Raw genomic sequence first — 55,995 nt, forward strand, 5'->3', positions numbered from 1 at the left:
GCCTCGCGAATGCCGATACCGGCCTTCAGCGTCAGGGCGAAGCGGCCCTTGCCAGTCAGCGTCCGGGCGACACCGAGCTCGAGGAACTGATAGAACAGCATGAACAGGCAGGCGAGGACGCCGATCCAGAGCACCTGCTCGGTCAGGAAGGTCGCGAAGACGACATAGCCGCTGAGCGCCGCCAGCACGATGACAAGGCCGACGACCCAACCCAGGATCCGCACAGGGCCGAGACTGGCGCCGTCGACGGGCACATAGGGACCCAGGCAAGCCTCCTCCTCGACCTCGTCGTCATCGCGCAATTGATACAGGCCCGCGATCAGGGTCAGCGCGAAGACGATGGCGAGGGTGCCCTTGATCAGGATCGAGACCGCGAGCCCGGCCGCGATCGCCTGCAGCCAGGCTTCCATCACCTTGCCGATCGCCATCACCAGCGCGAGCGAGCTTGCGATCCAGACGACGGTGCGCGCAGTCGAATCCATCACGCTGACGAGGCGGCGCTGCGGCGTGCCGGGTGCGAAGAGAGCGTCGGCCAGTGCCTGGATGAAGGCGAAGCTGGCGAGCCCGATCACCACGGCCCAGACCACGGGCTGGATGCGCGGCGGCAGCAATCCGGTGGTGTTGAGCGCGGAATAGATCAGCCAGCTCGCCAAAGCGGGAGGGGCGGCGCCGGCGACGAGATGGGTCAGTGCGACATAGAGGCAGTGCAGGCTGCCGGGGTCCTCCCTCGCGCCGACATGCGCCTTGAAGCGCGGCAGGTAGCGGGCGCGGGCGACGTAGAGCAGGATCGCACCGATGAAGGAGACGGCGACGAACAGGCCGCGCGCGCCTGACAAGGCATCGCCGAAGACCGACAGCCAGCCGCCGAAGATATAGCCGGAGGCGCGCAGATCCTCCGGCAAGGTGGTCAGCGCATTGCTCCAGAGTTCCGGGCTGAGGATCGACGGGCCTGGTGCGAAGAGCGCCTTGGCGAAGAGATCGCGGCGCTTGTCGCTGATGCCGGTCTGGAGCTGCTCGGCCTGGAGCTGTGCCGCACGGGCGATCTTCATCGTCTCGTCGGCATCGGCGAAGGCCTTGGTGCGGACGTCGCGCTCGCGCGTGACCTCGGCGCTTTCGGGCGGCGCATTGGCGTCGGGCTTGGCGCCGAGCTGATCGAGCCGCAACTTGGCCTGGTCGACGCGGGGGCCCTGCTCCTCGACGATCCCGCGCAATTGCTCCAGGAGCGGTTGCAAGCGCAGCCTCTGGCGCTGCAGGTCGGAATCGCTTGGGCTGGGGGCCGCCAGGGTCGTCTCGATCTGGTTCAGCTCAAGCCGCGCGGCATCGAGTTTTGCCCGGCCGGGATTGGGGTCGGGCGTTTGGGCCAGGGCCTGAAGCGAGCCGAGGAGGAGGGCAAACAGCACAGCCGCCAGCCAGGCTGTGAGCGCGCGCCCGGCGGGCGCGGCGCGGCCACGGTTACGGATGGGAGAGGGGGCTTGCCCCGCCTGCGCAGGCATTCCGGTCGCGCCTCGCTGAGACTGATTCGCTTGGAGGGCAACCCTCGCCTTGCGAGCGTCTTGAAGGCAAGGCGGCGAGGAAAAATGCGTGATGGCCGGCAATGGGAGAACCTTGTTGCGCAGATGGGGCTGTTGGCGAAGAAAACGTCACATTGCCGTGATGCCTTGGGACCGGCGGGCCGATGGCTTGCGGCCGTCATTGACGACAAACAGGACATGAAGATGGCGTCGTAGCGGGAAATTCGGCGCGTTTCGGCATTTGCCGACGGTCGAGACGGTGAACATGCCATCCGGCGGCTTCTGGGGCGGCGTCGGCGAGCCGACGATTGCGGTCGCGGCTCCGGCCGTTCTGAACGCGATCTTCGCCGCGACCAGCAAGCGCATCCGCGACCTGCCATTGAAGAACGCCGGTCTGCGCAAGGCGTAACGATGAGTGCGGCGCGGGTCACGATCCGCGCCGCGCTCGCAGCATCGCAGCATCGCAGCCTGCGTGCCTGCTCGCTCGAGGCCCGCGCCACTTCGTTCGATCTCGGCGCGCCAGAATACCGCGCGCCGGAGCTTTTTCTCGCGCCGCGGGTGAAAGGCTTGCCGGTCGAGATGCCAGGGATCAGGCGCTAGAGCAATTCCGACCTATTTCGATCGGTCAATGGCTCTCGCCTTTTGTTTCAACGCGTTTTCTTCACGCGAACCGGTATCCACTTCGCTCGAGACGGCTCTGGGACCGACGCTGCCTTCAGCGCGGCCGCTGGACGCAGCGGCGCGAGCGAGTTGAGCCAGACGTCGCCGAAGCCAGCGAGTCGCGGGTCTTCTGCTGTCTCGCCCCCGTCACCTCGCGGACCTGCCCCTGCGGACAGCGCCCGTCATCGACCAGAACGACCTCGCCGCCCTTGAGCTGGCCGGGTGGCGGTTCCGCGCGCAGCACCTGCTGGGACATCGCCGGCACGGCGAGAACGACGCTGCCCAGCATTGCGGCCATTACCAGGGACCATCGCATCGCAAACCCCATTGCGCCCGCTGCGCCCGGAGAGGCGCGATACCACGTCACGACACGACCTTAGCCCGGCCCCGCGCTCCACGCACCTGCCGGAAATGTCAGGTCTTGTTCTTGCCTTTCGGCTTGGTCCGGTTCCGATAGCTCGCATTGCCGAGCCCGGTGCCGATCGTCAGCACGGCCCAGTGCTCGACATCCTGCATCCCCGGCATTTCGCTCAAGCCCTGGATGACGGCGTCGTTGTGCATCACGATCTGCGTTTCATGCTCGCCGATCTCGGGCACCATCTCGCGGATGCTGTCGACGAGGTTGAAGCGGCTGCTTTCCCAATTGCCGGGCAGGTTCTGCGCGCCGCGGTCGATCGAGCCGTCGGGCTCGATCAGGCCGGGGCAGCCGAGGCCGATGAAGGGTGCGACGCGCAATCCAGCCTTGCGGGCCTGCCGGATCTGGCCATTCAGCATCTGGCCGAGACGCTTGATCGCTTCATCGCGGCTGGGCGCCTCGTCGATATGGCGCCAGAGTTCCGATTCCCAGACACGCGCCTTGCTCAGATCAGGCGCCTTGTCCTGGCGCAGCTCGACGATGCCGGCGCGGATGTTCGAGCCGCCGATATCGACCGCGACAAGGCTGTCATAGGCCCCGAAGATCCATTTCGGTGCGAGATGGGCGCTGCCGACGAGCCCGGCCTCGTCGGGATGATGGCGGATCGGCCTGAGGTCGATCTCGCGACCTTCGGTGCGGAGGAGGATACCGGCGCGGCCGATGGCGAGCTCGCCGATCCGGCTTTCGCGAAAGCCGCCGCCGATGGCGATGCGTTCGACGGGCGCCCAGGATTTGAGCTTGATGAAGCGGCGGATGACGAAGGCGAGCGACTGGGCGAAGCTTTCGATTGCGCTCAGCACGAGTGCGGCCTCATGCGGTTCGCCCTTGAGCAGCAGCTCATCCAGTTCCTTCTTGCTGATCGCGGCCGTGTCGCCGGCGAGCGGGTCGTCGCCGGTCTTGCGCAGATGCCGGCGTAGCGCATCGAGGTGGTCGACGAAGGCGCTGCGGCTGGCCTTGTCGCCGACGAAGCCGTCCTGGTCGCGGATTTCGAGGTTGTAGCTGGTCAGATGGACGGAGGGCAGTTCCGCCGAGCCATGGCTTCCGTGATTGCGCGTCGTGTCGGCCGTGGCGGCGCCCATGCGAAGGTTCCTTGTCCTGCGGTTCAGTCAGGCAACCCCGAGCGGCTCGCGGGGTTCCCCGGGGAGGCCTGATCGGAGCCGTCCTTGCATGTCCCGCATGAGCGCAGGGCGCTTGACCGGCCGCGCCGATATCCGCTCCATGGCGACAGGGTGGTCGAAAGACGATGCGGGAACGATCCTCGCAGCGCCGACCATCCTGGCCTTGGGGGGCGACGACGATGGAATTCCTGATCCGCGCGATTGTGATCGGCGCCGGCGCGACGGTGCTGCTCGATATCTGGGCGCAACTGCTGCAACGCGTGGCCGGTTGGCCGGCACCGAACTGGGCGATGCCGGGACGCTGGTTCGCGCATCTGCTGCGCGGACAGTTTGCGCATGAGGACATCGGGCGCGCGCAGCCTGTGGCAAACGAACTCGCGATCGGCTGGGCGTTCCATTACGCCGTCGGCATTCTCTTCGCGGCTGTTCTCCTGGCGTTGTGGGGGCTCGGCTGGTCGCGCAGCCCGACCTTCGGCCCCGCGCTGATCGTTGGCCTCGTCACAGTCGGCTGCGGCTGGTTTATCCTGCAGCCGGGCATGGGGGCGGGCGTCGCCGCCTCGAAGAAGCCCAACGCCTGGACGATCCGGGCGCTCAACATCGTCGGCCATATCGTCTTCGCGATCGGGCTCTACGGCACGGCGGTGCTGACCCGCTGAGCGACGGCCTCCTGACGGGTCAATCCAGGATGCGCGTCTCGTAGCTGTAGAGCCGGCGGAAGCCGAGGCGGTCATAGAGACCGATCGCGATCTCATTGGTCTGGTCCACCTGGAGATAGGCGCTGCTGCAGTCCATGAGGCGCGCCCAGGACATCAGCCCGGAGACGATGCGCCGGCCCAAACCATGGCCGCGATGGTTGGCGTCGACCACGATCGTGCCGATCTCGGCCATGCCGCGCTCGGCGACGCTCATGCCGTAGGCGACGGGCTCGCCGGCGATCAGCAGGGTCGCGAAGGCGGCCGGCATCCTGATCTTCTCGACGATGGCGGCGAGGTTCCCGGCATGAGTCTTCACGCCGCTCTGGCGCGCGGCGACGCCGGCAATCCAGTCCGCGCCTGGGCGCGCCTCGATCTGGAGCTCGGGGTCGATCTCGGGCGTGACGCCATCGAGGGCTGCGATCATGCCGAAGGAGGCATCCTTGAGGCGATAGCCGCGCGCGATCACCTCGGCGCGCGTCGCCTCGCCGGTCAATGGCGTCAGGCGCACGGAGGGTGGCAGCCCATCGGCCCGGTAGAGCTCCTCGATCATCGCCAGCGTCGCCTCGTCGAGCTCCGCGCCGGGCTTCAGCGGCGTGGCGGCGTTGGCGCGGCCGGAATAGCCATTGGCGAAGCGCACGACCCAGTCGTCGATCAGCAGGGTCGCGGGCGCAGGCCAGGCATTGACGATGCGCCGCTCGCATTCGAGCGCCAGCGCGAGGTCGTCGGCAGTGTCGGATATCATCAGGCTCCCCAGGGCTTGCGCGGCGTCGGACGCCAGCCCGGCGGCGCCATCTCGAATCCAGAAAAGGCGAAGCCGGGCGCGACCGTGCAGCCGACCAGCGTCCAGGCGCCCAGCGAGGTGGCGCTCTGCCAGGTGCCCGCCGGCACCACGAATTGCGGTCGCTGCCCGGCTCTCAGATCGGGACCGAGATGATGCGCCGAGGCGTCATGGCCATTGGGCGAGATGCTGATCACCAGCGGCGCGCCGGCATAATGATGCCAGATCTCGGCGGCATCGACCCGGTGCCATTCCGAGGTCTCGCCGGTGTCGAGCAGGTAGTAGATCGCAGTGGAGAAGCCGCGCCCTTCGGGGCCGGCCTCGTCGCGGAAGGTCTCGCGGTAATGGCCGCCTTCCGGATGGGGCTTGAGGTCGAGCAAACGGATGACCTCGGCCGCACCGAGACCGTCGAGCGAGGAATTCATGCCGGCTGTCCTCAGAATGCGTTCTTGGTTTCAGAATACGTTTTTGGCTTCGCGCAGCGCTGCAAAAACCTCGCCGGGGGCGGCGCCGGTCTTGCCGACTGCCGCTGCAAGCGCAGCCTCTCCGGCGCGGAAGAAGGGGTTGGTCGCCTTCTCCTCGCCGATTGTGGTCAGCGCCCAGAAGCGGCCTTCCGCCTTGGCGGCTTCGGCCTGCACATAGCGGGCCTTGAGCGCGGCATTGTCTGGGTCCATCGCGACGGCGAAACGGGCATTGGACAAGGTGTAGTCATGGCCGGTGATCAGGCGGACATCGTCGGGCAGCGTCATGATGCGGTTGAGCGAGGTCCACATCGCCCCCATCTGCCCGGGCTGGACCCGCCCGCAGCCCATGACGAAGACGACATCGCCGACGAGCGCCAACTTGGCGTCGGCGCTGGCGAAGGTCAGGTGGCCGGCGGAATGGCCCGGCGTGTGCCAGATCTCGAAGACGGCATTGCCGAGCTCGACGCGGTCGCCCTCGCCGAGGATGCGGTCGAGCGGGGCGGAATCGGCGGCGTCGGCCGGACCGCAGACGAAAGCTCCGGTCGCATCCTTCAATTCGGCCACGCCTTGCGTGTGGTCGTGATGGGCGTGGGTGACGAAGATGTCGCTGATCGTCCAGCCCTTGGCCTTGGCGGCGGCGAGGACGGGAGCGGCATCAGGCACGTCGACAGCCGCGCAGGCTTTCGTCACTGGGTCGAAGATCAAGGCGCCGGCATTGTCGCTGAGGGTGCGGAAGATATGGAGATCGAGGGGCATGCGAAGCTCCGGCACAGGCGGGCAGGACAGGGTGCTGCCCTGAATGCGCCATGGCCCGGCTTCTATCAAGTCGAGTGGCTTGCAAGCCGCAGGCGCTTGCAAGCCACTCGACTTGAGGCGCCAGGTTCCGGCCTCCCCGTAGCAGGCGGGGGGAAGGAGGCGCTCAGCCGAGCCTTTACTTGTAGCCTTTACTTGCAGCCTTCGCCTGCTGCCCTTGCTTTGGCCGCGCTGCCGTTCCATCTCAGGCTCATGCCACTCGACGTCGTCGATCTTCGCGCCTTCTATGCCAGCCCGCTCGGCCATGTCGCGCGGCGGTTCATCGGCAGGGCGATGCTGCGCTTCTGGCCCGACTGCTCGCGCCAGCGCGTGCTGGGGCTCGGTTTCTCCACGCCTTATCTGTCTGTGCTCGGTCTCGGCGCCGAACGGGTGCTTGCCTTCATGCCGGCGGCGCAAGGCGTGGTGAACTGGCCCTCCGAGGGCTTGTCGGCCTCCGCGCTGGTCGAGCCGACCTTGCTGCCCTTGCCGACGGCCTCGGTCGACAGGGTGGTGCTGGTGCATGCGCTGGAGGAGACCGAGAGCCCCGACGATCTGCTGGAAGAGGTTGGACGCGTGCTCTCGCCGGGCGGACGGATGATCGTCGTCGCGCCCAATCGCCGCGGACTCTGGGCGCGGATGGACGGCACGCCCTTCGGCCATGGTCGCCCGTTCAGCCGCTCGCAGCTCCAGGCGCTGATGCGGGCTGCCGAATTCTCGCCCGAGAACTGGGCCGAGGCGCTCTACGTCCCACCGCTGAAACGGCATCTGCTGATGCGTTCGGCGCCCGCCTGGGAGCGGGCCGGCGCAGGGTTGTCCCTGCCCTTCGCCGGCGTCCATGTCATCGATGCAACCAAGCAGTTCTATCGCCGCGCGCCCTTGCGCGCGACGCGGCGCAGCTTCGCCTTCCGGCCGATCCTGCTGCCGCGACCGACCCCGACCCAACGCGCGGCAAACCCGCCTGGAGACGGCGCGGCGGGTTGACAACGGCCGCGACGCGCGGCCAAGGTCCGCCGCTTTTCGCGAACCCGGTTCCGCCCATGCGCCACGCGCGGACCTGCCGGCGCGGAACCTGAACTGGATCACGATGCGAAGCTATTTGGATTTCGAGAAACCGGTCGCCGAACTCGAGGCGAAGGCGGATGAATTGCGCGCCCTCGAGGCGAAGGGTGAAGGCTATGCGCTCTCCGAGGAGATCGGCAAGCTCGACGCCAAGGCCAACCAGGCGTTGAAGGAAATCTATGCCGCGCTGACGCCCTGGCAGAAGACGCTGGTCGCGCGCCATCCGCAGCGCCCGCACTTCAAGGATTACTGCGCGGCGTTGTTCACCGAGTTCACGCCGCTCGCGGGCGACCGGGCTTTCGGCGAGGATGAGGCGATCGTGGGCGGTTTCGGCCGCTTTCGCGGCGAAGCCGTCTGCATTGTCGGGCAGGAGAAGGGCGACTCGACCGAGACCCGCATCCGGCACAATTTCGGCATGCCCAAGCCCGAGGGCTATCGCAAGGCGGTGCGCCTGATGGAGATGGCCGGTCGTTTCGGGCTGCCGGTCCTGAGCTTCATCGACACGGCCGGCGCCTATCCCGGTATCGAGGCGGAGGAACGCGGCCAGGCCGAGGCGATCGCGCGCTCGACCGAGGCCTGCCTGGGATTGCGCACGCCGAGCGTGGCGCTGGTGATCGGCGAGGGCGGTTCGGGTGGCGCGATTGCGATCGCCGCAGCTAGCCGCGTGCTGATGCTGGAGCATGCGATCTATTCGGTGATCTCGCCGGAAGGCGCGGCCTCGATCCTCTGGCGCGATACGAAGCGCGCCCAGGACGCTGCGACCGGCATGAAGATCACCGCGCAGGACCTGCTGAAATTCGGCGTCATCGATCGCATCATCAGCGAGCCGGCGGGCGGCGCGCATCGCGATCCTCAGATGGCGATGGTGCGGGCGGGCGATGCCATCGCCTCGGCGCTATCGGATTTCACAGGTGTGGGCGCCGACGACATCGTCAGTCGCAGGGCGGAAAAATTCCTCGCCATCGGGCGGGCGATCTGACCTTGGGCGAAGCCTTTTTGCGGTGAGTCAACTGGTGCCGCCGTTAGGAAGGCGTTGACCATATGGCTATGACGGAGCAGCCTGTGGTAAGGAACCCTCAAGGCTAACGCTTCTACAACTGAGCAGCCGGCACAATTTGGCCGTGTTGCATAGTCAGTGGTCGTGCTTCCGCCGGCCGTTCGATGGGATTGACGACGTGGCATTCAAGCACTTCGCGCTCGTGGCCTTCATTGCATTGTCGCTGGGCGCCTGTGAGGAGGACCGCTATCGCGGCGCCGCCAGGCACAACATCCCGATTCCGTCGGCGACCTATGCGCTCATGTCCGAGAAGGGCATGAGCAAGGATCAGCCGGTCCTGATCCGCTCCTACAAGAAGGAGTCGGAGCTCGAGATCTGGAAGCGGAAGGCCGACGGGCAATATGCGCTGCTCAAGACCTTCCCGATGTGCCGCTGGTCCGGCCAGCTCGGCCCGAAGGTCCGTGAAGGCGACCGCATGGCGCCGGAGGGCTTCTACGCCATCACGCCGGCGCAGATGAACCCGAACTCGGCCTATTACGTCTCCTTCAACATGGGCTACCCCAACGCCTATGATCGCTCCTATGGCCGCACCGGCGCGCATCTGATGGTGCATGGCGCCTGCTCCTCGGCCGGCTGCTATTCGATGACCGACGATCAGATCGGCGAGATCTATGCGCTGGTCCGCGAGGCCCAGAACGCCGGCCAGAAGGCGGTGCAGATGCAGGCGCTGCCCTTCCGCATGACGCCGGAGAACCTGGCCAAGCACCGGCTCGATTCCAACATCGCCTTCTGGAAGAACCTGAAGGAAGGCACCGACTATTTCGAGGTCACGAAGAGCGAGCCGCCGGTTTCGGTGGCGGGCGGCCGTTATGTCTTCAGCAACGGCGCTGATTCCTCCGTCGCCCAGGCCGTGCAGCAGAAGCGCCAGCAGGACGAGGTCCAGGTCGCTGCGCTCGTCGCCAAGGGCACGCCCGCGATCAAGTTGATCTATGACGATGGCGACTCGCACGCCTCCTTCAAGCGCACGCTCGTCGCAGGCGGATCCGATTCGCTGAACCGCACGGCGACCTGGGCCTCGCGCGATGTCGGGGTCAGCCGGCCCGACGCCATCACGAGCGGTCCGCGCGTGGTCGTGCTCGACAATCTGGGCAAGCCGAAAGCCGAGTTTCGGGCGGCGTCGGCCGATAATGACGCGGTGCTCGCCGCGGTCGCTGCCGTGCCTGACGTGAATCAGATCGAGACCGCCAGCATCGCTAAGCCGAGCCCGGCCAAGGTCGAGGCGCAGCCAAGGGCCGTGGCCGGAAAGCCTGCATCGGCTGCCGCAACGCAGGTCGCCAAGGCCAGTGCCGGCGCTGCAGCCGCGCCGGTGGCGATCGATGCGCAGCCTGCTCCTACCCCTGCCGCGCCTGCCGCCGTGCCCTTCTATCAGCGAGCGCTCAGCTTCGTTCCGCTGATCGGCGGCTCGCAGCAGCAGCCGGAACAGGCGCAGGAAACCACGCCGGTGGCTTCGGTCGTGCCGGATTCGCCGACCAATATCCGGGCTCCGCTGCCACCCCGGCGCGCCACTGGCCTGCGCACCTCGCGGCTGGATCAGTCGGACGCGGCCTATTCCAGTCAGCCCGTGGCACGCTGATGGGTTGCATCCGGGTGCTTGCGCTCGGTATGCGTGACGGAATTATCACAGCATTCTGCTTTGTCGGCGAAGCCCGCTTTGAATGCATCAAAACGCGACTCTGACTGGGATATTGCCTTCTTCGTGGGCAATCTGCCGAAAAGCTCGGCTTGCTGAATCAGGCGATCCATTGGCTTCATAATGGCGAAAGCGCGGCACGTTGCGCTCGTATTTCGACATTTGACGGAGCTGATGATGGCTTTCGATTTCTTCCGGTCTTCTGTGACGGGTGCGGCGTTTTCCTTGGTGATGCTGTCGGGTGCCGCGTATGCGTCGGATCTTCCGAGCAAGAAGGGCGCTCCGGTTGCCCCGGTGCCTCCGGCGATCACCTGGTTCGATATCGCCGTCACCATCAAGGCGACGAGCGACTATAATTTCCGCGGCATCTCCCAGTCGGATCGCAAGCCCGCCATCCAGGGCGGCGCGGAACTGCAGATCTATGACAACCTGTTCTATGCCGGTGTCTGGGCCTCGAGCGTCGATCTCGTCACCAACCCGCCGGCGGAGATCGACTTCACCGCCGGTATCCGCCCGAAATTCGGTCCGGTGACCTTCGATTTGGGTGTGATCCAGTATTATTACCCCGACGAGAGCCGTTACGTCGACAATCTCCGCGTCATCTGGACGCCGAAGAACACCGACTTCCTCGAACTGGCCGGCAAGGTCTCCTATAACTGGGACGACAAGGTCACGATCGGCGCCAACGTCTTCTACTCCTGGAACTGGCTTGGCACCGGCGCGACCGGTACCTACGCCTCCGGCACCGCCAAGTACAACCTGCCCTTCCTCGAAGGCCTCTCGGTTTCGGGTGAGTTCGGCCGCTACTGGCTCGGCACGACCAACACCAACATCGCCTTCCCCGTCGCGATCCGCCTGCCTGACTACAATTACTGGAATGTCGGCGTGTCCTACACCTGGAAGAACCTGACGGCGGATATCCGCTATCACGACACCAACCTGTCGAAGTCCAAGTGCTTCACGCTGACCTCCGATCCGAGCGGCATCACGCGCGGCAATGCCGGCGGGGCCTACGGCTCGAAATGGTGCAACCCGACTGTCGTCGGCTCGCTCTCCTTCGACATCACGGCGAGCAGCCTCGGCGTCTTCGCGCCGAAGTGAGCGCAAGCGCCAGGATCGAATGACGAAAGGCCGCTCGCGAGAGCGGCCTTTTTCATGCCGGTACTCCGCCCGGGGACGCTTGGCGGTGTGCGCCTATATCTCGAGCGCCTTGGCGACGCGGCGCATCATCTCGCCGACCGCATCGCATTCGGCATCGCTGAGCACCGTCATCATCGCCTCGATGCGCGCGACATGGATCGCCATGGCCTTGCGCGTCAGGGCCTCGCCCGTCGGCGTCAGCCAAAGCCTGCGGACACGGCGGTCGGTATCGTCGCCGCGCCGCTCGACGAGTTCGCGCCGCTCCAGCTCGGGTAGCAGCATGCTCATGGCGCTGCGGCCGACGAGGAGCTTTTCGGCAAGCGCCTGCTGTGTCAGCCCCGGCGTGTGGAAGATGTTTGCAAGCACGTCGTAATGCGCGACCTGAATGCCGAGCGAGCTCAGGGCCTCGCCGAAGACCTTCTTCCAGAGCTGGTGGACGCGCGCGACCGCGATCCAGTTGCGAAAGCGCGGCAGATCCCAGGGCAGGGTCTGGGTCTCGATGAAGCCCGTGTCGCCAATATCCTGGTCGTCAACCTCTTGCTTTTTGTTCATGGATGAACATAATAGTTCAGCGCTGAACTAATGCGGGTATGAGCCATGGCTGACATTGCACTCCGTCTGTTGCGGCCGTTGATCCGGGTCTCGAGCTTCCTCGCTCCCAAGACCAGCGGCCGCCTCGCCTTCAAGGCCTTTTGTACCCCGCCGCGCCACCCACAGGGAAATGCCAATCGCAAGGGGGCGGTCAAGTCCGCGACCACGCGATTGCAGGCGAGCGAGGCGGTCTCGATACCGTTCCCATGCGGCTCGGTGGCGGCCTATGTCTTCGATCCGCCCGACGCCGATCCGGTGGAGCAACGCCCGACCGTGATCCTGGTTCATGGCTGGACGGGCGCCGCCGTCTTCATGACCGCTTTCGTAGCCCCTCTGCTGGCGGCGGGCTTTCGCGTCGTGGCCTATGATCTGCCGGCCCATGGCGCTTCGACCGGCAGCGAGCTCAACATTCCGCTCGGGGTTGCGAGCCTGGCGGCCGTCGCGCGCGCCTTCGCCCCGGTGCATGCCATCGTGACGCATTCCTTCGGCGGCGCGATCGCGCTGGCGGCGCTCGCCGGCACCGTCCCGGGCCAGCCGGTCGTCAAGGCGAAGCGCCTGGCGATGATCGCCGCGCCCTCATCAATGACGCTGGTGGCGCGGCGCTTCGGCGCCACGATCGGCCTTGGCACGCGTGGGCAGGCGGCGCTGGAGCGGCGTATTCATGTCGTCGCAGGCGCGCCGGTCACGGCTTTCGAAGGGGCGGGCCAACTGGCCTCGATCGGCTTGCCAGCGCTGATCGTGCATTGCCGCGACGACAAGGAGCTCGGCTTCCATCATGCGCAAGCCCTGGCGACGGCAGGGCCCTTCGCCACGCTCGTGCCGATGAATGGGCTCGGGCATCGCCGCATCCTGCAGGCGAAACCGGTGGTGGAGGCGGTGACGGGCTTTGTGACCGCCTGATCGGTTCTAAAAGTTTAGAGCATTGCTCTTGCGAAAAACCGGTTCCCACTTTTTCGCATCCTGCTCTAGCACTCAGACCCAACCCATCAATTCGCGCCGGACCAGGGCTTCGAGCACGTCGATGCTTTCAGCGGAGTCATTCAGGCAAGGCAGATAGGCGAAGCGCTTGCCGCCATTGTGCATGAAGATCTCTCGGTTCTCGACATCGAGCTCCTCAAGCGTCTCCAGGCAATCGGCCGAGAAGCCTGGCGCGACGATGGCGAGCGATTTGGTGCCCGCCTGTGCCAGTGCCTTGACGGTTTCGTCGGTATAGGGCTGCAGCCATTCATCGGGCCCGAAGCGCGACTGGAAGGTCAGTCTGAAGCGCTCGGCCGGCAGCCTGAGCTCTTCGCGCAACAAGCGCCAGGTCTTGACGCATTGGCAGTAATAGGGGTCGCCCTTCAGGAGATATTCCTTGGGCATGCCGTGGAAGGAGCAGAGGATGATCTCGGGATCGAAATCGAGCTTCGCCAGCGAGCTGCGCATCGAGGCGGCCAGCGCTTTGATATAGGTCGGGTCGTCGTGATAGGGCGGGGCGACACGCACCGCCGGCTGCCAGCGCATCTCCATCAGGGCCCGAAAGGCCTGGTCGCAGGCCGTGGCCGTGGTCGGCGCGGCATATTGCGGGTAGAGCGGCACCAGCAGGATGCGGTCACAGCCCTGGTCCTGCAGCGCCTTGATCCTGCTTTTGGTATCGGGGAAGCCGTAGCGCATCGCCCAGTCGAAGATGACGCGCTCGCCGGTCACGGACTTCAGGCGTTCGGCGAGCTGTTCGGTCTGCGAGCGCGTGATCGTCTTGAGCGGCCCCTCATCGCGCTCATTGTTCCAGATCGAGGCGTAGTCCTTACCCTTGCGGCCGGGCCGCGTGGTCAGGATGATCAGATTGAGGATCGGCCACCATTTCCAGCGCGGTTCCTCGATCACCCGCCGGTCGGAAAGGAACTCCTTGAGATAGGCCCGCATCGGCCTGTAGCTCGTGCCTTCCGGCGTGCCGAGATTCATCAGCAGCACGCCGATGCGGCCGGCCGCGACCTTGGGGTGGTCGGAGGGCAGGCTGATAACCGGCATCTCGGCGGCTGGACTGGTCTCGACTGTCATGGCGCAGACTTTCCTTTGCCCGTGATTTAGACGAGTTCCGGTTTTCGTCCAGTCGCGAAGCGCGCCAGGCAGGGGGGTGCGACACTAGAGCCGGATGATTTCAGATCGGATCACAGAGTGATCCGATCTGAAATCTGAATCCGTCTCTTATCAAAGAGTTAGAGCAGGACCTATGCGAAAAACTGGTTCCCGTTTTTTCGCGTCCTGCTCTAGCGAACGGGCCTGCGCCCGCACTGGTCAATGCGGCCCAGGCTTTGCTAGATCACCTCGCATTCGGACGTTACCGTCCGAATGCGAGGTGATCTATTCTAGGAGTTGAGAGCATTGCTCTCGCGAAAAACCGGTACCCACTTTTTCGCGCAATGCTCTAGTTTGCAGCGGTTCTCAAGCAGAGGCTCTCGCCATGTCCACACTGACACGCCGCAAGGCGCTCGGCGTCATCGCCGCCCCGGCGGCGTTCGCCGCGACCGGAACCATGGCGCAGATGCCGGCGCCCGCCTTCACGCTGCTTCTGGTCAACGACATCTACAAGATGAGCGACGACAAGGGCAAAGGCGGTTTCGCGCGGGCCGCCGGCATCGCCCGGGCCGAGCGGGCCAAGGGCGTGCCGGTTCTGTTCTGCCATGCCGGCGATTGCTACTCGCCCTCGCTGATGTCGGGCTTTGACCAAGGTGCCCATATCGTGGCGATGCAGAACAAGATGGGGCTCGATGTCTTCGTGCCGGGCAATCACGAATTCGATTTCGGCAAGGAGAACTACCTCAAGCTCGTCGCCGCCCAGACTTATCCGACCTTCGCCGCCAATCTGCGTGATGCGAGCGGCAATGTCCTGCCCGGCCACAAGGATTCGCAGATCTTCGAACTCGGCGGCGTCAAGGTCGGCGTCATCGGCACGACCTATGATCCGACGCCGCAACTCTCCAACCCCGGCGATCTGAAATTCTCCTCGACCATGGAGGCGCTCCAGCGCGAGGCGCGGACCTTGAAGGCGCAGGGCGCCGACATCCTCGTCGCCGTCGTTCATGCCGAGCGCCGCACCGATCTCGAAATCGTGCGCTCGCGCGTCGTCGACATCGTGCTGACCGGTCACGACCATGACCTTGCCATCGCCTATGACGGCAAGGTCGTGATGGTGGAGTCGAATGAAGAGGGCAATTACGTCACCGCGATCGACATCGCGGTGAGCGTCACGGGCGAGGGCGCGGCCCGCCAGGTCTCCTGGTCGCCGACTTTCCGGGTCAACGACAGCCGCGCCGCCACGCCCGACCCCGAGGTCGCCGCGATCGTGAAGGGTTATGAGGCCGAGCTCTCGAAGGAGCTCGACGTCGAGATCGCGACGCTCGCCGCCCCGCTCGATTCCCGCACCGGCGTTATCCGCACGCAGGAGACGGCGATCGGCAATCTGATCGCCGACGCCATCCGCGCCTCGACCGGCGCGCAGCTGGCCATCACCAATGCCGGCGGTATCCGCGCCAACAAGCAATATGCGGCCGGCTACAAGCTGACCCGGCGCGATGTGCTGAGCGAACTGCCGTTCGGCAACGCCACGATCATGGTCCAGATCACCGGCAAGGATGTGAAGGATGCGATCGAGAACGGCCTGGCGCCCGCCCCGCAGGGTTCGGGCCGCTTCCCGCAGGTCTCCGGGCTCAGCTTCGAGGCCGACATCAAGCGCCCCGTCGGCCAGCGTGTCGTCTCGATCAGCGTCGAGGGCAAGCCGATCGACGAGGCGGCGAACTACACCGTCGCCTCCAACAACTTCATGCTCGCCGGCGGCGACGGCTACACCTCGCTGGCACGCGGCAGGACGCTGATCGGCCTGACCGACGGCAAGCTGATGGCCAATGAGGTGATGGTCTATCTGCGCCGGCTCGGCACGATCGACGCCAAGGTCGAGGGCAGGGCGGCCCTGAAGTGAGCGGCTATGAGGCGGCGCTCGCCGCGTTCCTGGCGGCGCCGGTCTCGGAAGGGTGGCGCGATCTCGCCGTGTTCCGCGATGGGGTCGCGGCGCGGGCTTGCGTCCGGGCTGATGCGGAGGTCGCGGCCGGCCATGTTGTTGCGCCCTCTCCGGCTCGCGTCTTCGCCGCGCTGGCGACGACGCCTTTCACTGAGGTCCGTATCGTCATCCTGGGCCAGGATCCCTATCCGACGCCGGGCGATGCCAATGGCCTCGCCTTCTCCTATGTCGGCTCGCCGCCCTTGCCGCGCTCGCTGGTCAATATCTATCGCGAATTGCAGGACGATCTCGGCGCGGCGGAGCCTGCGAGCGGCGATCTGACAGTGTGGGCGCGGCAAGGCGTGCTCTTGCTCAACACCGCGCTCACCGTGCGCGAGGGGGCAAGCAAGGCGGGCTCGCATCTGGCGCTCGGCTGGGGCGCCGTCACCGATGCGGTCATTGCCGGCGTTTCCGAGCGCCGGCCCCATGTCGTCTTCCTGCTCTGGGGCAATCCCGCCCAGGCCAAACGCGGATTGATCGATGAGGCGCGCCATCTGGTGCTGGCGAGCGCGCATCCCTCGCCGCTCTCGGCGCGACGCGGGTTTTTCGGGTCCAAGCCGTTTTCGCGTACGAATGCATGGCTGGAGGCGAACGGGGAGAAGGCGATCGCTTGGTAGAGCGCGGGGAACCCTTCTCCCGGATGGGAGAAGGGCAGGGATGAGGGTGTGCCGCTGATTATTGGAGCGCGACTGCGCCGTAGCACCTCCTATTGAGAGGGCACACCCTCATCCGGCGCTCCGCGCCACCTTCTCCGGCCCATCTCGGGCTTGCCCGAGATGGGCAACCCAAAGTGTCAAAGTCGGCAACAGCCGACTTTGATGCGGGAGAAGGGAAGAGAGAGTTGCGCCCTTTCAGCGATGCAGCGGCGTCACCCCACCGGCCGTTCGTCCGCGATCACCTTGCCGTCATTCGGCAAAGCCCCGAGCGGCAGGATTTCGACCGCGCCTTTCAGCTTGGTGACCTGCTGCAGGGTCGAGGAGACCGCGTCGATAAACCCTGCGGGCTCGGCATAGATCTCGGCCTTCAGCGTCATCGTGTCGACCTCATTGGCGCGGCCGACGACGAGACGCAGCTTGGCGATCTCGGCATGGCGCTTGGCGATCTCGGCGACCTGCTCGGGCCGCACGAACATGCCCTTGACCTTGGCGGTCTGGTCGGCGCGGCCCATCCAGCCCTTGATGCGGGTATTGCTGCGCCCGCAAGGGCTCGCCCCCGGCAAAACCGCGGTGAGATCGCCGACCGCGAGCCTGATCTGCGGGTGGTGCGGGTCGAGATTGGTGATGACGATCTCGCCAACCTCGCCCTCCGCGACGGGATCGCCGGTGCCTGGTCGCACGATCTCGACGATCAGGTTCTCATTCAGCACCATCCCCGCGCGTGCGCTCGTCTCGTAAGCGATCACGCCGACATCGGCGGTGGCGTAGAGCTGGTAGGCGTCGATGCCGTGCTCCTTGACCCAGGCCTGGAGCGAGGGCGGGAAGGCCGCGCCCGAGACCACGGCGCGCTTCAGGCAGGAGATGTCGACGCCGCGCGCTTGCGCCACCTCGATCAGGATCTTGAGAAAATCCGGCGTGCCGGCATAGCAGGCAGGCCGGTAGGCCGAGATCACCTCCATCTGCTGCTCGGTGTTGCCGGGGCCGGCCGGGATCACGGCGCAGCCGAGCGCGCGCGCGGCCGAATCCATGATGAAGCCGCCCGGCGTCAGGTGATAGCCGAAGGTGTTGAGCACGACATCACCGGCCCGGAAGCCCGCCGCGTAGAGCCCGCGGGCGGCGCCCCAGGGATCGCTGCCGGTGCCCTCCGGCTCGAAAATCGGGCCGGGCGAGGTGAAGAGCCGGCCGAAGGAGCCGAGCGGTGCCGAGACGAAGCCGCCGAAGGGCAGGGAGGTCTTCTGGAGCGCGGGCAGATCGGCCTTGCGCAGGATCGGCAAGGTGGAGAGCGCATTGCGATCGGTGATCGCGACCGGGTCGACGCCGGCGAGCCGCTCGGCATAGGCCGGGGTCTTCAGGGCGGCCGCGAGCACAGCCGGCAGCCGCGCGAAGAGATCGGCCTCGCGGGCACCGGGCGAGCGGGTTTCGAGGGCGTCGTGATGCTCGCTCATCGGTCAAATCCTCACGAAAACGGGCCGCCTCGTCTCAGCGGATGATCCGCAGCAGGCGGAGAAAATTCAGGAGGCCGATCAGGGCTCCGGCGACATAGGTGAAGGCGGCAGCGCGCAGCACGCCGCGTGCGGCGGGCAGGTCGCGCGAGTCGAGATAGCCGTCGGCGGTCAGGATCGGCAGCGCCTTGCCGAAACTGGCGTCGAGCTCCAGAGGCAGCGTCACCAGATGCACGACGAGCCCGACACCGAGCAGCGCGATGGCGAGGCCGAACTGCATCAGCCCGATCGAGGGCACGCGGGTGAGGATGGCGACGAGCGGGGCCGTGATCATGATCCCCATCGCGACCTTGTCGAAGATGCCGAGGAAGCGGGCGAGCGCGGTCCGCCAGGCGAAGAGCACACTGCCTTGATGATGCTGGATCGCATGGGCGACCTCATGGGCCGCGACCGCGACGGCCGTGATCGAGCGCCCGTCATGATTGTCGGGGGAGAGCCGCACAGCGCGGGCGCCCGGGTCGTAGTGGTCGCCGCTGGGCGTCTGCTCGACCGTGACCGAACCGAGCTGGAAGCGGTCGAGCAGATGGCGTGCGAGCTCCCCGCCGGTGCCGGGCAGATCGGGACGATCCGAGGAGTGCCGGCTCATCTCGTGACGGACCCAGGCCTGTGGCCCGAAGACCAGCAGAATCACCAACAGGACGATGACGAGATAGAGCATGGGATGCCACCTTGCGTTCCATCGACTCAGGAGAGCCAGCGCTTGCGGCGTTTATAGCTTTTGACCTCGCGGAACGACTTCTTGTTGCCTTCGGCGACGCCGAGATAGAACTCCTTCACGTCTTCGTTCTCGCGCAGCATCGCAGCTTCGCCGTCCATGACGACGCGGCCGGTCTCCATGATGTAGCCATAGGTCGCGTAGCGCAGGGCCATGTTGGTGTTCTGCTCGGCGACGAGGAAGGAGACGCCATCTTCGGCATTGAGCCGGCGCACGATCTCAAAAATCTCCTCGACGATCTGGGGAGCGAGCCCCATTGAGGGCTCGTCGAGCAGGATCATCTTGGGTTTCGACATCATGGCGCGGCCGACCGCGCACATCTGCTGCTCACCACCCGAGGTGTAGCCGGCCTGCGAGGTCCGGCGCTGCTTCAGGCGCGGGAAGAGCTCGTAGATCTTCTCCAGGTCGCGCTTGATCGCGGCATTGCCGTCGCGGCGAGTGAAAGCGCCGGTCAGCAGGTTCTCCTCGATCGAGAGATGGCCGAAGCAGTGCCTGCCCTCCATCACCTGGATGCAGCCGCGCCGGACCAGCTCGTTGGGCGACATCTTGTCGACGCGCTCGCCCTCGAACACGATCGAGCCCTTGGTGACCTCGCCGCGCTCGGCCTTGAGCAGGTTCGAGATCGCCTTCAGCGTCGTGGTCTTGCCGGCCCCGTTGGCGCCGAGGATCGCGACGATGCCCTTGCGCGGGACATGCAGGGAGACGCCCTTCAGCACGAGGATCACGTGATCATAGATCACCTCGATATTGTTCAGCGACAGGATGTTGTCGGTGGCGGCGCTTGTGTTGGGCGTTTCGAGTGTCGCTATCGACATGGCGGTTCCCCGGCAGTGGGCAATCGGCAGTCGGCAGTCGGGTCGGCAGCCGGAAAAACCGACTGCCGATTGCCCACTGCCGACTGCCACTAACTCAGGACGACTTCTCGCAAGGCTCGGTCCGCTTCGGCCAGCCCGTCGCCTTCTCCACATAGTCCTTGGCATTGGCCTCGATCAGCGGCCGGACCTCGTCCTTGAGCGGCTCGAGCCAGTCGCCGGGCTTGGTCCATTTGGTGCCGTCCCATTCCGCGACATAGGCCTTGCTGTGGCCGGAATGGTCGGTGCAGGAGATGGTGGTCGGCGTGGCGAAGCCTTCCATGCCGATCTCCTTCAATCGCGCCTCGGTGATGTTCAGGCTCTCCAGGCCGCGGCGCATGTCCTCGGCGTTGATCACCTTCTTGCCGGTGAGCTTCTGCGCGTTGCGCATCGCCTCGACGACGAGCATCGAGTTGTAGACGCCGCGGTTATAGAGGTTCTCGCCGACCTTCTCCTTGGCGGCGAGGCTCTTGCCCTTCTCCACGACGTATTTCTGGATGTCCTGGATCACCGGGAAGTTGGTGCCCGCGGCGTTGAGGTTGAGCGACTTGTAGCCCTTGGCCTCGGGGCCGCCGGCGCGTGCGTCGTCATCGCCGCCGGCCCACCAGACGCCGACCAGCTTGTTGATCGGGAAGTTGTTCTTGATCGCCTCCTTCACCGCGGTTGGGTTCATCGCGCCCCAGCCCTGGTTGTAGAGGTAGTCCGGCCGGTCGCGCCGGATCGAGAGCCAGAGCGAGCCCTGGTTCTGCATGTCGGCAGCGGCCACGGGATAGATCTTGAGCTCGAAGCCGTATTTCTTGGCGAGGTTCTCGAGCACCGGGATCGGCTCCTTGCCGAAGGGCGCGTCGAGATGGATCAGGCCGAGCTTCTTGCCCTTGAGCTTGTCCATGCCGCCGAGTTCGGCCGCCATGTGCTTCACCATCAGCGAAGCGCCGTCCCAATAGGTGAAGGGCGGGATGAAGACCCAGGGAAAGTTGGTGCCGTCGGCCGAGGCCGAGAGGCCATAGGCCATCGACAGGATCGGGATCTTGTCGATATGGGCGCGCGGAATGGCGGCGAGCGTCGCGCCGGTCGACCAGGGCGAGTAGAGGATGGTGTTCTTCGACTTGGCCTGCTCGTAGCACTCGATCGACTTCTTGGTGTCGTAGCCGGTCTCGCATTCCTCATAGACGACCTTGACGCCGTTCACGCCGCCGTCGCGCTCGTTGATCATCGTGATGTAGTCGCGCATGCCGTCGCCGATCGGAATGCCGGAGCCCGAGAACGGGCCGGTGCGATAGGCGTTGTTGGCGAAGTAGACGCTGTCCTGGGCAAGGGCCGGAGCGACTTGCGCGCTCGCGGCGAGGAGCGCGCCCAGCGCCGCTCCCTTCATCAGCTTGGTCGTCTTCATGATGGTTCCTCCGTCGTTTCCACCGATCCTGGCCTTGAACGCCGGACCGTCTCCGCTTCGCCTGCCGCATTGAGACCGCGCAGGTCGTTTTGTTGGGCTCCTCTCCGCCGCGCCGGGGAAAGGGCCGACCTCAATAGGGGAAGGGCCAGGTTCGCAGTTTCTGCTTCCCGATCTGCCAGAGCCGCGCGAGGCCATGCGGCTCGACGATCAGGAAGGTGATGATCAGCGCACCGACGAGCATGAAGGTGACATGTTCGGCCGCAGCGCCCGAGAGCGGGACGCCGAGCGCCGGCAGGCCGAATTTCAGGATGGTCGGCAGGCTGGCGATGAAGGCGGCTCCGAAGAAGGAGCCGATCAGCGAGCCCAACCCGCCGATGATGACCATGAACAGGATGTTGAAGGAGAGGCGGATGTTGAAGACGTCGGCCGCTTCGCCGCCGCCATACCAGAAGAAGATCATCATCGCGCCGGCGACGCCGGCATAGAAGGACGAGACCGCAAAGGCGGTGAGCTTGGCGTTGAGCAGCTTGATGCCCATCAGCTCCGCGGCGATGTCCATGTCGCGCACCGCCATCCAGGACCGGCCGAGCTTGCCATGCACCAGGTTCGAGGCGAACCAGGTCAGGCCTACGACCAGAACGAGGCAGACGAAATAGCGCGTTTCAGGGCTTGCCGAGGCGCCGGTGATGGGGAAGCCGAAGAGCGTGCGCTGCGGCACCTCGATCGCGCCCGAGGCGTTGTAGTTGAACAGCCAGGGCACGCGCACGAAGGCCCATTGCAGGAAGAACTGCGCGGCAAGCGTCGCCACTGCGAGATAGAAGCCCTTGATGCGCAGCGAGGGCAGGCCGAAGAGCACGCCGATCGCCGCCGAGAACAGGCCGGAGACCAGCACGAGCACGATGATGTTGATGCCGGGAAAGGCGGTCGTCAGCTTGTAGGCGGCATAGGCGCCAACGCCCATGAAGGCGGCGGTGCCCAGCGAGATCAGCCCGGTATAGCCGGTCAGGATGTTGAGCCCGATCGCGGCAAGCGAGAACACCAGGAAGGGGATCATCACCGAGGAGATGAAGAAGTCGTTGCCGATCAGCGGCACGCCGATGAAGGCGAGCGCCAGGATGACGGCAATGCCGATCCGGTCCTGCCGCAGCGGGAACACCGCCATATCGGCGGAATAGGTCGATTTGAACTGGCCGGCTTCGCGGTAAAACACGGTCGCTACGCTCCCTTGGGCAGTCGGCAATGGGCAGTCGGCAGTCGTGTGCTGTGCGTTCCTACTGCCCACTGCCTATTGCCGACTGCCATCGTCAGATTCTCTCGATGATCTTGTCGCCGAACAGCCCTTGCGGACGGAACAGCAGGAAGCCCAGCGCGATGAAATAGGCGAGCCAGCTCTCGATGCCGCCGCCGATCAGCGGGCCCCAGTAGAACTCGCCCATTTTCTCGCCGATGCCGATGATCAGGCCGCCGACGATGGCGCCGGGGATCGAGGTGAAGCCGCCCAGGATCAGCACGGGCAGGGCCTTCAGCGCCACGATCTCGAGCGCGAAGGAGACGTCCGAGCGCGCGCCCCACATGATGCCGGTGATCAGGGCGACGATGCCGGCGGTGAACCAGACGATGACCCAGATCTGGTTCAGCGAGATGCCGACCGAAAGCGCCGCCTTGTGGCTGTCGGCCACTGCCCGCAAGGCTCTGCCGATGCGCGTATATTGGAAGAAGGCGGCGAGAGCGGCGATCATGATCGAGGCGATGACGGCTGCCGCGATGTCGATCTTCTGCAGCGAGACCAGGCCGCCGAACAGCTTCAGGTCGATCGCGCCCTTTGGCAGCCAGAGCTGGTCCGCGATCATCTGCTTGGGGCTGCCGCCGAACAGCGCCTCGCCGAAGCCGATCAGGAAATAGGTGATGCCGAAGGTCGCCATGAACAGGATGATGTCGGGCTGGTTGACCAGCGGGCGCAGCACGACACGTTCGATCGTGACGGCGAGCACAAACATCACGCCGAGCGTCAGGATCACGGCGAGGAAGGCCGGCACGCCCTTCTCATAGAGCCCGACCAGGGTCAGCGCCGCGAACACCACCATGATGCCCTGGGCGAAGTTGAACACGCCCGAAGCCTTGAAGATCAGCACGAAGCCGAGCGCGATCAGCGCGTAGAGCACGCCGGAGACGAGCCCCTCCCAAATCGTCTGGGCGAGCAGGTCCGGGGCCTGCACCATCTGCTGGAACGGGTCGATGAAGACCTTGTAGAGCGTGCCGGAATCGTCGAACTGCGCACCGAGGATCGCGGCTGCGACGACGGCGATGAAGATCAGACCGGATTTCACCCAGCCCTTGGCGAGGAGATTGGGTGCGGGCCGCGCGGCGACGTCGCTCATGGGCGGTTATCCTGACGCTTGTTCAAACCCGCGTCGTCATTCCGGACAAGCCGCGCAGCGGCGCCGATCCGGAATCCATCGAAGGGTACTGCCCTATGATGGATTCCGGGTCTCCGCTTCGCTGCGCCCGGAATGACGGCGCGAGTTTGGATGACGTGGAAAAGAGGGAAAGCAGCCATCAGTGCGCTACCCCCAAATAGGCGTCGATCACCTTCTGGTTCGCCTTGACCTCGTCAGGCGTGCCGTCGGCGATCTTGCGGCCGTATTCGAGCACCACGACGCGGTCGGAGAGATCCATCACCACGCCCATGTCGTGCTCGATCAAGGCGATGGTCGTGCCGAACTGGTTGTTCACGTCGAGGATGAAGCGGCACATGTCCTCCTTCTCCTCGAGGTTCATGCCGGCCATCGGCTCGTCGAGCAGAAGCAGTTCCGGCTCCATGGCAAGCGCGCGGCCCAGCTCCACCCGCTTCTGCAGGCCATAGGGCAATTTCCCGACGGGCAATTTGCGGATGTGCTGGATCTGCAGGAAGTCGATGATGTCCTCGACCACCTTGCGATGCTCGATCTCCTCGGTCATCGCGGGGCCGTGGCGCAGCGCCTGCCAGAAGAAGTTCCGGTGCATCTTCAGGGTGCGCCCGGTCATGATGTTGTCGAGCGTCGACATGCCCTTGAACAGCGCGACGTTCTGGAAGGTGCGGGCGATGCCGTCGGCTGCGGCCTGGTGCGGCTTCACCTTGGCGCGGCGCACGCCCTTATAGGTGATCTGGCCTTCCTGGGGATGGTAGAAGCCGTTGATGCAGTTGAGCATCGAGGTCTTGCCGGCGCCGTTGGGGCCGATGATGGCGCGGACCTCGCCCTTGCGGATGTCGAAGGAGACATCCGAGATCGCCTTCACCCCGCCAAAGCGCAGCGAGATGTTGTCGACAGACAGCAGGACCTCGCCCTTGTCGCGGTGCAGCGGTTCCCCGGTCACGTTCATGGTCTCGACATTCATGCCGCCCTCGCCGGAGTTGGCGCGGTTACCGGATAGGTCTTGGCGTCGCGCATCTTGACGCGGGCGGAGATCACGCCCTTGCGGCCATCCTCGAAGGTCACTTCGGTGGAGATGTCGGCGGCGTCCGATCCGTCATAGAGCGCGGCGACGAGCGGCGCGTAGCGCTCGGCGATGAAGCCGCGCCGGACCTTCTGGGTGCGGGTCAGTTCGCCGTCATCGGCGTCGAGTTCCTTGTGCAGGATCAGGAACCGCCTGATCTGCGCCCCGCCCATCAGGGGCTCGGCGGCAAGCGAGCGGTTCACCTCGTCGACATGCTTGGCGATCATGTCGTAGACGAGATCGTGGCCGGCGAGCTCCTGATAGGAGGCGTAGACGACATTGTGGCGCTCGGCCCAGTTGCCGACCGCGGTCAGGTCGATGTTGAGCGCGACGGTGGCGTAGTCGCGGCCCTGGCCGAAGGCGACGACCTCCTTGATGTTGGGATAGAATTTCAGCTTGTTCTCGATGTATTTCGGCGGGAACAGATCCCCCGAGGAGAGCTTGCCGACATCCTTGGCGCGGTCGATGATCTTGAGATGACCGGTCTCGTCGAAGAAGCCGGCATCGCCGGAGCGGACATAGCCGTCGGCGGTCATCGTCTCCGCGGTCTTCTCGGGATCCTTGAAATAGCCGCCGAAGATCGAGGGCGAGCGGTAGAGCACCTCGCCATTGTCGTCGATCCGGATTTCGACCAGCGGCGCGGGCCGGCCGACGGTGTCGGCCTTGATCTCACCATTGGGCTGCATGGTGATGTAGACGCCGGCTTCGGTCTGCCCGTAGAGCTGCTTCAGATTGACCCCGATCGAGCGATAGAACTTGAACAGTTCGGGGCCGATCGCCTCGCCCGCTGTATAGCCGACCTTGATGTTGCTCAGGCCGAAGCGGTTGCGCAGGGGCGCGTAGATCAGGATGTCGCCGAGCTTGTAGAGCAGCCTTGCGCCCAGGGGCACGCTTTCGCCGTTGAGGATCCTCTCGCCGTACTGCTTGGCCACGCCGAGGAAGTAATGGAACATCTTGCGCATCAGCGGGCCGGCATCCTCCATGCGCACCATGGTGATGGTCAGCATGGTCTCGAAGACGCGCGGCGGCGCGAAGGCGTAGGTCGTGCCGACCTCGCGCCGGTCGTCGATGACGGTTTCGGGCCCTTCCGGGCAGTTCACGCAGAAGCCCGCGACGATCGCCTGCGCATAGGAGAAGACATGGTCGCCGACCCAGGCGATCGGCAGATAGGCGATGACCTCGTCGCTTTCGTTCAGCCCGTCGAACTGGCAGCCGATCTCGGCGGCGGTGATGACGTTGAAATGGCTGAGCATGACGCCCTTGGGCCGGCCGGTCGTGCCCGAGGTGTAGAGGATGATGCCGAGATCGGAGCCTGAGCCGGCCTCCATCTCGCGCTCATGGGCGGCCGCGGCCTCCGGGCTCGCCTTCAGCGCCTCGCGCCCGCCAGCGATGACCTTGTCGATCTCGTGCAGCTTGCCGTGGTCGTAGTCGCGCAGGCCGCGCGGCTCGTCATAGAGCATCTGGCGCAGATGCGGCAGGCGCTCGGCGATGGAGAGGACCTTGTCGACCTGCTCCTGGTCCTGCACGCAAGCGAAGACCGCCTCGGCATGGTCGAGCACATAGGCCATCTCCTCGGCGACGCTGTCGGCATAGACCGGCACGGGAACCGCGCCGATCCATTGCGCGGCGCACATCGACCAATAGAGTCTGGGCCGGTTGTAGCCGATGATCGCGACCTTCTCGCCGCGCTTCAGGCCGAGATCCTGGAGCCCCCTGGCGAAGCTGCGCACCTCGTCGGCCACCTCGGCCCAGGTCCAGGACTGCCAGATCCCGAGATCCTTATGCCGGAACGCGACGCGCGAACTGCGCTCGCGCGCATTGCGCAGCAGCAATTTCGGAAAGGTATCCGCCTGGCCGGCGCTTGCGCTTGCCACGATTGCGTTCTCCACCCTGTCCGGCCGCCGTACATGGCAGCGACCTTCGTTTTGGCCGTTTTAGCCCTTGTTCTTGATGTGAGCCTCGCAGCCACCCCATATCTTTGCAAGGGGGGGCTTGACAGACAACTTGGCATTTGGTCGCTATTGTCTTGGGCGCGTGTGCGAGGGAGCTTCGGATGAGTGATTGCTCTCGATGCTCAGGCTGGATGCGCAAGGGATATTGAGCTCGCCAGAGCCCACTCCGCGTCGGTCAATAGGCATCGCACCACAAGCCGTCTCGGCTATGCCGTTGCATGGTTGAGGTTCATCGCGCTGCTCAATTTTCCCTGTGTGAATAGGTCGGAGGTGCCATGGTAACTCGAGAAGTGGCTGAACTGGCTCGAGATCACGTTTTGGAAGCCATCAAGCACATCAGTTCCAGCTTGCAGCTGATACAGGGCCAGTTTCCTGAAGCCTTGATGAAAAGCATGCACCGGACGGCAGGGGTGGCGATTGGCACGCTCGATACGGACTATCTTGCCCATATATTCGAACTCTACCCGGATTTAGACGATATTGCGGAGGCGCGCACTCCGTCGATCGATACCTGATAAAAGGGAGGTAGGAGTTTTGAGGCGGGCTCGCAGTGATAGAATTTGAGCCGCTCACCCCTCGTAGCGCGCCAGCCTCTCCAGGCCCAAAATCGTGACGCTGCCCTGGCCGATCTTGAGCAGGCCGAGGCTGGCGAATGTCGCCAGACCCTGATTGACCACCTGCCGGGACAGTCGGCGAACAGCCCGAGTTTCAGGCCTCTCGTGGCACCCGAAGACGGTCCTTTGCCGAAGAAACTTGTCCGGTCCGCGCAGGGCGGCGCGCTGACGCCCTGACCGCCTTGCATCCGCCGCCTTCGGGACGGAAGCTCGTTGCGGGGGTAGGTGAATGCGTGTTCTTGCCGCGATCAGCCTGGCGGTGGTGCTGGCCACCGGAGCGACCGAGACGCGCTCGCATCAGGCTGCCAGTGGTTGGGACTACCCCTTCGAGTGCTGCTCGGGTGCCGATTGCGCGCAGATCGATGCCGGCGCCGTCCGGGAGACCTCATCCGGCTTCGTCGTGACGATCGCGCCGGGGCGCCATCCGATGTGGCCGACGGAGCGCCGCGAGCCCCTCATCCTCGAAATCCCCTATCAGAAAGCACGCTCCTCGCCGGATGGGCATTGGCATCTGTGCATCAACGATGCCGGCGAACTGCTCTGCTTCTACTGGCCGGGCGGCGATTCGTAGCGCGATCGGTCGAGCTGTACCGGTGCTGGCTACTGATCGCCTCTAGAGCATTTCCGCGTTTCTTCGAATCGCGAAAATACTCTAACTATTTGTTTTATCGCATTTTCTTCACGCGAACCGGTGTCCACTTCGCTCGAAAATGCTCTAGCGGCGAGCATTGAGCATCTCAAGGAGCTTGGAGGTCCGCGATGAGGGGTCAGCGGACATTCCGCTTGACGATGAATATAGGTCGCGACAGTTTCGCAAGACATGCTCAGGAACCAGAATCTTTGTGGCCGACGCCGACGCCCCTGCATCCAAGCGGCGGCTCTTCCGGCTGCGCGTCGATCAGCGTCCTTCTGCGTGGTGACGGCCTCATTGTAGGTCCACCCCCGGAGCGGCCCCGGCCCGCGTTCCTGAACCCCCGCAGCCCCCGGCTTCGGGGGTTTTCTTTTGCCCGAACCCCGGAAGGACACCACCATGAGCATTCGCGTCGGCATTGTCGGGATCAGCGGTTTTGGCGGCGGCGAGGCGCTGCGCCTGGTCGCAAGCCACCCCTCTTTCGAGCTGGTCTACGCCGCAGGCGAGGGCAGCGCCGGCAGCCGTCTGGTGGACCGCTTCCCCGGTGTGCCGGCCAAGCTGGCCGAACTGGTGATCGAGAAATGGGACCCTGCGACCCTGCCGAAGCTCGACCTGCTGTTCGCGTCACTGCCCACGGGCGCCTCGGCCGAGGCGCTGGCGCGCATCCCCAAGGATGTGAAGATCGTCGATATCGGCGGCGACCACCGCTATGTCGAGGGTTGGACATACGGCCTGGCCGACGTCTGGCCAGCCGAGATCGAGGGTCAGACCCGCATTGCCAACCCCGGCTGCTTCCCCGCCGCGACGCTGAACGCATTGGCGCCGCTGCTGGCCAACGGGCTGATCGAGCCTGGCAACATCGTGATCGACGCGAAGACCGGCATCTCCGGTGCCGGCCGGGGCGGCGGCGACAGCAAGTTCGGCTACGCCGAGAGCAACGAGAACCTGGTGCCTTACGGTCTGCTCAAGCATGTCCATATGCCCGAGATGGCCAGGACGATCGAGCGGCTGAGCAGTGGCAGCGCAGCCGGGCTGGTCTTCACGCCACATCTGGTGCCGATGACCCGCGGCGTACTCGCCACCATCTACTGCCGCGGCCGCGCCACCACGGAGCAGTGCCTGGAAGCGGCCCGGCGCTTCTATGCCGGGCGGGCGTTCATCCGTGTGACCGACAAGCCGCCGCAGACCAAATGGGCTACCGGCTCGAACCTCGCATTCGTCAGCTATGCGGCCGATCCGGAACGCAATTTGGTGATCGCGATGGGGGTGGTCGACAATCTCGGCAAGGGGGCGGCCGGCCAGGCGATGCAGAATGCGAACCTGATCTGCGGCCTGCCGGAAACCGCGGGGCTGGACGGCGCACCTGTCTGGCCATGATGAAGGTGGGCCTCCGGGCCGCTATTCAATCCGCTTTGCAGGTCCGCGAAGGATCGAAAGCTGCCGTTGATGGGCTCGCCCTACCCCTCGTATCGCGCCAGCCGCTCCAGATCCAAGATCGTCACCGAGCCATGGCCGACCTCCAGCAATCCTAGGCTCTCGAGCTTTGCCAGGCCCTGATTGGCGATCTGGCGCGACATGCCAGCGAGCAGGCCGAGCTCCTCCTGCGAGATCGCCAGCGTCCGGTCGAGATCGGGATAAAGGATCGGGTTGAACAGCCAGGCGAGATTGCGCGCCAGGCGTCCGGTCGAATCGAGGGTGCGCTCGGTCTCGGCGATGGCGATGAACTGGGCGAGACGCTCGTTGAACTGATGCACCAGGAAGCGGTTGAAGGCCGCGCTGTGCTCGAACAGCCAGAGGAAGGTCGAGCGCCGCATCAAGGCGAGCCTGGTCTCGCGCAGGGCGACAAGCTCGTAGCGGCGGGGTTCGGCCTTGATCACCGTGCCCTCGCCGAACCAGGCGCCGGCGCGCATACCCGCCAGCGTCGCGGCTTTGCCGGTCTTGGAAGTGGTCGACATCTTGACCAGCCCCTCGGCGACGCCGGTCCAGGATTCAAGCCTGTCACCGACATGGCAGATATAGGCGCCCTTGCCGTAGAGCTTGAGGCTGACGCCGCGCCGCGCCTCCTCGAATTCCGCCTCCGTCAGGTCGCGCGACCAGGCGGCGATGCGGCGGAGGTCTTCGGGAGGGATCAAGGGCGGGGCGATCCTAGGTGGGAGCTTGTGCGGTCAGTATGAGCTGTTGCCGCGTCCGGACTCAAGCTGGACGAAAGATACGCGGGGAATCCTTTTCCCCGCGGCCCTCTACCCTTCCTGTCCGGAGGGGAGGCTCCTCTATCCGACGTTCAGCTGGCGCGGGGAACCCTCTCCCGTAGGGAGAGGGCAGGGTGAGGGGTCGGCCGTTTGACGCTTTGATTGTGACCTCACTGCTGCTCGATCGTCATTGCGAGCGCAGCGAAGCAATCCAGGGGACGTAGAGCGAGCCCTCCTAGATTGCTTCGCTGCGCTCGCAATGACGGTAAAGTCGTCACGCAACTGGTCCAGGGGCCTACACCTCACCCCTGCCCCTCTCCTTACGGGAGAGGGGTTCTCCGAGCTTTTCGATGCCGCCGTGCGCATCCTCCGATCTCCACGCGAGCAAAAAACGGACACCGCGCCCTATTCCGCCGCCTTCGGCATCGCCAATGCGGCGGCAGAGCCGTCGCGCAGCTTTGCCAGCAACTGCGCCTCTTCGGCCTTCGCCGCCTTGAGGTGCCGTTCCTTGACATGGCCGAAGCCGCGGATCTTTTCAGGCGTCGCGGCCAGCGCGATGCAGAGCGCGTGGTTTTGGGGCGAGAGCTTCGCCAGGATTTCGCCGATCTGCGTCTCATAGGCGCCGATCAGTGCGCGCTCGGTCCGGCGCTCCTCGCTATAGCCGAAGATGTCGAAGGCCGTGCCGCGCAGGCCCTTGAGCTTTGCCAACAGGCCGAAGGCCGACATCATCCAGGGGCCGAAGCTGATCTTGCGGGGAATACCGGTGACGGGATCGCGCCTGGCTAGCAGCGGCGGAGCCAGGTTGAACTCGTAGCGCAGCTTTTGGCCCGACGCGCTGGTCGGCTCGAAGGTCGCCTCGACCTGACGCTGGAACGAGCCGTCGGCATAGAGCCGGGCGACCTCGTATTCGTCCTTATAGGCCATCAGCTTGAAGAGATAGCGCGCGACGGTTTCGGTCAGGGCGTGCTGGCCCGGCAGAATTTCGGCTTCCTTCGCCTGCACGCGATTGACGAGTTCGCGATAGCGGGCGGCATAGGCCGCGTTCTGATAGGCGGTGAGGTAGCTCACGCGCCGAGCGATGATCTCGTCGAGCGAAGCCGAGATATGCCGGGCCTGCGTCGGAGCCTTGGCCTCCGACAGGGAGGCGACCAGCGCAGCGGGATCATGCGCGGCGCGGCGGCCGAGCTCGAAGGCCTGCTTGTTCATCGGCACGGCTTCGCCATTGAGCTCGATCGCCCGCAAAAGCGCCACGCGCGATAGGGGCACGCTGCCGAACTGCCAGGCGTAGCCGAGCATGAACATGTTGGCGGCGATGGCATTGCCGAGAAAGGCGACGGCCGCGGCGGTCGCATCGACGAAATGGGTCTGGTCGCGGCCCGAGGCCGAGAGGATCGAGCGCTTGATGCGCTCGATCGGCAGCGAGAAATCGGCATTGCGGGTAAAATCGCCCGGCAGGCTCTCGGCCGTGTTGACGACGACGGTCGCCGCTGTCGGCTTGATCGCGCCGAGTACTTTCTTCGAGCCGGTGACGGTGAGGTCGCAGCCGAGCACGAGGTCGGCCTGCCCGGCCGAGACGCGGATGGCGTGGATGTCGTCGGGCGTCGGGGCGAGCTTGACGTGGCTGAAGACCGCGCCGCCCTTCTGGGCGAGGCCGGCCATGTCGATCATGCCGCAGCCCTTGCCCTCGAGATGGGCCGCCATGCCGAGGATCGCGCCGATGGTGACCACGCCGGTGCCGCCGACGCCGGTGACGATCACCGCGAAGCTCTTGTCGAGGGTTGGCAGTTGCGGTTCGGGGATGTCGCCTGCGCCGAGCGCGCCGGTGTCGAGCTTGCGCGGTTCGGCCTTTTTGGGCCGCGCGCCATGCACGGTGACGAAGGACGGGCAAAAGCCCTTCACGCAGGAGAAATCCTTGTTGCAGTTGGACTGGTCGATCTGGCGCTTGCGGCCGAATTCGGTTTCCAGTGGCTGCACCGAGACGCAGTTCGACTGAACGCCGCAATCGCCGCAGCCCTCGCAGACCAGTTCGTTGACGATGACGCGCTTGTCGGGGTCGGGATAGGTGCCGCGCTTGCGGCGGCGGCGCTTCTCGGTGGCGCAGGTCTGGTCGTAGAGCAGCAGCGAGACGCCCGGTACCTGCCGTAGCTCGCGCTGGACGGCGTCAAGATCGTCGCGGTGGTGAAAGGTCGTGCCGGGCGGCCAGACCGTTCCGGGCGGGTATTTGTCGGGATCATCGCTGACGATCGCGATGCGCTGGACGCCTTCGCCGGCGATCTGGCGCGCCATCTGGTCGGGCGAGAGATGCCCTTCAGCCTGCTGGCCGCCGGTCATCGCGACCGCGTCGTTATAGAGCAATTTGTAGGTGATGTTGACGCCAGCCGCGACGGCCCAGCGGATCGCGAGCGAGCCGGAATGGGTGTAGGTGCCGTCGCCCAGATTCTGGAAGACGTGGTTGCGGGTGGAGAAGGGCGCTTCGCCGATCCAGTTCGCGCCCTCGCCGCCCATCTGGGTGAAGCCGGTGGTGGAGCGGTCCATCCACTGCACCATGTAGTGGCAGCCGATGCCGGCATAGGCGCGCGAGCCCTCGGGCACCACGGTCGAGCTGTTATGCGGGCAGCCCGAGCAGTAATAGGGCGTGCGCTTGGCGACCTCTTGCGCCTCGGCGAGCCGTCCTTGCGCTTTCGCGATCTCCTCCAAGCGCGCGCGCAGAACGGAATCGTCCTGATACTGCAGCAGCCTTGCCCCGAGCGCGATCGCGACATCGTTGGGGTCGAGCGCACCATGGACCGGGAACAGCCATTCGCCGGCCTCGTCCTTCTTGCCGATCACCATGGGCTGGGCTTCCGAGCCGTAAAGCTCCTCGCGGAGCTGGACCTCGATCAGCGAGCGCTTTTCCTCAACGACCATGACAAGGTCGAGCCCGGCGGCGAAACTCTTGAGTTCGGAGGGGTCGAGTGGCCAGGGGCAAGCGACCTTGAACAGGCGGATGCCGAGATCGTTCGCTCGGACCTCGTCGATGCCGAGATCCTCAAACGCTTGGCGCACGTCGAGATAGGATTTGCCGACGGTGATAATGCCGATGCGCGGGGTCTTGCCGCCGGAGGTGATGGTTTGGTTGAGCTTGTTGGCGCGCAGATAAGCCAGGATCGCAGCGCGCTTATGGATGTGCAGGCGCTTCTCCTGGTCGAGGAAATCGAGCTCGCGGCGAATACTCAGGCCGCCCGGCGGCATCACGAAATCATCGGGGAGGGTGATCGTCACGCGGTCGATCGCGCCATCGACGGACGCCGTCGATTCGATGTTGTCCTTGACGCATTTGATGCCGACCCAGACCGAGGCGAAGCGCGAGAGCGCGAGGCCATGCAGGGAATAATCCATGATCTCCTGCACGCCGGCGGGGTTCAGGATCGGCATCATCCGGTCGACGAGGACGAATTCGGTCTGGTGGGCGTTGGTCGAGGACTCGGCCGTGTGGTCGTCGCCCATCAGGCAGATCACGCCGCCATGGGGTGAGGTGCCGGCCATGTTGCCGTGGCGGAAGACGTCGCCGGTGCGATCGACGCCGGGACCCTTGCCGTACCAGAGCGCGAAGACGCCGTCATATCGACCCTCGCCCTGGAGCTCCGCCTGCTGCGTGCCCCAGACGGCCGTGGCGGCGAGGTCCTCGTTCAGCCCGGGCTGGAAGACGATGTTTGCCGCCTTGAGCTGCTTGCCGGCGCGCGAAAGCTGCTGGTCGAGGCCGCCGAGCGGCGAGCCGCGATAGCCGGAGACGAAGCCTGCGGTGTTGAGGTCGGCAAGCCTGTCGCGCTCGCGCTGGACCATCAGCATGCGCGCGATCGCCTGCGTGCCGGTCAGGAAGATCTCTTGCTTGGACAGGTCGTATTTGTCGTCGAGCGCGACTTCGCGCAGGCTGGTCGCCGCCTTGGCGACAGAGCCGGAGTTCCGCTGTGTCTCGGCCATGGCCGACCTCCCCAGATCGTCCCGTTTCCAGACTATGGGGCCGGTTGATCCAGCCTCCAAGCCGGGCATCGCCCAACTCTTGAATATGTCAGTAAGGCTGACATAATGACGCGCCGTGGTCAATTCGGATTGGGATTGTTCCAGCCTTTGCGCGAGGACTGATGCTGCGCCGCGATTTGGCCCAGTTTGCAGGGGAAAGCTGGTTGCGACGCAAACCACCGGCAAGCGGCGTGTTCATAATAGGTTAACCATGATCCGCCAGGTTTCGCGCCTCACGCGAAGGAGCCGCCCCTTGAAGCGCCGCGCCATCACCGCTGCCTTGCTCGCGGCCCTGGGTTGGTGGGCCATCCTGTCCACCCCGGCCAGCGCGCATCCGCATGTCTTCGTCTCGGCGCGCGCCGAGATCGTCTTCGGCCCCGACGGGGCGGTGACGGCGCTGAAGCACATCTGGAGCTTCGACGAAGCCTATTCCGCCTATATCACGCAAGGGCTCGACAAGAACGGCGACGGCAAGCTGACGCCCGACGAACTGGTCGACCTCGCCAAGGTCAATATGGAGTCGCTGCCCGAGGTCGGCTTCTTCACCACCGCCAAGGCCAATGGCAAGGCGCAGGAATTCGGGGAGCCGACCGAGGCCAGCCTTTCCTTCGAGAACAAGATCCTGACCTTGACCTACACCCTGCCGCTGAAGACGCCGGTCAAATCGGTCCGCTCGCTTGGGCTGGAGATCGGCGATCCGACCTATTTCGTCGCCTTCGACATCGTCGATGCGCCCGACGCGGTGATCACGCGGGATGCGCCCAAGGGCTGCGTCGTGCGGGTCGCGCGCCCGCCCAAGCTCGATGCGGCTACCCAGCTCAAGCTGGCGCAGGAGGACATCACCGCCACGCCGGATATGAGCGGCTTCGAGGTGACGACCCGCGCGCTGGTCGCATGTCCTTGATCGCGTCATGTCCTTGATCCCGTCATGTCCCTGACCCCGTCGCAATCGACCCCGCTTGCCTGGCCGGCACTGTCGCGCCGCCTGATCGTCGTTGCGGTCACCCTGGCGCTCGTCGCCGGCGTCCTGGCGCTGCTGGCGCATTTCGTCACGAGCCTGAGCCCGGTGCCGCCCCCGCCGCCGCGCAATCCGTTTGGCGGCGCGATGCCGCGTGAAGCGCTACCCTCGACGACCGGAATCGGCGGGTTGCTGCTGGCCTGGCAATCCTCCTTCTACCGCGAATTGACGGCGGCTCTGAAGGCGATCCATCAGAGCCCGGCCGCGCTCTGGAGCCTGATGGCGCTGGCCTTCGGCTATGGCGTCTTCCACGCCGCCGGCCCCGGCCATGGCAAGGCGGTGATCTCGGGCTATATCGTCGCCGACAACCGCAGCCTGCGGCGCGGGCTGGGCCTGAGTTTCGCGGCGGCGATCCTGCAGGCGCTCGTCGCCATCGCGCTCGTCGGTACGCTGACGCTGGCCTTAAGGGCGACGGCGCAAACCATGACCACTGCGGCCGACATGGTCGAGCAGGCGAGCTTCGCGCTGGTCGCGCTCGTCGGCCTCTTCGTGCTCTGGCGCAAGGCTGGGGCGCTGCTGGCGCTCGGCCACGGCGCACAGGCGCATGATCCGACCTGCGACCATGTTCATATGCCCGGTCCCGAGGAGATCTCGCGTCTCAAGAGCTGGCGCGAGATGGCGGGCGTGGTCTTCGCGGCGGGCCTGCGCCCTTGCGCGGGGGCGCTGATCATCCTGGTCTTCTCGGCCTCGCAAGGCCTGCTCTGGGCCGGCATCGCTGCGGCCTTCGCCATGGCGCTCGGCACGGCGCTGACGACGGGAGCGCTCGCCGCGCTTGCCGTGTTCTTCAAATTCGCGGCGCTCAGATTTGCCGGCGGCGGCACCTTGCGCAGCGCCAGATTGATCGCCGGGCTGGAGCTTCTGGCAGCGGGCTTTGTCGCCGTGCTGGGCGCGGCGCTGTTCTTCGGGCTTTGGGCGGCAGGGGCGGGGAGTTAGGCGTGGGTGTTGCGGTAGTTTTGGGGCGATGCCGACCTCGCTCCGCGCAATGACAGAGTGGCACAAAACGAGGATATTAGGCGGTTATTTCATCGAGTTTTGCTAGTGTTCGCTTCGCTCGGGCTACTGTCTGCTCGTGCATCTCCCTTGATTTTTCAACATCCAGCAGAAGCGCCGGAATGTGCGAGAACGATGACTGTATATTTCGATCGATGCGGATCAGTGTTTCCTCTCCCGTGCTTCGAGCCGAATCGTATAAACGTTCAATTCGATGACAAAAATCGTTATATGATTGACCGCCGTCGCCAACGGAGAAGGCATTTACAAACGGGAATGGGAAATACCCTTTTAATCTGAGGGATTGAATTATTGCAATGTGCGTATTTTTTGTGTTCTTAATCTCGCCAATTTCAATCTGTAAGGCTCCGATATGAATTAATATTCGATCTATATTTGCCAACGCGGCGGCGGATTGATCGCCACGCTGCTGCCAGTATGATATTTCGGAAATCTTAGTGGCACGCTCTTGCTGCTTAATCTGCTTCTGTATTGCTGACCAGGCAACCCATGCTGCGGCTAAAGCTGCGCCCGCACCGACGAATCCGGCCCAAGCGGATTGATACCGATTCGCCCAGAACTCGAAACACCCTGCGGCTCGACCGATCTGAAGCGCTTCCCTGTAACGCGGGATGTGACATACTTTGTCGGCGAAATAGGCAAGGAGACCGATCTCAATAACGATCAGAGTCAGGACGATGATGAGTAGGACTTTGTACTTCGTCATTTGCAGAAATTGGCGGTAGGGAAGCCCGCGCGCAAGGCCTACCTCTTCGTAAGAGACCGTGTGGCGGGTTTTGTCTCTGAACGAACCCATTACCTCGGCAAATCTGCAGGTGCAGAAGCCGAGTACTCGCAGTGTCGGCGACAGGATCGCTGGCTGCCCTCCGCTTTGCCAGTAGATCGCGCTATCCTAATCGCTTCGGATCATCGCTCCAATGCGATTGGTGGCCCGTGAGGCGTTGCCTCCGCAGCGCGCTGCGAGAAGGCGGCAAGCGTGTTGCCGCCGCCATGCCGCGGGGGCGGGGAGTTGGGAGCGCATTGCGGCTGAGCCCTTGGAGCGCCGGAGCTTGAGCGTCACTACGCCAACCATCTCCACCCATTTGAGGCAATATTAACCGAATTCGCAGCATTCTCGTCAAACCTATGGTGCTGGCCGCAATCGCTGCCGGGCTGAACCCTGTTCCAGGCGCTGTGATGATCTTCCCGAGTTCCATTCGGCAGTACCTCCTGGCGACCATGGCGGCTGTCTGCCTGCCTGGCCTCGGTACGCTCGGCTATCTCGCCTATGATGCGGTCACCGACATGCGCGCAAGCCACCGGCTGGCCGGCCTGGTCGAGGCGGATCGCGCCTTGCTGCTCACGGGCAATGCAGTTCGCTCCGATCGCGGCAAGGCCCAGACCAGCCTGCAGGCCAATGACGATGCCGGCGCGACGGTTCGTTCGATCGTGGAGACATCGCGAAGCCAGATCGCGACAGCCGTGGCGAAGCTTGAGGCCGTCGATCTGGCGGAACGCTCGACATATTCGGCGGCCATTTTGCAGGCTGAAAAGGCCATGCAGGGCAAGATTCCCGATCTGGATGCCGAGGCGGCAAAGCCGCGGGCGCAGCGCAGCCTGGCTGCGACCATGCCCTGGTACAATGCCGTCGGCGCCATCGAGACCGCGCTGACCAAAGCCTCCGATGCGGCGTCGCTCGCCGTTCGCTTGGCCGATCCTGCGCTTGCGGAACTTCAGACATTCAAGTCCACCGCCTGGGCCTTGCGCTCGAACTACGGCACGCAATGCTCATTGCTGCGTGCGCCGCTGGGCTCGGGCCAGGCACTCACCCCGCAACAATGGAAACAGTTCGGCGAATTGCGCGGCGCGAGCAATGCGGCGCAGACCCAGTTGGGGCAACTCGCTACGCGCGCCGGCATCTCGCCCGAGCTTGCGCGCAAGGTCGGCGTTGCGACCGGCGAAGTCGCCACTGCAAACCAGGCGATGGACCAGCTCGTCGGCAAACTGGGCCAGGGCGCAGGTGCCGTCATCGGCGCCGAGGACTGGACCGCACTATGCAACGGGCCGTTCAATGCCATCGTTGGCGCGGTCGGCCAATCGCTGGACGAGATGCGATCGACGACCACGGCGCAGAGCAATCACGCCCTGACCCGGCTGGCCCTGATTGCCGGTCTGCTTGTCGCGCTGCTGACTCTCTGCGCAGCAAGCTGGCGCGGTATCCAGAAGCGCATCGCGAACCCGCTGACCGGCATGAATGTCGCGCTTGCGCGCATGCAGGCCGGCGACATCGACGAGGCCGTTCCCGCCGCGCCCTGTCCCGACGAAGTCGGGGCGCTTGGCAACGCGCTTGAGGCCTATCGCGAAAATCTGGTCAAGGTCCGGGCTCTGGAAGAGCAGGAGCGTATCGCCTCCGCCGCTCGCCTGGCGCGGGCGCAGTCGATGGAAGCTGTGGTGACGGATGTCGGCGAGGTTGTCGCGGCTGCGGCGTCGGGGGATTTCTCGGCGCGGCTCGAGATCGAGCATGCAGACGAGCAGATGCAGAAGCTCGTCGCGGGCATCAACGAGATCAATGCGGTGGTTGACAGCGCCACATCCGAGTTCGCGGCCGCCCTGCAGGCGGTGGCGGGCGGGGATCTGACCGCCCGGATCGAGACCGCCTATCGCGGCAAATTCGCCGAGCTCAAGGGCGCGATCAACGAGACGGTCGACCGGCTGTCCTCGACGGTGCGCACGATCCAGACGACCTCTGCCGATGTCGGCCTGGCGGCGCGCGAGATCACCATGGGCGCCGATGATCTGTCGAAGCGCACGGAAGAGCAGGCGAGCTCGCTGGAGGAGACCGCGGCGACGACCGAAGAGCTCGCAGCCTCGGTGAAGGCCTCGGCCCAGGCCTCCAGGCAGGCCGCCGCGATCGCAACCGAAGCGATGCAGGCGGCGCAGTCGGGCGGCACCATCGCGACTGAGGCGGTCGCTGCAATGGCGCGCATCGAGAGCGCCTCGCAGAAGATCTCCGACATCATCCGGGTGATCGACGACATCGCCTTCCAGACCAATCTGCTGGCGCTGAATGCGGCGGTGGAAGCGGCGCGCGCCGGCGATGCCGGCAAGGGCTTTGCCGTGGTCGCGTCAGAAGTGCGCACACTGGCGCAGCGTTCGGGCGCTGCCGCCAAGGACATTTCGGGCCTGATCTCCTCGTCCAATGCCGAGGTCGGTGCCGGCGTCACGCTGGTGCGCCAGGCCGGCGACGCCCTGACCCAGATTCTCGCCGCCTCGCAAAAGGTTGCGGCCACCATCGCCGAGATCTCGGCGGCCTCCGGCGAACAGGCCAACGGCATCGACGAGATGAGCCAGGCCGTCGCCCATCTCGACGAGATGACGCAGGCCAATGCGGCGCTTGCCGAACAGAGCGCAGCCTCGGCCGGTTCGCTCTCGGGCCGCATCGTCCAGCTCAACGACCTCGTCGCCGCCTTCAGGACGGGGCCTGAGGGCGCGACCGCCTCATCGGCAAGCTATGCCCCGGCGTCGCGCCCGGCTGCCAGGGCGAGCACTGCCCAGGCTCGTGAACCGGCTTCCGAGCCCGCGCGCCTGCGCAAGCTCGCTGAGGCCGCCTTCGGCCAGAGCGCCAGGCCTGCCGCGGCAGCGATCGCCCCGCGATCGGCTCCGATGCCCGCCAAGAAGGTCGCAAGCGCGCGCGCCAGCGATGCGGGGTGGGAAGAGTTCTGACGAAGCAGAGTCCGGCTCGTCAGCGGCCCTCCGCTTTAAGAGCCGTAGCCGCTACCGCTCCCGCTCCGGATCGTTCTCCAGCACGATCGGCTTGCCATGCGGCGTCGCCTCCGCCGCGCGCGCCCAGGAGGCAGCAAGCGCATCGACACCCGCATGCGAGGTCAGGCCCTTGTCGATGAGCAGGTGTTCCAGCGCCTCGCACCAGCGCTCATAGTAATCCGAGCCGTCGCGGCAGCCGCCTTCCGCCACCGCCTCGGCGATTTCGGCGCCCAGCGCCTGGGCCCATTCATCGGCGGTGAAAACGCCCTTGTTCTGCAGCGCCACGACGAGCGCAAAGGCCTGCGCCTGCCAGGGCTCGGCGAAGACCGGGCCGTCGGCATCGCGCGGGATCGGCGTATCGGCTGCCAGCGCGGCGGCGAGATCAGGCTGGCTCAAGATAGCTCTCCCAGGCCTCGATGCTGACGCGCGTGGTCGGGTCGGCGTCGCGGCCCCACAGTTCCGGGCCGGTGAAGACCACGGTGTAGAGCCATTGCGCCGTCTCGGGCTGGCCCTGCGCCCCGGTGTCGGGGAAGACATGGCAGCCGCTGACGCGCTCGATCACCCCGAGCTTGCCCCGGGCATAGCGCGGCAGGCGGGTATGGTGCTGCGGATGGATCACGATGGTGCGCACGCTGTCGCCGACGCTGAATCTTGCCGGCGCCTGCGCTTCGCGCGCATAGGGAAAACCGCGCCGCAGCACGGCAGCGACGTCCTCGCCCTTCAATACGCGCTTGGGCGGCCTTGGCGGCGCGGACGGCTTGCCCTCGATAAGCTCGTCCGATGTGACGAAGCCATGCTGCAGCAGCAGGTTCTGCAAGCCCGCGAGCCAGATCTGGTAATAGGAGAAGGAGAGATAGTCGGCTGGGGGAATGCTCTCGCGGGCATGCCGGCTTTCGTCGATGCTCCATTGGCCCATCGCGCCGGCGGCGACGTTGAGCGCCAGCACGCGCTTTTCCCAGTCGCCATGGAAGATCGGCTCGTTCGGCTCGGGCCTGACCGGGCCAAAACCCATCTGGCCGCCGAGATCCTGCCCGCCATTCATGACTGGGCCTCCACGACGGCCAACCCCGTGCCGATCATCGAATCGCGGCTGACGATCGAAGCCAGCTTCTCTTCCGACCAGCCCTCGGTGCCGACTGGGCGCATCGGGATGACGATGAAGCGCGTCTCGGCGGTCGAATCCCAGACGCGGATGCTCTGGCCTTGCGGAAGCGTGACGCCGAAATCGGCAAGCACGCCGCGCGGATCGATCACCGCCTTGGAGCGATAGGGCGGGCATTTGTACCAGACTGGCGGCAGGCCGAGCACTGGCCATGGGTAGCAGGAGCACAGCGTGCAGACGATGAGGTTGTGTTCCTCAGGCGTGTTGAACACCGCGACGATGTGCTCGCCGCCACGCCCGCCATAGCCGAGCTCGGCGACTGCCGCCGAGCCGTCCGCCTTCAGCCTTGCGGCGAAGGCCGGGTCGCTCCAGGCCCTGGCGACGACGCGGGCGCCGTTGCGCGGGCCGATCTTGGTCTCATAGGTGTCGATGATCGCGTCGAGCGCGGCCGGGTCGACATAGCCCTTGGCGACCATCAGCGTTTCCAGCGCCTTCACCCGCGCTTCGATCGGGGTGAAGTGGTTGTCGTGATCATGATCGTGGTCGTGGTGGTGATGATGACCGCTCATGGCCGCCTCCTCATGCGATCCGGATCCGTGCCGCCCGCTCGAATTTCACGGCGAAGGCGATAAGGGATTTGTCCGAGCCCTTCGGCCCGATCAGCGACAGGCCGAGCGGTGCGCCCTCGCGCTGCGCCACCGGCATCGTCACCTGCGGAAAGCCCGACAGCCCGGCAAGGCAGAGCAGCCGCAGCGCCCGGTTGCGGAAATCGTCGAGCTCAGGCTCCTGTGCGCTGACGAGCGGGGCGATGTCGGGCACGGTCGGCAGGATCAGCACGCCATCCCGCCCAAGCCAGCGCGCGAGCTTGGCGCGGAAGTTCTTCCGGGTGGTCTCGGCCTTGGCGTATTCGGCGTCCGTCACGGATTTCGAGAAGGCGAAGCGTTCGGCGACGCCTGGTCCGAGCGGCGGCGCGAAGCGCTCGATCATCGGCCCATCGGCGATCCAGGCCTCGCGGCCCTGCACCCAGCGGAAGGCCCAATAGAGCGCGTCGAGATCGCGCGCGACCTTGATGCTTTCGGGCTGGCCGAGCGCGGGCACGGCGCGCTGGACGACATTGCGCAGGATGTTCTCGGCGTCCGGCACCGCCTGGGAGAACATGTCGTCTGCCAGCAGCATGCGCGGGATCTCGGGCAGACTGACGCGATCCTTGCCGAAGACGACCTCAGCGACGCGGGCGAAGGTTTCGCCGTCGCGGGCGAACCAGCCCGGCGTGTCCAGGCTCTGTGCCAGCGGCCAGGCATGCTTGAGTGAGAGCCGGCCATGGCTCGGACGGATGCCGAAGAGACCGCCATAGCTTGCCGGCGCACGCACCGAGCCGCCGGTATCGGAACCAATAGCGATATCGGCGAGGCGGCCGGCGACAGCCGCCATCGAGCCCGAGGACGAGCCGCCGGTGATGCGATCGGGCGCGGATGGATTGATCGGTGCGCCGAAATGGGCGTTCTTGCCGTTGAGCGAAAAGGCGAGTTCGTCGGTATGGGTCTTGCCGACGAAGCGGGCTCCGGCATCGAGCAGCGTCTTCACGATCGGCGCGGTCCTGGTCTTGATGCCGGACTGGGCCAGCACGGTCGGCGAGCCCGCCCCGGTCGGATAGCCCTTGACGTCGAACAGGTCTTTCACCGCCAGCGTCAGCCCGGCGAGCGGGCCGAAGGCGGCGTTCTTCACCGGCGCATCCGGATAGGGAATGAAGCAGCGGAAAGGGTCGTCGGTAGGCATAGGCGTCAAAGTCCTCTTGCGTCGCCGTCTGAACGTGGATCGTGGGTGGCTTCGACATGGCCCTTGGGATGCTTCACCAGCATGCCGGCATGGCCGAACTGATCGGAATAGGCTTCGCTGTATTCCTCGACCGGGTGGCCGGCGGCGGCCAGCCTGGCGAGCAGCATCGGATCGAAGCGGCTCTCCAGCTTCAGCGAGAGCGAGCCCGCCCCCCAGCTGCGGCCGAAGAGCCAGCGCGGCGCATCGACGGCGGCCGCCGGGTTCTGACCGAAGCGGTAGCGCGTCAGGATCTGCGCCTGGAATTGCGGCTGACCGTCGCCGCCCATCGCGCCATAGGAGACGATACGCCCGTCGGCAAAGCGCGCGAAGGCAGGGTTGAGCGTATGGAACGGCTTGCGGCTGGGCGCGAGCGGGTTCAGCGCGCGCTTGTCGAGCGAGAAGGAGACGCCGCGGTTCTGCCAGTTCACGCCGGTCCTGGGCAGGATGCAGCCCGAGCCGTATTCCCAATAGATCGACTGGATATAGGACACCGCCATGCCCGACGCGTCGATCGCGCCCATCCAGACGGTGTCGCCGTCGCCTGATTTGAACGGCCAGCTTGCGGCGCGCTTGCGGTCGATCGCGGCGGCCTCGCGGGCGAAGACGGCGTCGCTGAGGAGGCTCGCGGGATCGATCTGCAGATGCGCCGGGTCGGTGACATAGCGGTCGCGGATGGCGAAGGCGCGCTTGGTTGCCTCGACCAGGCCGTGATGATGGTCGAAGCCTTCGGCCCGTTCGATGCCGAGCTTCTCGAAGATGCCGAGGATCAGGAGCGAGGCGAGCCCCTGTGTCGGCGGCGGGAAGTTGTAGACGGCCAGACCCGGCAATTGGATCGCGAGCGGCTGGACGAGGCGCGCCTTGAAGGCAGCCATGTCCTGGCGCGTCACAGGCGCGTCCATCGCCGCAAGGTCGGCGCCGATCTCGCGGCCGATGTCGCCGCGGTAGAAATCGTCGAGGCCGGCATCGGCGAGATGCTTGAAGGTGGCGCCGAGCGCCTCGGGCTTGCGGCGCGCGCCCGCCTTGGGCTGCTCGCCGCCCGGCCAGAAGAATTCGCTGAAGCCGGGCGCGAGCTTGGCCGCCTCGACCTGCTGGGGCCAGGTGCGCAGCTCCGAATCCGAGATCGCATAACCTGCATCGCAATGGGCGATCGCATTGCTGAGCAGATCCTTGAGCGGCATCCTGCCGCCCAGGCTCCTGGAGAGCTCCAGAGCCGTCTGCCAGCCGCCGATCGCGCCGGCGACCGTCACGGCGGCATCGGGTCCGCGCGCGGGGATCGTGTCATGGCCCATCTCGCGATAGCGCTCGATCGTCGCCAGCGCGCCGGCCGGGCCGCAGGCCTCGATCGCATGAACCCGGCCCTTGCCGCCGGGCTCATGCACCAGCCAGAAGCCGTCACCGCCGATCGCGTTCATATGCGGGTAGACCACCGCGATCGTCGCGGCCATGGCGACCATCGCCTCGATCGCGTTGCCGCCCTCGGCCAGCACGGCGCGTCCGGCCTCGGAGGCGAGATGGTGGGGTGCTGCGGCGGCACTGGCGCCAAAGACGGGCGTCTCGATCATCGGGGTCTTTTCAAGCTGGGCGGTCGGGACTATTTCGCCAAAAGCAGAGCTGCTGCCTTGTGACGAGGCGCGCGATTTTGTTGCATGCCGCTGCGGCCTCCGCTAGGCCGTCCCGTGCATGAGCGTTTGAGGAATGGGACCGATGGCCGTAAGGCGCACCAACTGGCGCACCCTGATCATGGTGATATCGCTGGGCATCCTGATCGCAGTCGAATTGTTCGGCGTCGCGCTGGCCTCGGGCTGGGCGCTCGCCGGCCTGCTCGATCTCGGCCATGTCGTCGGCTATGTCCTGATGGCGCTGTTCTCGGTCGTGGCCGGCTATGCCATGATCAATCTGATGCGCCGCGTGCTCAAGGTCGAGCATATGATCGGCGACAACTGAGATAGGCGGTTCAGCCGCAGGGCCTCAGGACGACCGGGTCTGCGTCATCCGGCAAATAGGCTCCCATCGGCCGGCAGGCGCCGGCGATGCAGACGCGCCAGTCGGCGGTGGCGCCCGAGCGCCGCATCACGACCTCCGGCAATGGGGGAAGCTTCGGCGTCCAGCGCCAGAAGCCGTCAACGAGCTTCGCGCCGTCGGGCGGGTCCATGCCGGCGCCCGAGCCCTGGATGCGCGCGTCGACCAATCGCATGCCGTCGGGCCCATTGCGCCAGAGTTCTTCCCACAAGGTCTTCTGAACCGAATGCCGCCAGCTCAGCGTGATCTCGTCGCTGCCGAGCGCGATGACGAGCGCGCCGGCTGCCAGACACAGGCTCACGCGGGTCTCTCGGTGAGCTGATTGCGGGCGAGCCACCAATGCCGCCCGACCATGGCGGCGGCGAGGATGTAGCCGAGCAGGTCGCTATAGGCGAACTCCCCCAGGATGAAGACCGAGGCGATGAAGGCCGCGAGCCGCTCGATGAGGGTCAGCCGGCCGAAGAGATAGCCGATGGCCACCATGCCGAAGAGTGCGATGGCGACGCTGGCTTTGATCACGGCGTAGACCACCGCCGGCCAGAAGCCGATCACAGTCGCCAGCGGGTCGCCTGGCTGCAGCATCAGGGCGGGCGAATAGACCGCGATGAAGGGGATGACATAGCCCGCCAGCGCGACGCGCATCGCCTCCCAGCCGATCTTGTCGGGGTTCTCCTTGGCGATCGGCGCGGCGGCCAGTGCCGCCAGCGCCACCGGCGGCGAGAGATCGGCCATGATGCCGTAATAGAACGCAAACATATGGCTTATGATCAGCGGCACGCCGAGCTTTTCAAGGGCCGGGGCGGCCAGCGCCGCGACGATGATGTAGGTCGGGATCGTCGGAATACCGGTGCCGAGCAGGATCGAGAGCACCATCGTCAGCACCAGCGCCAGGAACAGGCTGGTCTGGCCGAGCCCGATGACCCAGGCGCCGAAGGTGGTGCCGATACCGGTCTGAGTCATCAAGCCGATGATGGTGCCGACGATGGCGCAGGCGATGCCGACGGGAAGCGCCGTCTTGGCGCTGTCGGCCAAAGCATTGCGGCAGGTCACCAATGTCGCCCGCCCGCCGATGGTCAAGGCGTTGATGGCGATCAGCAGGGCGATCAATCCGGCGACGATCCTGACATCCATGCCCTCGCGGAACAGGGCAGCCGAGATCAGGCCGAGCCCGACCCAGAAGATCACGCGCAGGGTCGTCGTCGCGAGCCCGAGCGCGATGCCGGCGCCGAGGATGAGCCCGACCGTGAGCGCAAGCCCGATCGTGCCGGCGAAGAGCGGCGTGAAGCCATGGAACAGCATGAAAACCAGGACGGCGAGCGGCAGGGCCAGATACCAGCGCTCGCGCAGGGCCTTCAGCGGGCTCGGGAGCAAATGCCGCTCGACGCCCTTCAGGCCGTATTTCCCGGCTTCGAGATGCACCATCCAGAAGGCCGAGGCGAAATAGAGGATGGCGGGGATGGCGGCCGCCTTGACGATCGCTGAATATTCGACGCCCAGCGTCTCGGCCATGATGAAGGCGGCTGCGCCCATCACCGGCGGCATGATCTGCCCGCCCATCGAGGCGGTGGCCTCGACACCGGCCGCGAAGGCGCGGCGATAACCGAACTTGATCATCAGGGGAATCGTGAACTGCCCGACCGTCACGACATTAGCGACGCCCGAGCCCGAGATCGTGCCCATCAACCCCGAGGAGAAGACGGCGACCTTGGCCGGCCCGCCGCGCGCGCCGCCGAAGAGGCCGAGCGAGACGTCGTTGAAGAGATGGATCATCCCGGCCTTCTCGAGGAAGGAGCCGAAGACGATGAACAGGAAGATATAGGTCGCCGAGACGTAGATCGGCACGCCGTAGAACCCCTCGGTGCCGAAGGAGAGGTGGCTGACGATCTGGTCGAAATCATAGCCGCGGTGATTGAAGGGGGCGGGCAGGTGCTGCCCGAAGAACCAGTAGAGCAGGCAGACGCCGCACATGATCGGCAAGGCGTTACCCATCAATCGGCGCGCGGCTTCGAAGACGAGTATGATCAGCAGGGTGCCGGTGACGAGGTCCAGCGTCGTCGGGTCGCCGTCGCGCAGGATCAGGTCCTGGTAGAAGACGAGCTGATAGAGCCCGAGCCAGAAGCCGAGCCCGCCCAGCGCCCAGCCGATCCAGCGCCCGGTTTCGGATTTCGCCTTGAAATTGGCGACGAGCCCGAAGGTCAGGAGCAGCAGGAAGCCGACATGGATGCCGCGCACCGCCTGGCTCGGCAGGACATGCCAGGCCGAGATCGCGATCTGGAAACAGGCGAAGATCAAGGCGACCGCATAGGCGAACAGGCCCCAGCGTCCCGGGCCGAAGCCGGGTGGAAAGCCGTGCTCGAAATTGTCGAGCGCCGGGTTTTCGATCTCCACGGGCTGCGCGCCCGAGAGTTCGTGCAGCTGGTCGGTCTGGGCGGTCATTGTGGTGTCCTGCCGGTGTCATCCCGCACGCGCTGCGGCACGAGGTGCTGCTGCGCGAATGCGAGACCGCATTCAGAAAAGAGGCGCCTCATCGTCCTGCGGTCCCGTGTCTGCGCCGCGTCACGTCGTGCCGCAGCGCGCACGGGATGACGCTCTATGACCCGACCTTCAGGCCCTTTTCCCTGAAATAGCGCGCGGCGCCGGGGTGGAGCGGCACGGGCATGCCCTCCAGCGCGCTTTCGAGCTTGATCGATTTACCGGCCGAATGCGCCGCGCCGATCTCGCCCAGATTTTCGAAGATGTTCTTCGTCATCTGGTAGACCGTCTCCTCCTTCACGCCCTCATGGGTGACGAGGTAGTTGACGACGGCAGCCGTGTTCACGTCGGCGGTCTGGCCGCCATAGGTGTTGGCGGGGATGGGCGTGCTGACGAAGGGGGGGCCGGCCTTGTCGATCACCGCCTTGGGCACCTCGACGACGACGATCTCGACGGAGGCCGCGAGGTCGCGGATCGAGGCGACGCCGAGTCCGGCCGATTGCAGCGTTGCATCGAGCTGGCGGTTCTTCATCAGCTCGACCGATTCGGCGAAGGGCAGATACTCGATCTTGCCGAGATCCTTATAGGTGATGCCGGCGGCGGCGAGGATGGCGCGGGCATTCAGTTCGGTGCCGGATTTCGGCGCGCCGACGGAGAGGCGCTTGCCCTTGAGATCGGCCAGGGTCTTGATGCCGCTATCCTTCGCGGCGACGATCTGGACGTAGTTCGGGTAGATCGCGGTGATGCCGCGCAGCTTCTTGAGCGGGGTCTTGAAGCCGGCTTCCTCATCGCCCTTCCAGGCGGCGTCGAGGGAATCACCCAGCGTGAAGGCGACCTCACCGCGACCCTGCTGCAGCAGGACCAGATTTTCGACCGAGGCCTTGGTGGCCTGCACGGTCGGGCGGACATTGGGGATCTTATCGCCATAGATCTTCGAGAGCGCGACGCCCATCGGATAATAAACGCCCGAGGTGCCGCCGGTCAGGATGTTGATGAAGTCCTGGGCGCGGGCGGTCACCGGCGCGGCGGCGAGCAGAAGCGCGGTGGCGAGGCCTGCAAGCCTTCGGCCGCGAATGAAGCGGTTCATGTGTCCTCCCAGACGATTTTTTCCGGCCTTGCCGGCCGTGCTTGATCCTTTTGTAGGTCAGGCCGAACGCAAAAGGAAAGCCAAAGGAACACAGGGCCTTTCTACTTTTGTCGGTGTTGCGTGATGCTTTCGCCACTTTTGGCGTGCATTGAAACGGCCTCCCCCTTTCCGGCTGTCCGCTTCTCGCCAGTTGCGCCTCCTCGGTTGCTCTGGCCTGCGGGACAGGTTAGCCCGGACAGCCCATCCTTTCGCTCAGTCCATGCCATCGCACAGCCAAAGAGCCTCGCCAGACATGCAGGATCGCTCCACAGCAAGGCCTTCCCTTGAGCCCTCCCTCGACCGCCGCACGCTGCTTGCCGGGGCAGGCGCAACCGCGACGCTGGCTGCACTCGGCTTTTCACCAGCCGCGCTGGCGCAACAGGGCCTGAAGCTCGGCGTGGCGGAGGCGTTCGGCTTCGAGGGGCTGAAGGCGCGGGCGCGCGATCTCGCATCCAGGCCCTATCAGGCCCCGCCATCACCGCGAGCCGATGTGCTGGAGCGGATCGACTATGACGCGCATGGCAAGATCAAGTTCAAGCCGGAGATGGCGCTGTGGGCGAACGGTCCCTCGCCCTGGCCGGTGACCTTCTTCCATCTCGGCCGCTACTTCCAGAAGCCGGTGCGCATGCATGTCCTCGACGCCGGCCAGGCGCGCGAGATCGTCTATGACGAGAGCTATTTCGAGATGCCGGCGGATTCCCCGGCGCGCGAATTGCCGACGGGAGCCGGCTTTGCCGGTTTCCGCTTCCAGGAAAGCCGCTCCGGTCACCCCGGCCGCAAGGGCGAGAAGCTCGACTGGCAGAAGAACGACTGGGTCGCCTTCCTCGGCGCATCCTATTTCCGCGCCATCGGCGAGCTTTACCAATACGGGCTCTCGGCGCGCGGGCTTGCGATCGATCCTGCTGTTGCCGGCAAGCCGGAGGAATTCCCCGACTTCACCCATATCTGGCTCGAGACGCCTCAGCCCGGCGCTGAATATGTCGTGGTCTATGCCCTGCTCTCCGGCCCCAGCGTGGCGGGCGCCTATCGCTTCCGCATGCATCGCGGCAAGGGCGTCACCATGGAGATCGAGAAAGCGCTGTATCTGCGCAAGGATATCGAGCGCCTGTGCATTTCGCCGCTGACCTCGATGTACTGGTACTCCGAGACGGCCAAATCGACCGCCGTCGACTGGCGGCCCGAAGTGCATGATTCCGACGGGCTCGCGCTCTGGACCGGCGCGGGTGAACGCGCCTGGCGGCCGCTCAACAATCCCCATCGGACCACGGCTTCGGCCTTCATGGACGAGAATCCACGCGGTTTCGGCCTGCTGCAGCGCGACCGCGAGGTCGGCCATTATCTCGACGGCGTGTTCTATGAGCGCCGGCCGAGCCTCTGGGTCGAGACGCAGGGCGATTGGGGCAAGGGCGCGGTCCAATTGATCGAGATCCCGACCGACGACGAGATCCACGACAACATCGTCGCCATGTGGGTGCCCTCCACCCCGGCCAAGGCGGGCGCCTCCTTCGAGTTCCGCTACAAGCTGCACTGGCTTGCCGACGAGCCCTTCCCGCCGGCGCTCGGGCGGGTCGTGGCGACCCGGCTCGGCAATGGCGGCCAGCCCGGCACGGTCCGGCCCAGGGGCGTGCGCAAGTTCATGGTCGAGTTTTTGGGGCCGGCGCTGGAGACGATCCCCTTCGGCGTCAAGCCGGAGGTCGTGCTCTCGACCTCGCGGGGGACCTTCTCCTATGTCTTCGCGGAAGCGGTGCCCGACGATGTGCCGGGCCATTGGCGGGCGCAGTTCGACCTCACCGTCGAGGGCAACGAGCCGGTCGAGATGCGCTGCTTCATGCGCGGTGGCGACAAGGTGCTGACCGAGACCTGGCTCTATCAGTACCTGCCGTTCTGACGAAGGCGAGTTATAGCATTTCCGCGTTTCTTCGAATCGCGAAATACTCTAACCTTTTGTTTTATCGTATTTTCTTCGCGCGACCCGGTATCCACTTCGCTCGAAAATGCTTTGGCCTGACTTCGCCGTCATGGTCGGGCTTGTCCCGGCCAGCCACGTCTTCTCTTGCGAGGGCTGTGTTCAAGAGGTGGATGCTCGCCACAAGAGCGAGCATGACGGTGGAGCAACGGGACCATTCGCAGACTCCGCTTGCTCGCGGTTGTTCGTAACATTATATCATTTCCTATGAGCCAGTCGCATAGCCATGCCCGTCGTGCCGTTTCGGAGGATCCGGGTTGGTCGCTGCTGCGCCTGTCGGCCGCGGCCCGGCTTGGTCTGGCTGTCGCCGTGATCGTGCTGGTCTGGGCGGCGACGCTCGCCGTGATCATGTGAAGAGAGTGTTCGAGCCCGTGCCCGCGATCCGCCTCGACGATCTGACGCTCGGCTATGACCGCCATCCGGCGGTGCATCATCTTTGCGGCGAGATCGCCCAAGGCAGCCTGACGGCGATCGTGGGTCCCAATGGCGCCGGCAAGTCGACCTTGCTCAAGGGCATCGCCGGCGCGCTGACGCCGCTCGATGGTGGGCTGACGCTGGCCAAGGGCAAGCGGCTTGCCTATTTGCCGCAATCGGCCGATCTCGACCGCTCCTTCCCGATCCATGTCTATGATCTCGTGGCGATGGGCCTGTGGGGCTCGGCGGGCATTTTCGGCCGCATCGGCTTTGGCGCGAAGGCCAAGATCGAGCAGGCGATCGCGGCCGTCGGCCTCACCGGCTTCGAGCGCCGGCCGATCAGCAATCTTTCCGGCGGGCAGATGCAGCGCGTGCTGTTCGCCAGGCTTTTGCTGCAGGACGCCGACATCATCCTGCTCGACGAGCCTTTCACCGCGATCGATGCGCGCACCACCTCCGACCTGCTCGCTCTGGTGCAGCGTTGGCATGGCGAGAGCCGCACTGTCGTTGCCGTGCTGCACGATATCGAGACGGTCCGCCGCGCCTTTCCGCAGACGCTGCTGCTGGCACGCGAGACCGTCGCCTGGGGCGCCACTGCCGAGGTGCTGACCCCTGCCAATCTGCTGAAGGCGCGCCAGATGGTCGAGGCCTTCGACAGCCATGCCGCCCCTTGCGAGCGCGACGCCGCCTGATCGGGCACACCAGCCATGACGCAACTCTACGACCTCTTCATCGGCCCCTTTGCCGAGTTCGACTTCATGCGCCGTGCGCTGGTCGGGATCTTCGTGCTCTCGGTCGCGGCCGCGCCGATCGGCGTCTTCCTGATGCTGCGGCGGATGAGCTTGACTGGCGACGCCATGGCGCATGCTATCCTGCCCGGGGCTGCGATCGGCTATCTCGTCGCCGGCTTCTCGCTCTCGGCCATGACCCTGGGTGGCCTCGTCGCGGGTTTTGCGGTTGCGCTGGCGGCCGGTGCGGTGGCGCGGGTGACGGTGATGAAGGAGGATGCGTCGCTCGCCGCCTTCTACCTGATTTCGCTCGCTCTTGGCGTCACCATCGTCTCGCTGCGCGGTTCGGCGATCGATCTCTTCCATGTGCTGTTCGGCAATGTGCTGGCGCTGGATGACGACGTGCTCGTTCTGCTGGCTGGCGTGACGACGCTGACGCTGCTGTTGCTGGCGGCGCTTTATCGCCCGCTGGTGATGGAATGCGTCGATCCCGGGTTCCTGCGCTCGGTCAGCCGTTCCGGTGGCTGGGTCCATCTGACCTTTCTCGCGCTCGTGGTGTTGAATCTCGTCGCCGGCTTCCATGCGCTGGGCACCTTGCTCGCGGTCGGGATGATGATGCTGCCGGCAGCCGCCGCGCGGTTCTGGACCGCCGATATCACGCGCTTAATCCTGCTCGCCTCGGGTTTCGGCATGGCCTCTGGCTATGCGGGGCTGGTTGTCTCCTATGCGGCGGGCAGCAATCTCCCCGCCGGCCCCGCCATCATCCTTGCGGCCGGGACGCTTTATCTTGGCTCGCTCCTGATCGGCTCGCAGGGCGGCCTTGCGCGGCGGCTCTTGCCTCGACCCCACCTCCAGCGTTAGTAATGTTATAGTATTTCAATTTGACTGGAGAGAAGCCATGCCGAATCGTCGCGAACTCGTCGCGGGTCTTGCTGCCGGATTGATCCTCGCTGCCGCTCCCCTGGCGGCGCGGGCGCAGGAGAAGCTCCCTGTCGTGGCGAGCTTCTCGATCCTGGGCGATTTCGTAAGGGAGATCGGGGCGGAGCGCGTCTCGGTGACGACGCTGGTCGGGCCCAATGGCGATGCGCATGTCTATTCGCCGACGCCCGCCGACGCCAAGAGCATGGCCGGCGCCAAGCTGATCGTCGTCAACGGCTTCAAATTCGAGGGCTGGATGACGCGCCTGATCAAATCCTCCGCCGCCAAGGGCACGGTCGCGGTCGCGACGACGGGCATCACGCCGCAGGCGCTGCCCGCCGAGGAGGAGCCCGGCAAGAAGGACGCCCATGGTCACGATCACGCCGGTCGGGAGGACCCTCATGCTTGGCAGAATGTCGCCAACGCCAAGATTTACATCGCCAATATCCGCGACGCGTTGAGCGCGGCCGACCCGGCGGGAAAAGCAGTTTATGAGGCCAATGCGACGGCCTATCTCGCCAAGCTTGATGCCCTGGACGGCGAGATCAAGGCGGCGGTGGCGCGCATTCCGGCCGATCGGCGCAAGGCGATCACCTCGCATGACGCCTTTGGCTATTTCATCAAGGCCTATGGCATCGACTTCATCGCGCCCCAGGGCGTCTCGACCGAGGCCGAGGCTTCGGCCAAGGATGTCGGGCGTATCATCCGGCAGGTGAAGGCCGAAAAGATTCCGGCGGTCTTCCTCGAAAACGTCACCAATCCGCGTCTGATCGAGCAGATCGCCAAAGAGAGCGGCGCCAAGATCGGCGGCCGGGTCTATTCGGATGCGCTTTCGGAAGCCTCCGGCCCGGCCGGGACTTACATCGCGATGATGAAACACAATATAAGCCAGTTCGAGAAGGCGCTCGGCGCCGGCCCGGCCTGAGCGTCGGTCCTCATCTCCAGCCCTCATCCCGAGGAGCCGCGAAGCGGCGTCTCGAAGGATGGTTCAAGGCGTGCTGGAGCATCCTTCGAGACGCGACCCTTGCGGATCGCTCCTCGGGATGAGGGCTGAAGGTTTCCAAGGCCGGGGCGGATATCGAGCGCTCCGGCTTTGCCCGTTCAATAACCAGGTCGAACCCATGTCCGAGAAAATCCCCGTCACGGTGCTCACAGGCTATCTGGGCGCCGGCAAGACCACGCTCCTCAACCGCATCCTCACCGAGGATCACGGCAAGAAATTCGCCGTGATCGTCAACGAATTCGGCGAGACCGGCATCGATGGCGACCTCGTCGTCGGCGCCGATGAGGAAGTCTTCGAGATGAACAACGGCTGCATCTGCTGCACCGTGCGCGGCGATCTGATCCGCATCCTCGACGGCCTGATGAAGCGCAAGGGCAAGTTCGACGCGATCATCGTCGAGACCACGGGCCTGGCCGATCCGGCTCCGGTGGCGCAGACCTTCTTCGTCGACCAGGATGTCGGCGATGCCACCAAGCTCGACGCCGTCGTCACCGTGACGGACGCCAAATGGCTGACCGAGCGGCTGAAGGATGCGCCCGAGGCGAAGAACCAGATCGCCTTTGCCGACGTCATCATCCTCAACAAGGTCGATCTCGTCTCGGCCGAGGAACTGGCCGAGGTCGAGGCCGCGATCCGCGCCATCAATCCCTACGCCAAGCTGCACAAGACGACGCGCTGCGAGCTGCCGATCGACCAGCTGCTCGACCGCAATGCCTTCGATCTCGACCGCATCCTCGACATCGAGCCGGATTTTCTCGAGTCCGGGCACCATCATCATCATTCCGACGAGGTGCGTTCGATGTCGTTCACGATCCCCGGCGATGTCGACCCTGACAAGTTCATGCCCTGGATCAACGACATCAGCCAGGCGCAAGGGCCCAACATCCTGCGCTCCAAGGGCATTCTCGCCTTCAAGGACGAGCCGCGCCGCTTCGTTTTCCAGGGCGTCCACATGATCCTCGACGGCGATCTGCAGCGCGACTGGAAGGCGGATGAGACGCGCAATTCCCGCCTCGTCTTCATCGGGCGCGATCTCGACGAGAGCGAATTGCGCAAGGGATTTTTGGCCTGCGCGGCGTGAGGCGACGTCATTCCGGGGCATCGCGCAGCGATGAACCCGGAACCCACGACCGGGGCAGTCTTTCTACCGGTGGATAGCGTTGTACCTGGTCGTGGGTTCCGGGTTCGGCGCTGCGGGCCGCCCCCGGAATGACAGAGGTTTGCGAAACACTCTGCTGAAGCTAAAGCGTTGCTCATGGATACGATCACCAAACCCGTTTCGCTGCGCGAACATGTCGTCCCCATTGAGGTGGGGGCGCATGTCGTCGCGGCCCATTGGCTCAAATCGACGCTGGCGCTCGCGCTTGCCGACGGGCGCGTGCTGCGCTGGCGCGATGGCGAGGCCGAGAGCGTCGAGCCTCATGCCGGCGGCATCCTCAGCGCCTGCACGGATGGCGAACGACTGATCACCGGCGGCGATGACGGGCGCGTGGTCGCGACCGGGGCCGAGGGCGAACCTGCCGAGATCGCGCAAGATCCCAAGCGCCGCTGGATCGATGCGGTGACGCTGTCTGGCAGCGGCAGCCTTGCCTGGAACACCGGCAAGACCGTGCATTCCCGCGACGACAAGGGCCGGGTGAAGTCGCTCGATTTCGTCACGACGCCGCAGGGGCTGGTCTTCGCGCCGAAGGGCTACCGCCTCGCGGTTGCCCAGATGAACGGCGTCTCGCTGTGGTATCCCAACACCGAGGCCAAGCCCGAATTCCTGGAGTGGAAGGGCTCGCATCTCGATGTGATCTGGTCGCCCGATGGCCGCTTCGTCGTGTCGTCGATGCAGGAGAACGCGCTGCATGGCTGGCGGCTGGGCGACAAGCCGACACATATGCGCATGACGGGCTACCCGGCCAAGCCGCGTTCCTTGTCCTGGTCGCATGACGGGCTCTGGCTTGCCTCGTCGGGCGCGGATGCAGCGATCGTCTGGCCGTTCCAGGGGGAGGGGCCGACCGGCAAGGCGCCGCGCGAATGCGGCGCGCGCCACGCCAAGGTCACGCGCGTGGCCTTCCATCCCAAGGCGCTGGTGCTGGCCGTCGGTTATGACGATGGCTGCATCCTGATGATCCGCTTGACCGACGCCTCCGAGCTCCTGGTGCGGCCTGCGATCAAGGGCAGCGGCGTCACTGCCTTCGCCTGGGACAAGCTCGGCAAGCGCCTGGCCTTCGGGACCGAGGACGGTGTGGCCGGCGTGCTCACCTTGCCGGCCGGCTGAGGGCTCGGGATGCGCTTCGGCCTGTTCGGGAAAGGCGCTGCGGACAAGGCCGTGGCTTCTGAGGCCGCGACGCGGATCAAGGCCGATATCCGCGACCTGCTCGGCTTGGCCGAAGATGCGGTGATTGCTGTCAACGAAATTCTCTGCGCCGACCCAGCCTGCCCGGGCACCGAGACGGTGATCCTGGTGATGAACCCCGGCGAGAAGACGAGAGCCTTCAAGCTGCAGAGCGCCATGGCCGAGGCGACCCGGGACATGCTCGCCGCCGCCCTGGCTGGCTGAGGGGCGCCGCACCGACGTACTGGACGTGAGGGCGCATGGCATGCGAGGCGGGGTGGCTTGTCTCCCCGCCTGGAATACCGCCGATGAATCTCACCCCCCTGATCCGCGAGATCACTGACGCCGATATCGATGCCGTGGTCGCGCTCTGGCATGCGGCGGGCGTCGCCAAACCCTGGAACGATCCGCAGCGCGACATCG

At 65.4% G+C, this 55,995-nt stretch carries 54 protein-coding genes (2 of these 54 only partly in view); 26 read left to right on the forward strand and 28 right to left on the reverse strand.

Annotated elements, in window-relative coordinates; genetic code table 11:
• A protein-coding gene (locus tag BMZ97_RS22430; RefSeq protein ID WP_092174914.1) for a DUF3772 domain-containing protein crosses the window boundary here: on the reverse strand, positions 1-1,493 show its 5' portion. It extends 1,132 nt beyond the left edge of the window; 1,493 of the gene's 2,625 nt are visible here — the first part of the coding sequence; its start codon is at positions 1,491-1,493; its stop codon lies off the left edge, out of view.
• 277 nt (positions 1,494-1,770) lie between these two features.
• On the opposite strand from BMZ97_RS22430, the gene BMZ97_RS31340 reads away from it, so the two are divergent.
• Complete coding sequence (locus BMZ97_RS31340) at positions 1,771-1,920, forward strand: hypothetical protein (RefSeq protein WP_175525669.1); 150 nt, start codon at positions 1,771-1,773, stop codon at positions 1,918-1,920.
• A 2-nt stretch (positions 1,921-1,922) separates the two neighbouring features.
• Entirely contained in the window at positions 1,923-2,111 is a 189-nt protein-coding gene (locus BMZ97_RS22435) for a hypothetical protein (protein WP_092174916.1), read from the forward strand.
• Between the two features lie 115 nt (positions 2,112-2,226).
• On the opposite strand, the gene BMZ97_RS22440 is transcribed toward BMZ97_RS22435, so the two are convergent.
• A complete protein-coding gene (locus BMZ97_RS22440; RefSeq protein ID WP_139221288.1) occupies positions 2,227-2,487 on the reverse strand; it encodes a DUF6719 family protein in 261 nt (86 codons plus the stop codon).
• Positions 2,488-2,585: 98 nt separating this feature from the next.
• The gene (locus tag BMZ97_RS22445) at positions 2,586-3,665 is read right to left on the reverse strand and encodes an ROK family protein (protein WP_092174921.1); all 1,080 of its coding nucleotides are present in this window, start codon (positions 3,663-3,665) and stop codon (positions 2,586-2,588) included.
• A 218-nt stretch (positions 3,666-3,883) separates the two neighbouring features.
• Between BMZ97_RS22445 and BMZ97_RS22450 the strand changes: the two genes are divergently transcribed.
• The gene (locus tag BMZ97_RS22450; RefSeq protein ID WP_092174924.1) at positions 3,884-4,360 is read left to right on the forward strand and encodes a DUF2938 domain-containing protein; all 477 of its coding nucleotides are present in this window, start codon (positions 3,884-3,886) and stop codon (positions 4,358-4,360) included.
• A 19-nt stretch (positions 4,361-4,379) separates the two neighbouring features.
• On the opposite strand, the gene BMZ97_RS22455 is transcribed toward BMZ97_RS22450, so the two are convergent.
• Genes BMZ97_RS22455 through gloB form a run of 3 tightly spaced genes read right to left on the reverse strand, consistent with a single transcriptional unit; the run spans position 4,380 to position 6,397 of the window.
• Positions 4,380-5,141, reverse strand: a complete 762-nt coding sequence (locus tag BMZ97_RS22455; protein ID WP_092174926.1) for a GNAT family N-acetyltransferase — start codon at positions 5,139-5,141, stop codon at positions 4,380-4,382.
• Positions 5,141-5,602, reverse strand: a complete 462-nt coding sequence (locus BMZ97_RS22460) for a cupin domain-containing protein (RefSeq protein WP_092174929.1) — start codon at positions 5,600-5,602, stop codon at positions 5,141-5,143. Before BMZ97_RS22460 ends, BMZ97_RS22455 begins: the two co-directional genes overlap by 1 nt.
• A 30-nt stretch (positions 5,603-5,632) precedes the next feature.
• A complete protein-coding gene (gene gloB, locus BMZ97_RS22465; protein WP_092174932.1) occupies positions 5,633-6,397 on the reverse strand; it encodes a hydroxyacylglutathione hydrolase in 765 nt (254 codons plus the stop codon).
• Positions 6,398-6,646: 249 nt separating this feature from the next.
• Between gloB and BMZ97_RS22470 the strand changes: the two genes are divergently transcribed.
• From BMZ97_RS22470 to BMZ97_RS22480, 3 genes are all read left to right on the forward strand, one after another.
• Positions 6,647-7,414 (forward strand): class I SAM-dependent methyltransferase, encoded by a 768-nt coding sequence (locus tag BMZ97_RS22470; RefSeq protein WP_092175374.1) that lies wholly within the window; start codon positions 6,647-6,649, stop codon positions 7,412-7,414.
• A gap of 103 nt (positions 7,415-7,517) precedes the next feature.
• Positions 7,518-8,471 carry an acetyl-CoA carboxylase carboxyltransferase subunit alpha gene (locus BMZ97_RS22475; RefSeq protein WP_092174934.1) on the forward strand — a complete coding sequence of 318 codons (954 nt, stop codon included), beginning with the start codon at positions 7,518-7,520 and terminating at the stop codon, positions 8,469-8,471.
• Positions 8,472-8,667: 196 nt separating this feature from the next.
• Entirely contained in the window at positions 8,668-10,122 is a 1,455-nt protein-coding gene (locus tag BMZ97_RS22480; protein ID WP_092174937.1) for a L,D-transpeptidase family protein, read from the forward strand.
• On the opposite strand, the gene BMZ97_RS31345 is transcribed toward BMZ97_RS22480, so the two are convergent.
• Positions 10,104-10,451: a hypothetical protein gene (locus BMZ97_RS31345; protein WP_175525675.1), complete on the reverse strand. Its 348-nt coding sequence runs from the start codon at positions 10,449-10,451 to the stop codon at positions 10,104-10,106. The two genes, BMZ97_RS22480 and BMZ97_RS31345, sit on opposite strands and share 19 nt — an antisense overlap.
• Positions 10,452-10,473: 22 nt before the next feature.
• Here BMZ97_RS31345 and BMZ97_RS22490 point away from each other — a divergent pair, with 22 nt between their 5' ends.
• Positions 10,474-11,280, forward strand: a complete 807-nt coding sequence (locus tag BMZ97_RS22490) for a TorF family putative porin (RefSeq protein WP_175525676.1) — start codon at positions 10,474-10,476, stop codon at positions 11,278-11,280.
• A gap of 93 nt (positions 11,281-11,373) precedes the next feature.
• Here the strand turns inward: BMZ97_RS22490 and BMZ97_RS22495 are convergent, their stop codons facing one another.
• Entirely contained in the window at positions 11,374-11,871 is a 498-nt protein-coding gene (locus tag BMZ97_RS22495) for a MarR family winged helix-turn-helix transcriptional regulator (RefSeq protein ID WP_092174945.1), read from the reverse strand.
• A gap of 45 nt (positions 11,872-11,916) precedes the next feature.
• Between BMZ97_RS22495 and BMZ97_RS22500 the strand changes: the two genes are divergently transcribed.
• Positions 11,917-12,810, forward strand: coding sequence for an alpha/beta fold hydrolase (locus tag BMZ97_RS22500; RefSeq protein WP_092174947.1), 894 nt, complete (start codon positions 11,917-11,919; stop codon positions 12,808-12,810).
• A gap of 72 nt (positions 12,811-12,882) precedes the next feature.
• Here the strand turns inward: BMZ97_RS22500 and hemH are convergent, their stop codons facing one another.
• On the reverse strand, positions 12,883-13,947 hold the full coding sequence (gene hemH / locus BMZ97_RS22505) for a ferrochelatase (RefSeq protein ID WP_092174950.1): 1,065 nt from the start codon (positions 13,945-13,947) through the stop codon (positions 12,883-12,885).
• 403 nt (positions 13,948-14,350) lie between these two features.
• On the opposite strand from hemH, the gene BMZ97_RS22510 reads away from it, so the two are divergent.
• Together BMZ97_RS22510 and ung are read left to right on the forward strand one after the other, a co-directional pair.
• Positions 14,351-15,865, forward strand: coding sequence for a bifunctional metallophosphatase/5'-nucleotidase (locus BMZ97_RS22510; RefSeq protein WP_092174952.1), 1,515 nt, complete (start codon positions 14,351-14,353; stop codon positions 15,863-15,865).
• Positions 15,862-16,560 carry a uracil-DNA glycosylase gene (ung, locus tag BMZ97_RS22515; protein WP_092174954.1) on the forward strand — a complete coding sequence of 233 codons (699 nt, stop codon included), beginning with the start codon at positions 15,862-15,864 and terminating at the stop codon, positions 16,558-16,560. The genes BMZ97_RS22510 and ung overlap by 4 nt, the downstream gene beginning before the upstream one ends.
• A 251-nt stretch (positions 16,561-16,811) precedes the next feature.
• Here ung and BMZ97_RS22520 read toward each other — a convergent pair whose 3' ends face one another.
• The 8 genes from BMZ97_RS22520 to BMZ97_RS22555 form a co-directional block, all read right to left on the reverse strand.
• Positions 16,812-18,044: a phenylacetate--CoA ligase family protein gene (locus BMZ97_RS22520; protein WP_092174956.1), complete on the reverse strand. Its 1,233-nt coding sequence runs from the start codon at positions 18,042-18,044 to the stop codon at positions 16,812-16,814.
• A 34-nt stretch (positions 18,045-18,078) separates the two neighbouring features.
• Positions 18,079-18,759: a zinc metallopeptidase gene (locus BMZ97_RS22525; protein WP_092174957.1), complete on the reverse strand. Its 681-nt coding sequence runs from the start codon at positions 18,757-18,759 to the stop codon at positions 18,079-18,081.
• A gap of 26 nt (positions 18,760-18,785) precedes the next feature.
• Positions 18,786-19,631: an ABC transporter ATP-binding protein gene (locus tag BMZ97_RS22530; protein ID WP_092174960.1), complete on the reverse strand. Its 846-nt coding sequence runs from the start codon at positions 19,629-19,631 to the stop codon at positions 18,786-18,788.
• Between the two features lie 94 nt (positions 19,632-19,725).
• Positions 19,726-21,057, reverse strand: a complete 1,332-nt coding sequence (locus BMZ97_RS22535; protein WP_092174963.1) for an ABC transporter substrate-binding protein — start codon at positions 21,055-21,057, stop codon at positions 19,726-19,728.
• Positions 21,058-21,187: 130 nt separating this feature from the next.
• The gene (locus BMZ97_RS22540) at positions 21,188-22,267 is read right to left on the reverse strand and encodes a branched-chain amino acid ABC transporter permease (protein WP_092174965.1); all 1,080 of its coding nucleotides are present in this window, start codon (positions 22,265-22,267) and stop codon (positions 21,188-21,190) included.
• A gap of 94 nt (positions 22,268-22,361) precedes the next feature.
• Entirely contained in the window at positions 22,362-23,276 is a 915-nt protein-coding gene (locus BMZ97_RS22545; protein WP_092175377.1) for a branched-chain amino acid ABC transporter permease, read from the reverse strand.
• 337 nt (positions 23,277-23,613) lie between these two features.
• Positions 23,614-24,432 carry an ABC transporter ATP-binding protein gene (locus BMZ97_RS22550; protein ID WP_092174968.1) on the reverse strand — a complete coding sequence of 273 codons (819 nt, stop codon included), beginning with the start codon at positions 24,430-24,432 and terminating at the stop codon, positions 23,614-23,616.
• On the reverse strand, positions 24,429-26,405 hold the full coding sequence (locus BMZ97_RS22555) for an AMP-dependent synthetase/ligase (protein ID WP_210188311.1): 1,977 nt from the start codon (positions 26,403-26,405) through the stop codon (positions 24,429-24,431). The genes BMZ97_RS22550 and BMZ97_RS22555 overlap by 4 nt, the downstream gene beginning before the upstream one ends.
• A 353-nt stretch (positions 26,406-26,758) precedes the next feature.
• On the opposite strand from BMZ97_RS22555, the gene BMZ97_RS22560 reads away from it, so the two are divergent.
• From BMZ97_RS22560 to argC, 3 genes are all read left to right on the forward strand, one after another.
• On the forward strand, positions 26,759-26,998 hold the full coding sequence (locus BMZ97_RS22560; RefSeq protein ID WP_139221289.1) for a hypothetical protein: 240 nt from the start codon (positions 26,759-26,761) through the stop codon (positions 26,996-26,998).
• Between the two features lie 328 nt (positions 26,999-27,326).
• Positions 27,327-27,668 carry a hypothetical protein gene (locus tag BMZ97_RS22565; RefSeq protein WP_092174972.1) on the forward strand — a complete coding sequence of 114 codons (342 nt, stop codon included), beginning with the start codon at positions 27,327-27,329 and terminating at the stop codon, positions 27,666-27,668.
• 459 nt (positions 27,669-28,127) lie between these two features.
• Positions 28,128-29,105: an N-acetyl-gamma-glutamyl-phosphate reductase gene (gene argC / locus BMZ97_RS22570; RefSeq protein WP_092174974.1), complete on the forward strand. Its 978-nt coding sequence runs from the start codon at positions 28,128-28,130 to the stop codon at positions 29,103-29,105.
• Positions 29,106-29,185: 80 nt separating this feature from the next.
• On the opposite strand, the gene BMZ97_RS22575 is transcribed toward argC, so the two are convergent.
• A complete protein-coding gene (locus BMZ97_RS22575; RefSeq protein WP_092174977.1) occupies positions 29,186-29,860 on the reverse strand; it encodes a Crp/Fnr family transcriptional regulator in 675 nt (224 codons plus the stop codon).
• A 462-nt stretch (positions 29,861-30,322) separates the two neighbouring features.
• Positions 30,323-33,877, reverse strand: a complete 3,555-nt coding sequence (locus BMZ97_RS22580) for an indolepyruvate ferredoxin oxidoreductase family protein (RefSeq protein WP_092174979.1) — start codon at positions 33,875-33,877, stop codon at positions 30,323-30,325.
• 292 nt (positions 33,878-34,169) lie between these two features.
• Between BMZ97_RS22580 and BMZ97_RS22585 the strand changes: the two genes are divergently transcribed.
• Together BMZ97_RS22585 and BMZ97_RS22590 are read left to right on the forward strand one after the other, a co-directional pair.
• Positions 34,170-34,820 carry a DUF1007 family protein gene (locus BMZ97_RS22585; RefSeq protein WP_175525677.1) on the forward strand — a complete coding sequence of 217 codons (651 nt, stop codon included), beginning with the start codon at positions 34,170-34,172 and terminating at the stop codon, positions 34,818-34,820.
• Positions 34,821-34,844: 24 nt separating this feature from the next.
• A complete protein-coding gene (locus BMZ97_RS22590; protein ID WP_092174984.1) occupies positions 34,845-35,867 on the forward strand; it encodes a nickel/cobalt transporter in 1,023 nt (340 codons plus the stop codon).
• A gap of 76 nt (positions 35,868-35,943) precedes the next feature.
• Here the strand turns inward: BMZ97_RS22590 and BMZ97_RS22595 are convergent, their stop codons facing one another.
• The gene (locus BMZ97_RS22595) at positions 35,944-36,741 is read right to left on the reverse strand and encodes a hypothetical protein (RefSeq protein WP_092174987.1); all 798 of its coding nucleotides are present in this window, start codon (positions 36,739-36,741) and stop codon (positions 35,944-35,946) included.
• Positions 36,742-37,121: 380 nt separating this feature from the next.
• Between BMZ97_RS22595 and BMZ97_RS22600 the strand changes: the two genes are divergently transcribed.
• Positions 37,122-39,647, forward strand: a complete 2,526-nt coding sequence (locus BMZ97_RS22600; RefSeq protein ID WP_175525678.1) for a methyl-accepting chemotaxis protein — start codon at positions 37,122-37,124, stop codon at positions 39,645-39,647.
• Between the two features lie 51 nt (positions 39,648-39,698).
• Here the strand turns inward: BMZ97_RS22600 and BMZ97_RS22605 are convergent, their stop codons facing one another.
• Genes BMZ97_RS22605 through BMZ97_RS22625 form a run of 5 tightly spaced genes read right to left on the reverse strand, consistent with a single transcriptional unit; the run spans position 39,699 to position 44,165 of the window.
• The gene (locus BMZ97_RS22605; protein ID WP_092174993.1) at positions 39,699-40,082 is read right to left on the reverse strand and encodes a nitrile hydratase accessory protein; all 384 of its coding nucleotides are present in this window, start codon (positions 40,080-40,082) and stop codon (positions 39,699-39,701) included.
• Positions 40,069-40,728, reverse strand: coding sequence for a nitrile hydratase subunit beta (gene nthB / locus BMZ97_RS22610; protein ID WP_092174997.1), 660 nt, complete (start codon positions 40,726-40,728; stop codon positions 40,069-40,071). Before nthB ends, BMZ97_RS22605 begins: the two co-directional genes overlap by 14 nt.
• Positions 40,725-41,357 carry a nitrile hydratase subunit alpha gene (gene nthA, locus BMZ97_RS22615; RefSeq protein ID WP_092175000.1) on the reverse strand — a complete coding sequence of 211 codons (633 nt, stop codon included), beginning with the start codon at positions 41,355-41,357 and terminating at the stop codon, positions 40,725-40,727. Before nthA ends, nthB begins: the two co-directional genes overlap by 4 nt.
• 10 nt (positions 41,358-41,367) lie before the next feature.
• A complete protein-coding gene (locus tag BMZ97_RS22620) occupies positions 41,368-42,564 on the reverse strand; it encodes an amidase (RefSeq protein ID WP_092175002.1) in 1,197 nt (398 codons plus the stop codon).
• 5 nt (positions 42,565-42,569) lie between these two features.
• Positions 42,570-44,165, reverse strand: a complete 1,596-nt coding sequence (locus tag BMZ97_RS22625; RefSeq protein ID WP_092175006.1) for a gamma-glutamyltransferase family protein — start codon at positions 44,163-44,165, stop codon at positions 42,570-42,572.
• A gap of 142 nt (positions 44,166-44,307) precedes the next feature.
• On the opposite strand from BMZ97_RS22625, the gene BMZ97_RS22630 reads away from it, so the two are divergent.
• The gene (locus BMZ97_RS22630; protein ID WP_092175382.1) at positions 44,308-44,547 is read left to right on the forward strand and encodes a hypothetical protein; all 240 of its coding nucleotides are present in this window, start codon (positions 44,308-44,310) and stop codon (positions 44,545-44,547) included.
• Positions 44,548-44,557: 10 nt separating this feature from the next.
• On the opposite strand, the gene BMZ97_RS22635 is transcribed toward BMZ97_RS22630, so the two are convergent.
• The 3 genes from BMZ97_RS22635 to BMZ97_RS22645 form a co-directional block, all read right to left on the reverse strand.
• On the reverse strand, positions 44,558-44,923 hold the full coding sequence (locus BMZ97_RS22635; protein WP_092175009.1) for a DUF1850 domain-containing protein: 366 nt from the start codon (positions 44,921-44,923) through the stop codon (positions 44,558-44,560).
• Positions 44,920-47,058: a TRAP transporter permease gene (locus tag BMZ97_RS22640; protein WP_092175012.1), complete on the reverse strand. Its 2,139-nt coding sequence runs from the start codon at positions 47,056-47,058 to the stop codon at positions 44,920-44,922. Before BMZ97_RS22640 ends, BMZ97_RS22635 begins: the two co-directional genes overlap by 4 nt.
• A gap of 154 nt (positions 47,059-47,212) precedes the next feature.
• Positions 47,213-48,181: a TAXI family TRAP transporter solute-binding subunit gene (locus BMZ97_RS22645; RefSeq protein ID WP_092175014.1), complete on the reverse strand. Its 969-nt coding sequence runs from the start codon at positions 48,179-48,181 to the stop codon at positions 47,213-47,215.
• Between the two features lie 292 nt (positions 48,182-48,473).
• Here BMZ97_RS22645 and BMZ97_RS22650 point away from each other — a divergent pair, with 292 nt between their 5' ends.
• The 9 genes from BMZ97_RS22650 to BMZ97_RS22685 form a co-directional block, all read left to right on the forward strand.
• Entirely contained in the window at positions 48,474-50,108 is a 1,635-nt protein-coding gene (locus tag BMZ97_RS22650; protein ID WP_092175017.1) for an OpgD/OpgG family glucan biosynthesis protein, read from the forward strand.
• Between the two features lie 285 nt (positions 50,109-50,393).
• The gene (locus BMZ97_RS31350; protein ID WP_158516140.1) at positions 50,394-50,540 is read left to right on the forward strand and encodes a hypothetical protein; all 147 of its coding nucleotides are present in this window, start codon (positions 50,394-50,396) and stop codon (positions 50,538-50,540) included.
• 5 nt (positions 50,541-50,545) lie between these two features.
• Complete coding sequence (gene aztA / locus BMZ97_RS22655) at positions 50,546-51,292, forward strand: zinc ABC transporter ATP-binding protein AztA (RefSeq protein WP_244546553.1); 747 nt, start codon at positions 50,546-50,548, stop codon at positions 51,290-51,292.
• 15 nt (positions 51,293-51,307) lie between these two features.
• On the forward strand, positions 51,308-52,189 hold the full coding sequence (locus BMZ97_RS22660; protein WP_092175019.1) for a metal ABC transporter permease: 882 nt from the start codon (positions 51,308-51,310) through the stop codon (positions 52,187-52,189).
• A gap of 37 nt (positions 52,190-52,226) precedes the next feature.
• On the forward strand, positions 52,227-53,171 hold the full coding sequence (locus tag BMZ97_RS22665) for a metal ABC transporter substrate-binding protein (RefSeq protein ID WP_092175022.1): 945 nt from the start codon (positions 52,227-52,229) through the stop codon (positions 53,169-53,171).
• A 196-nt stretch (positions 53,172-53,367) separates the two neighbouring features.
• Positions 53,368-54,330, forward strand: coding sequence for a CobW family GTP-binding protein (locus tag BMZ97_RS22670; protein WP_092175024.1), 963 nt, complete (start codon positions 53,368-53,370; stop codon positions 54,328-54,330).
• 174 nt (positions 54,331-54,504) lie between these two features.
• Entirely contained in the window at positions 54,505-55,515 is a 1,011-nt protein-coding gene (locus BMZ97_RS22675; RefSeq protein ID WP_092175027.1) for a WD40 repeat domain-containing protein, read from the forward strand.
• A 51-nt stretch (positions 55,516-55,566) separates the two neighbouring features.
• Entirely contained in the window at positions 55,567-55,797 is a 231-nt protein-coding gene (locus tag BMZ97_RS22680) for a hypothetical protein (RefSeq protein WP_092175388.1), read from the forward strand.
• Positions 55,798-55,880: 83 nt separating this feature from the next.
• A protein-coding gene (locus BMZ97_RS22685; RefSeq protein ID WP_092175029.1) for a GNAT family acetyltransferase crosses the window boundary here: on the forward strand, positions 55,881-55,995 show its 5' end (the start). The gene runs 311 nt beyond the window's last position; 115 of the gene's 426 nt are visible here — the first part of the coding sequence; its start codon is at positions 55,881-55,883; the stop codon falls past the right edge of the window.

The organism is Allobosea sp. OK403 (assembly GCF_900113835.1).
GTDB lineage: Bacteria > Pseudomonadota > Alphaproteobacteria > Rhizobiales > Beijerinckiaceae > Allobosea.

Coding starts and splice junctions, on each gene's coding strand:
- BMZ97_RS22565 (WP_092174972.1), top strand. CDS start 27,327: ATGCGTGTTCTTGCCGCGATCAGCCTGGCGGTGGTGCTGGCCACCGGA.
- BMZ97_RS22580 (WP_092174979.1), bottom strand. CDS start 33,877: ATGGCCGAGACACAGCGGAACTCCGGCTCTGTCGCCAAGGCGGCGACC.
- BMZ97_RS22625 (WP_092175006.1), bottom strand. CDS start 44,165: ATGATCGAGACGCCCGTCTTTGGCGCCAGTGCCGCCGCAGCACCCCAC.
- BMZ97_RS22525 (WP_092174957.1), bottom strand. CDS start 18,759: ATGCTCTATCTCGTCATCGTCCTGTTGGTGATTCTGCTGGTCTTCGGG.
- BMZ97_RS22470 (WP_092175374.1), top strand. CDS start 6,647: ATGCCACTCGACGTCGTCGATCTTCGCGCCTTCTATGCCAGCCCGCTC.
- BMZ97_RS22590 (WP_092174984.1), top strand. CDS start 34,845: ATGTCCCTGACCCCGTCGCAATCGACCCCGCTTGCCTGGCCGGCACTG.
- BMZ97_RS22670 (WP_092175024.1), top strand. CDS start 53,368: ATGTCCGAGAAAATCCCCGTCACGGTGCTCACAGGCTATCTGGGCGCC.
- BMZ97_RS22435 (WP_092174916.1), top strand. CDS start 1,923: ATGAGTGCGGCGCGGGTCACGATCCGCGCCGCGCTCGCAGCATCGCAG.
- BMZ97_RS22595 (WP_092174987.1), bottom strand. CDS start 36,741: ATGGGTTCGTTCAGAGACAAAACCCGCCACACGGTCTCTTACGAAGAG.
- hemH (WP_092174950.1), bottom strand. CDS start 13,947: ATGACAGTCGAGACCAGTCCAGCCGCCGAGATGCCGGTTATCAGCCTG.
- BMZ97_RS22640 (WP_092175012.1), bottom strand. CDS start 47,058: ATGACCGCCCAGACCGACCAGCTGCACGAACTCTCGGGCGCGCAGCCC.
- nthA (WP_092175000.1), bottom strand. CDS start 41,357: ATGAGCGGTCATCATCACCACCACGACCACGATCATGATCACGACAAC.
- BMZ97_RS22445 (WP_092174921.1), bottom strand. CDS start 3,665: ATGGGCGCCGCCACGGCCGACACGACGCGCAATCACGGAAGCCATGGC.
- BMZ97_RS22510 (WP_092174952.1), top strand. CDS start 14,351: ATGTCCACACTGACACGCCGCAAGGCGCTCGGCGTCATCGCCGCCCCG.
- BMZ97_RS22675 (WP_092175027.1), top strand. CDS start 54,505: ATGGATACGATCACCAAACCCGTTTCGCTGCGCGAACATGTCGTCCCC.
- BMZ97_RS22665 (WP_092175022.1), top strand. CDS start 52,227: ATGCCGAATCGTCGCGAACTCGTCGCGGGTCTTGCTGCCGGATTGATC.
- BMZ97_RS22630 (WP_092175382.1), top strand. CDS start 44,308: ATGGCCGTAAGGCGCACCAACTGGCGCACCCTGATCATGGTGATATCG.
- BMZ97_RS22500 (WP_092174947.1), top strand. CDS start 11,917: ATGGCTGACATTGCACTCCGTCTGTTGCGGCCGTTGATCCGGGTCTCG.
- BMZ97_RS22475 (WP_092174934.1), top strand. CDS start 7,518: ATGCGAAGCTATTTGGATTTCGAGAAACCGGTCGCCGAACTCGAGGCG.
- BMZ97_RS22495 (WP_092174945.1), bottom strand. CDS start 11,871: ATGAACAAAAAGCAAGAGGTTGACGACCAGGATATTGGCGACACGGGC.
- BMZ97_RS22545 (WP_092175377.1), bottom strand. CDS start 23,276: ATGGTGCAGGCCCCGGACCTGCTCGCCCAGACGATTTGGGAGGGGCTC.
- BMZ97_RS22620 (WP_092175002.1), bottom strand. CDS start 42,564: ATGCCTACCGACGACCCTTTCCGCTGCTTCATTCCCTATCCGGATGCG.
- BMZ97_RS22450 (WP_092174924.1), top strand. CDS start 3,884: ATGGAATTCCTGATCCGCGCGATTGTGATCGGCGCCGGCGCGACGGTG.
- BMZ97_RS22645 (WP_092175014.1), bottom strand. CDS start 48,181: ATGAACCGCTTCATTCGCGGCCGAAGGCTTGCAGGCCTCGCCACCGCG.
- BMZ97_RS22550 (WP_092174968.1), bottom strand. CDS start 24,432: ATGAATGTCGAGACCATGAACGTGACCGGGGAACCGCTGCACCGCGAC.
- gloB (WP_092174932.1), bottom strand. CDS start 6,397: ATGCCCCTCGATCTCCATATCTTCCGCACCCTCAGCGACAATGCCGGC.
- BMZ97_RS22650 (WP_092175017.1), top strand. CDS start 48,474: ATGCAGGATCGCTCCACAGCAAGGCCTTCCCTTGAGCCCTCCCTCGAC.
- BMZ97_RS31350 (WP_158516140.1), top strand. CDS start 50,394: ATGAGCCAGTCGCATAGCCATGCCCGTCGTGCCGTTTCGGAGGATCCG.
- BMZ97_RS22440 (WP_139221288.1), bottom strand. CDS start 2,487: ATGCGATGGTCCCTGGTAATGGCCGCAATGCTGGGCAGCGTCGTTCTC.
- BMZ97_RS22455 (WP_092174926.1), bottom strand. CDS start 5,141: ATGATATCCGACACTGCCGACGACCTCGCGCTGGCGCTCGAATGCGAG.
- BMZ97_RS22460 (WP_092174929.1), bottom strand. CDS start 5,602: ATGAATTCCTCGCTCGACGGTCTCGGTGCGGCCGAGGTCATCCGTTTG.
- BMZ97_RS22530 (WP_092174960.1), bottom strand. CDS start 19,631: ATGTCGATAGCGACACTCGAAACGCCCAACACAAGCGCCGCCACCGAC.
- nthB (WP_092174997.1), bottom strand. CDS start 40,728: ATGAATGGCGGGCAGGATCTCGGCGGCCAGATGGGTTTTGGCCCGGTC.
- BMZ97_RS22660 (WP_092175019.1), top strand. CDS start 51,308: ATGACGCAACTCTACGACCTCTTCATCGGCCCCTTTGCCGAGTTCGAC.
- BMZ97_RS22535 (WP_092174963.1), bottom strand. CDS start 21,057: ATGAAGACGACCAAGCTGATGAAGGGAGCGGCGCTGGGCGCGCTCCTC.
- BMZ97_RS22560 (WP_139221289.1), top strand. CDS start 26,759: ATGGTAACTCGAGAAGTGGCTGAACTGGCTCGAGATCACGTTTTGGAA.
- BMZ97_RS22520 (WP_092174956.1), bottom strand. CDS start 18,044: ATGAGCGAGCATCACGACGCCCTCGAAACCCGCTCGCCCGGTGCCCGC.
- argC (WP_092174974.1), top strand. CDS start 28,128: ATGAGCATTCGCGTCGGCATTGTCGGGATCAGCGGTTTTGGCGGCGGC.
- BMZ97_RS22600 (WP_175525678.1), top strand. CDS start 37,122: ATGATCTTCCCGAGTTCCATTCGGCAGTACCTCCTGGCGACCATGGCG.